Origin of the sequence: Bacillus sp. S/N-304-OC-R1 (genome assembly GCF_019749375.1) — a bacterium.
Lineage (GTDB): Bacteria > Bacillota > Bacilli > Bacillales > Cytobacillaceae > Cytobacillus.
Window position 1 is genome coordinate 1 of sequence record NZ_JACWFE010000027.1, and the last position, 55,363, is coordinate 55,363.

Annotated in this window: 56 protein-coding genes and 1 rRNA gene; 2 read left to right on the top strand and 55 right to left on the bottom strand. The window is 38.5% G+C overall.

The window, feature by feature from the left end:
* The 46 genes from H0173_RS21365 to metG all read right to left on the bottom strand — a co-directional run.
* Positions 1 to 184 (bottom strand): 16S ribosomal RNA (locus H0173_RS21365); the annotation flags it as partial.
* Between the two features lie 347 nt (positions 185 to 531).
* A complete protein-coding gene (gene lysS, locus H0173_RS21370) occupies positions 532 to 2,031 on the bottom strand; it encodes a lysine--tRNA ligase (RefSeq protein ID WP_221848865.1) in 1,500 nt (499 codons plus the stop codon).
* A 196-nt stretch (positions 2,032 to 2,227) separates the two neighbouring features.
* Positions 2,228 to 3,229 carry a tRNA dihydrouridine synthase DusB gene (gene dusB / locus H0173_RS21375; RefSeq protein ID WP_221848815.1) on the bottom strand — a complete coding sequence of 334 codons (1,002 nt, stop codon included), beginning with the start codon at positions 3,227 to 3,229 and terminating at the stop codon, positions 2,228 to 2,230.
* 113 nt (positions 3,230 to 3,342) lie between these two features.
* The gene (locus H0173_RS21380) at positions 3,343 to 3,558 is read right to left on the bottom strand and encodes a helix-turn-helix domain-containing protein (RefSeq protein ID WP_221848816.1); all 216 of its coding nucleotides are present in this window, start codon (positions 3,556 to 3,558) and stop codon (positions 3,343 to 3,345) included.
* Positions 3,510 to 4,037 (bottom strand): 2-amino-4-hydroxy-6-hydroxymethyldihydropteridine diphosphokinase, encoded by a 528-nt coding sequence (gene folK, locus H0173_RS21385; protein WP_221848817.1) that lies wholly within the window; start codon positions 4,035 to 4,037, stop codon positions 3,510 to 3,512. Before folK ends, H0173_RS21380 begins: the two co-directional genes overlap by 49 nt.
* The gene (gene folB, locus H0173_RS21390) at positions 4,037 to 4,399 is read right to left on the bottom strand and encodes a dihydroneopterin aldolase (RefSeq protein WP_221848818.1); all 363 of its coding nucleotides are present in this window, start codon (positions 4,397 to 4,399) and stop codon (positions 4,037 to 4,039) included. The genes folK and folB overlap by 1 nt, the downstream gene beginning before the upstream one ends.
* A 3-nt stretch (positions 4,400 to 4,402) precedes the next feature.
* Positions 4,403 to 5,167 (bottom strand): dihydropteroate synthase, encoded by a 765-nt coding sequence (folP, locus tag H0173_RS21395; RefSeq protein WP_221848866.1) that lies wholly within the window; start codon positions 5,165 to 5,167, stop codon positions 4,403 to 4,405.
* A gap of 73 nt (positions 5,168 to 5,240) precedes the next feature.
* Positions 5,241 to 6,098, bottom strand: coding sequence for an aminodeoxychorismate lyase (pabC, locus tag H0173_RS21400; RefSeq protein WP_221848819.1), 858 nt, complete (start codon positions 6,096 to 6,098; stop codon positions 5,241 to 5,243).
* 11 nt (positions 6,099 to 6,109) lie between these two features.
* Positions 6,110 to 6,682: an aminodeoxychorismate/anthranilate synthase component II gene (gene pabA / locus H0173_RS21405; protein WP_221848820.1), complete on the bottom strand. Its 573-nt coding sequence runs from the start codon at positions 6,680 to 6,682 to the stop codon at positions 6,110 to 6,112.
* Positions 6,679 to 8,094 carry an anthranilate synthase component I family protein gene (locus H0173_RS21410; RefSeq protein ID WP_221848821.1) on the bottom strand — a complete coding sequence of 472 codons (1,416 nt, stop codon included), beginning with the start codon at positions 8,092 to 8,094 and terminating at the stop codon, positions 6,679 to 6,681. Before H0173_RS21410 ends, pabA begins: the two co-directional genes overlap by 4 nt.
* Before the next feature lie 107 nt (positions 8,095 to 8,201).
* Entirely contained in the window at positions 8,202 to 9,131 is a 930-nt protein-coding gene (gene cysK / locus H0173_RS21415; RefSeq protein ID WP_221848822.1) for a cysteine synthase A, read from the bottom strand.
* 221 nt (positions 9,132 to 9,352) lie between these two features.
* Positions 9,353 to 10,249, bottom strand: coding sequence for a peptidyl-prolyl cis-trans isomerase (locus H0173_RS21420; protein ID WP_313770683.1), 897 nt, complete (start codon positions 10,247 to 10,249; stop codon positions 9,353 to 9,355).
* A gap of 22 nt (positions 10,250 to 10,271) precedes the next feature.
* The gene (hslO, locus tag H0173_RS21425) at positions 10,272 to 11,150 is read right to left on the bottom strand and encodes an Hsp33 family molecular chaperone HslO (protein WP_221848823.1); all 879 of its coding nucleotides are present in this window, start codon (positions 11,148 to 11,150) and stop codon (positions 10,272 to 10,274) included.
* A gap of 35 nt (positions 11,151 to 11,185) precedes the next feature.
* Positions 11,186 to 11,962 (bottom strand): type III pantothenate kinase, encoded by a 777-nt coding sequence (locus tag H0173_RS21430; protein WP_221848824.1) that lies wholly within the window; start codon positions 11,960 to 11,962, stop codon positions 11,186 to 11,188.
* 133 nt (positions 11,963 to 12,095) lie between these two features.
* Positions 12,096 to 14,087: an ATP-dependent zinc metalloprotease FtsH gene (gene ftsH / locus H0173_RS21435; protein ID WP_221848825.1), complete on the bottom strand. Its 1,992-nt coding sequence runs from the start codon at positions 14,085 to 14,087 to the stop codon at positions 12,096 to 12,098.
* A 144-nt stretch (positions 14,088 to 14,231) separates the two neighbouring features.
* Positions 14,232 to 14,777: a hypoxanthine phosphoribosyltransferase gene (gene hpt / locus H0173_RS21440; protein ID WP_221848826.1), complete on the bottom strand. Its 546-nt coding sequence runs from the start codon at positions 14,775 to 14,777 to the stop codon at positions 14,232 to 14,234.
* A gap of 98 nt (positions 14,778 to 14,875) precedes the next feature.
* Positions 14,876 to 16,264, bottom strand: a complete 1,389-nt coding sequence (gene tilS / locus H0173_RS21445; protein ID WP_221848827.1) for a tRNA lysidine(34) synthetase TilS — start codon at positions 16,262 to 16,264, stop codon at positions 14,876 to 14,878.
* Positions 16,265 to 16,361: 97 nt separating this feature from the next.
* On the bottom strand, positions 16,362 to 17,372 hold the full coding sequence (locus tag H0173_RS21450) for a serine/threonine protein kinase (RefSeq protein ID WP_221848828.1): 1,011 nt from the start codon (positions 17,370 to 17,372) through the stop codon (positions 16,362 to 16,364).
* Positions 17,341 to 18,093 carry a vWA domain-containing protein gene (locus H0173_RS21455; protein WP_221848829.1) on the bottom strand — a complete coding sequence of 251 codons (753 nt, stop codon included), beginning with the start codon at positions 18,091 to 18,093 and terminating at the stop codon, positions 17,341 to 17,343. Before H0173_RS21455 ends, H0173_RS21450 begins: the two co-directional genes overlap by 32 nt.
* A 76-nt stretch (positions 18,094 to 18,169) precedes the next feature.
* Positions 18,170 to 20,653, bottom strand: coding sequence for a stage II sporulation protein E (spoIIE, locus tag H0173_RS21460; protein WP_221848830.1), 2,484 nt, complete (start codon positions 20,651 to 20,653; stop codon positions 18,170 to 18,172).
* Between the two features lie 417 nt (positions 20,654 to 21,070).
* A complete protein-coding gene (locus H0173_RS21465) occupies positions 21,071 to 21,538 on the bottom strand; it encodes a S1 domain-containing RNA-binding protein (protein WP_221848831.1) in 468 nt (155 codons plus the stop codon).
* An 83-nt stretch (positions 21,539 to 21,621) separates the two neighbouring features.
* Positions 21,622 to 22,029: an FtsB family cell division protein gene (locus H0173_RS21470; protein WP_221848832.1), complete on the bottom strand. Its 408-nt coding sequence runs from the start codon at positions 22,027 to 22,029 to the stop codon at positions 21,622 to 21,624.
* A gap of 13 nt (positions 22,030 to 22,042) precedes the next feature.
* A complete protein-coding gene (gene yabQ, locus H0173_RS21475) occupies positions 22,043 to 22,678 on the bottom strand; it encodes a spore cortex biosynthesis protein YabQ (protein WP_221848833.1) in 636 nt (211 codons plus the stop codon).
* Positions 22,675 to 22,977 (bottom strand): sporulation protein YabP, encoded by a 303-nt coding sequence (gene yabP, locus H0173_RS21480; RefSeq protein ID WP_221848834.1) that lies wholly within the window; start codon positions 22,975 to 22,977, stop codon positions 22,675 to 22,677. Before yabP ends, yabQ begins: the two co-directional genes overlap by 4 nt.
* 130 nt (positions 22,978 to 23,107) lie before the next feature.
* Positions 23,108 to 23,377, bottom strand: coding sequence for an RNA-binding S4 domain-containing protein (locus H0173_RS21485; protein WP_221848835.1), 270 nt, complete (start codon positions 23,375 to 23,377; stop codon positions 23,108 to 23,110).
* Positions 23,364 to 24,842 carry a bifunctional methyltransferase/pyrophosphohydrolase YabN gene (gene yabN, locus H0173_RS21490; protein WP_221848836.1) on the bottom strand — a complete coding sequence of 493 codons (1,479 nt, stop codon included), beginning with the start codon at positions 24,840 to 24,842 and terminating at the stop codon, positions 23,364 to 23,366. Before yabN ends, H0173_RS21485 begins: the two co-directional genes overlap by 14 nt.
* Before the next feature lie 6 nt (positions 24,843 to 24,848).
* Complete coding sequence (locus H0173_RS21495; protein ID WP_221848837.1) at positions 24,849 to 26,444, bottom strand: putative polysaccharide biosynthesis protein; 1,596 nt, start codon at positions 26,442 to 26,444, stop codon at positions 24,849 to 24,851.
* Between the two features lie 144 nt (positions 26,445 to 26,588).
* Positions 26,589 to 27,125, bottom strand: coding sequence for a stage V sporulation protein T (spoVT, locus tag H0173_RS21500; RefSeq protein WP_221848838.1), 537 nt, complete (start codon positions 27,123 to 27,125; stop codon positions 26,589 to 26,591).
* A gap of 420 nt (positions 27,126 to 27,545) precedes the next feature.
* Positions 27,546 to 31,079, bottom strand: coding sequence for a transcription-repair coupling factor (gene mfd, locus H0173_RS21505; protein ID WP_221848839.1), 3,534 nt, complete (start codon positions 31,077 to 31,079; stop codon positions 27,546 to 27,548).
* Positions 31,080 to 31,218: 139 nt separating this feature from the next.
* Positions 31,219 to 31,449, bottom strand: coding sequence for an anti-sigma-F factor Fin (gene fin / locus H0173_RS21510; protein WP_221848840.1), 231 nt, complete (start codon positions 31,447 to 31,449; stop codon positions 31,219 to 31,221).
* A 138-nt stretch (positions 31,450 to 31,587) separates the two neighbouring features.
* Positions 31,588 to 32,145, bottom strand: a complete 558-nt coding sequence (pth, locus tag H0173_RS21515) for an aminoacyl-tRNA hydrolase (protein WP_221848841.1) — start codon at positions 32,143 to 32,145, stop codon at positions 31,588 to 31,590.
* Positions 32,146 to 32,286: 141 nt separating this feature from the next.
* Complete coding sequence (locus H0173_RS21520; RefSeq protein WP_221848842.1) at positions 32,287 to 32,934, bottom strand: 50S ribosomal protein L25/general stress protein Ctc; 648 nt, start codon at positions 32,932 to 32,934, stop codon at positions 32,287 to 32,289.
* Positions 32,935 to 33,070: 136 nt separating this feature from the next.
* Complete coding sequence (locus tag H0173_RS21525) at positions 33,071 to 34,027, bottom strand: ribose-phosphate diphosphokinase (protein ID WP_221848843.1); 957 nt, start codon at positions 34,025 to 34,027, stop codon at positions 33,071 to 33,073.
* Positions 34,028 to 34,049: 22 nt separating this feature from the next.
* Positions 34,050 to 35,423, bottom strand: coding sequence for a bifunctional UDP-N-acetylglucosamine diphosphorylase/glucosamine-1-phosphate N-acetyltransferase GlmU (gene glmU / locus H0173_RS21530; RefSeq protein ID WP_221848844.1), 1,374 nt, complete (start codon positions 35,421 to 35,423; stop codon positions 34,050 to 34,052).
* Positions 35,424 to 35,858: 435 nt separating this feature from the next.
* Positions 35,859 to 36,149 carry a septation regulator SpoVG gene (spoVG, locus tag H0173_RS21535; protein ID WP_053479353.1) on the bottom strand — a complete coding sequence of 97 codons (291 nt, stop codon included), beginning with the start codon at positions 36,147 to 36,149 and terminating at the stop codon, positions 35,859 to 35,861.
* Positions 36,150 to 36,403: 254 nt separating this feature from the next.
* On the bottom strand, positions 36,404 to 36,778 hold the full coding sequence (gene ridA / locus H0173_RS21540; RefSeq protein WP_221848845.1) for a 2-iminobutanoate/2-iminopropanoate deaminase: 375 nt from the start codon (positions 36,776 to 36,778) through the stop codon (positions 36,404 to 36,406).
* Between the two features lie 26 nt (positions 36,779 to 36,804).
* Positions 36,805 to 37,623: a pur operon repressor gene (gene purR, locus H0173_RS21545; protein ID WP_221848846.1), complete on the bottom strand. Its 819-nt coding sequence runs from the start codon at positions 37,621 to 37,623 to the stop codon at positions 36,805 to 36,807.
* Between the two features lie 57 nt (positions 37,624 to 37,680).
* On the bottom strand, positions 37,681 to 38,550 hold the full coding sequence (ispE, locus tag H0173_RS21550) for a 4-(cytidine 5'-diphospho)-2-C-methyl-D-erythritol kinase (protein ID WP_221848868.1): 870 nt from the start codon (positions 38,548 to 38,550) through the stop codon (positions 37,681 to 37,683).
* 274 nt (positions 38,551 to 38,824) lie between these two features.
* Positions 38,825 to 39,013, bottom strand: coding sequence for a small, acid-soluble spore protein, alpha/beta type (locus H0173_RS21555; RefSeq protein WP_221848847.1), 189 nt, complete (start codon positions 39,011 to 39,013; stop codon positions 38,825 to 38,827).
* A 142-nt stretch (positions 39,014 to 39,155) separates the two neighbouring features.
* Entirely contained in the window at positions 39,156 to 39,419 is a 264-nt protein-coding gene (gene veg / locus H0173_RS21560; protein WP_221848848.1) for a biofilm formation stimulator Veg, read from the bottom strand.
* 241 nt (positions 39,420 to 39,660) lie between these two features.
* Complete coding sequence (gene yabG, locus H0173_RS21565) at positions 39,661 to 40,542, bottom strand: sporulation peptidase YabG (RefSeq protein ID WP_221848849.1); 882 nt, start codon at positions 40,540 to 40,542, stop codon at positions 39,661 to 39,663.
* 176 nt (positions 40,543 to 40,718) lie between these two features.
* Complete coding sequence (gene rsmA, locus H0173_RS21570) at positions 40,719 to 41,597, bottom strand: 16S rRNA (adenine(1518)-N(6)/adenine(1519)-N(6))-dimethyltransferase RsmA (protein ID WP_221848850.1); 879 nt, start codon at positions 41,595 to 41,597, stop codon at positions 40,719 to 40,721.
* Positions 41,590 to 42,150, bottom strand: a complete 561-nt coding sequence (gene rnmV / locus H0173_RS21575) for a ribonuclease M5 (protein ID WP_221848851.1) — start codon at positions 42,148 to 42,150, stop codon at positions 41,590 to 41,592. The genes rsmA and rnmV overlap by 8 nt, the downstream gene beginning before the upstream one ends.
* 265 nt (positions 42,151 to 42,415) lie before the next feature.
* Complete coding sequence (locus tag H0173_RS21580; protein ID WP_221848852.1) at positions 42,416 to 43,600, bottom strand: G5 and 3D domain-containing protein; 1,185 nt, start codon at positions 43,598 to 43,600, stop codon at positions 42,416 to 42,418.
* Positions 43,601 to 43,862: 262 nt separating this feature from the next.
* Complete coding sequence (locus H0173_RS21585; RefSeq protein WP_221848853.1) at positions 43,863 to 44,630, bottom strand: TatD family hydrolase; 768 nt, start codon at positions 44,628 to 44,630, stop codon at positions 43,863 to 43,865.
* 305 nt (positions 44,631 to 44,935) lie between these two features.
* Complete coding sequence (metG, locus tag H0173_RS21590) at positions 44,936 to 46,900, bottom strand: methionine--tRNA ligase (RefSeq protein ID WP_221848854.1); 1,965 nt, start codon at positions 46,898 to 46,900, stop codon at positions 44,936 to 44,938.
* 621 nt (positions 46,901 to 47,521) lie between these two features.
* Between metG and H0173_RS21595 the strand changes: the two genes are divergently transcribed.
* Entirely contained in the window at positions 47,522 to 47,812 is a 291-nt protein-coding gene (locus tag H0173_RS21595; RefSeq protein ID WP_221848869.1) for a transition state genes transcriptional regulator AbrB, read from the top strand.
* Between the two features lie 55 nt (positions 47,813 to 47,867).
* On the opposite strand, the gene rsmI is transcribed toward H0173_RS21595, so the two are convergent.
* The 9 genes from rsmI to H0173_RS21640 all read right to left on the bottom strand — a co-directional run bounded on the left by rsmI (position 47,868) and on the right by H0173_RS21640 (position 54,699).
* Positions 47,868 to 48,746, bottom strand: a complete 879-nt coding sequence (gene rsmI, locus H0173_RS21600) for a 16S rRNA (cytidine(1402)-2'-O)-methyltransferase (protein WP_221848855.1) — start codon at positions 48,744 to 48,746, stop codon at positions 47,868 to 47,870.
* Positions 48,721 to 49,008 (bottom strand): GIY-YIG nuclease family protein, encoded by a 288-nt coding sequence (locus tag H0173_RS21605; RefSeq protein WP_221848856.1) that lies wholly within the window; start codon positions 49,006 to 49,008, stop codon positions 48,721 to 48,723. The genes rsmI and H0173_RS21605 overlap by 26 nt, the downstream gene beginning before the upstream one ends.
* A complete protein-coding gene (locus tag H0173_RS21610; protein WP_221848857.1) occupies positions 48,998 to 49,738 on the bottom strand; it encodes a tRNA1(Val) (adenine(37)-N6)-methyltransferase in 741 nt (246 codons plus the stop codon). The genes H0173_RS21605 and H0173_RS21610 overlap by 11 nt, the downstream gene beginning before the upstream one ends.
* Positions 49,739 to 49,805: 67 nt before the next feature.
* Positions 49,806 to 50,180 (bottom strand): DNA replication initiation control protein YabA, encoded by a 375-nt coding sequence (yabA, locus tag H0173_RS21615; protein ID WP_221848858.1) that lies wholly within the window; start codon positions 50,178 to 50,180, stop codon positions 49,806 to 49,808.
* A 13-nt stretch (positions 50,181 to 50,193) separates the two neighbouring features.
* Entirely contained in the window at positions 50,194 to 51,021 is an 828-nt protein-coding gene (locus tag H0173_RS21620; protein ID WP_221848859.1) for a PSP1 domain-containing protein, read from the bottom strand.
* Positions 51,014 to 52,021: a DNA polymerase III subunit delta' gene (holB, locus tag H0173_RS21625; RefSeq protein WP_221848860.1), complete on the bottom strand. Its 1,008-nt coding sequence runs from the start codon at positions 52,019 to 52,021 to the stop codon at positions 51,014 to 51,016. The genes H0173_RS21620 and holB overlap by 8 nt, the downstream gene beginning before the upstream one ends.
* Positions 52,022 to 52,062: 41 nt before the next feature.
* Entirely contained in the window at positions 52,063 to 52,392 is a 330-nt protein-coding gene (locus tag H0173_RS21630) for a cyclic-di-AMP receptor (protein WP_221848861.1), read from the bottom strand.
* A 202-nt stretch (positions 52,393 to 52,594) separates the two neighbouring features.
* A complete protein-coding gene (tmk, locus tag H0173_RS21635; protein WP_221848862.1) occupies positions 52,595 to 53,224 on the bottom strand; it encodes a dTMP kinase in 630 nt (209 codons plus the stop codon).
* Positions 53,225 to 53,262: 38 nt separating this feature from the next.
* Positions 53,263 to 54,699 (bottom strand): aminotransferase class I/II-fold pyridoxal phosphate-dependent enzyme, encoded by a 1,437-nt coding sequence (locus H0173_RS21640; RefSeq protein ID WP_221848863.1) that lies wholly within the window; start codon positions 54,697 to 54,699, stop codon positions 53,263 to 53,265.
* Between the two features lie 230 nt (positions 54,700 to 54,929).
* Between H0173_RS21640 and H0173_RS21645 the strand changes: the two genes are divergently transcribed.
* Positions 54,930 to 55,133 (top strand): sigma factor G inhibitor Gin, encoded by a 204-nt coding sequence (locus H0173_RS21645; protein WP_221848864.1) that lies wholly within the window; start codon positions 54,930 to 54,932, stop codon positions 55,131 to 55,133.
* The last annotated feature ends 230 nt before the right edge of the window (positions 55,134 to 55,363 follow it).

The window sequence follows — 55,363 nt, forward strand, 5'->3', positions numbered from 1 at the left end:
AAGAATTATCCGGTATTAGCTCCGGTTTCCCGAAGTTATCCCAGTCTTACAGGCAGGTTGCCCACGTGTTACTCACCCGTCCGCCGCTAACCTTTGGGAGCAAGCTCCCTCAGATTCGCTCGACTTGCATGTATTAGGCACGCCGCCAGCGTTCGTCCTGAGCCAGGATCAAACTCTCCAATAAATTGTGAGTTGATTAGCTCATAAATGTCTTTTTTAAGTAAAAAGACTAAAACGTTGACGTTTTTGTTCGTTCAGTTTTCAAAGAACTATCTAGTCGCTCATAAGCGACTTTTTAATAATAACAGGTTTATTAAGCTGAGTCAACAACTTTTTTAATCCTTTTTAACCGCCGTATTAGCGGCAACGGATATAAATATACCACCTTAATTACTATTGCGCAATAGGTTTTTAGGTTTTTAATTAAGAAATTCAGAAGTGAAAATATTCATTTTATTCTTCCGCAATATTACTTAGTTTCATAATAAAAAAGCAAGGCACCTTTTATTGTGCCCTGCCTTAAACATTTTATTATTTGTGACGCATAAGAGGGAATAGTAGTACATCTCTGATAGACGGAGAATTGGTTAATAACATAACCAGACGGTCAATACCTATTCCTAATCCGCCTGTTGGAGGCATTCCATATTCTAATGCTTCGATGAAATCATCATCCATCATATGAGCTTCGTCATTGCCCTGCTCACGCTCTTTTAATTGTGCCTCAAAGCGTTCTCTTTGATCGATTGGATCATTCAATTCTGTAAATGCATTTGCATGCTCACGTGCAACAATAAATAACTCAAAACGATCTGTAAATCTAGGGTCTTGTTCATTTTTCTTAGCAAGTGGCGAAATTTCTACAGGATGTCCATAAATGAATGTCGGCTGGATCAGCTTTTCCTCGACCTTTTGCTCAAAGAATTCATTTACGACATGGCCATAAAGCATATGCTCCGTTACTTCAACCCCGTGTTCTTTCGCTAAAGCATGCGCTTCTTCTTTAGACATCTCTTTCCAGAAGTCAACACCAGTATATTCTTTAATTGCATCGACCATATGAAGTCGTTTCCACTCTGGCTTTAAATCCACTTCATATTCACCATATTGGATAGTGGTTGTTCCAAGTACTTCTTGTGCAATATGTGCAATTAGGTTTTCTGTTAAGCTCATAATATCCCGATAATCTGCGTAAGCTTCATATAGTTCAATCATCGTAAATTCAGGATTATGGCGTGTTGAAACTCCTTCATTTCGGAATACACGGCCAATTTCATATACCTTCTCTAATCCACCTACAATTAGCCGCTTTAAATGAAGCTCAATAGCGATTCTCATATAAAGCTCCATATCAAGTGCATTGTGGTGGGTGATAAACGGACGAGCTGATGCTCCCCCAGCAATGGAATGCATCATCGGGGTTTCAACTTCTAAATAGCCATGGCTATCTAAATAGCGGCGCATAGATTGAATAATACGGCTGCGAGTAATAAAAGTCTTTTTGCTTTCATCGCTCATAATTAAATCTAAGTAACGCTGACGATAGCGCTGCTCTACATCCTTTAAACCATGGAACTTATCCGGCAGCGGGCGCAGTGATTTAGTTAAAAGCTCAAACTCTTGTACTTTAATCGAAAGCTCGCCTACTTTTGTTTTAAAAAGAGTTCCGGATACTCCGACTAAGTCACCTAGATCAGCAGAATCAAAAATTTCATAACTTTCTTCTCCTACTGCATCTGTACGTACATAAATTTGAATTTGTCCTGTTAAGTCCTGAATATGGGCAAATCCAGCTTTTCCTTTACCGCGCTTCGTCATGATACGGCCAGCAATCGTTACAGATACATTCTTTTCCTCTAATTCTTCTTTCTCAAGCGCTCCATATTGATCAAGTAATTCCTCTGACTGGTGAGAGCGATCAAACCTCTTTCCAAATGGATCTAGCCCTTTTTCACGCAGGCTATTCATTTTTTCCCTTCTGACCATAAGCTGGTCATTTAATTCTTCATGATTTTGACTCACTTGTATCATCTCCAATTTGCAAATCTTTTTATGTAAAGCGGAAAACTGCGAAATAATGAAACCTTATACTTTTATTATTTTACACAAAGTAAGCAGCACACACATCAATAATGTTTATAAATAGAATAAAAACTGCCAGCTTGTACACTGGCAGTCCTCTCTGTATCAAAAGTATTATAGTTAAAGAAGCTAGTGATGTCAAACATTATCCAGCTTGAATTTGGCTTCTCTCTTTCTCTTCAGCCTCGATAACAAGCGCATTTAACAACGTCACAAGATCCTCTCTTGTTTCACAAGTATTAATAGCATTTCTTACTAATGCGTTGCCACGAACTCCTTTTAGATACCAGGCTGTATGCTTACGCATTTCACGAACTGCAATATGTTCATTCTTCAAGGCAATCAGTCGATCAAGGTGAAGGATACATACATCAATTTTCTCACGCACACTTGGCTCTTCCGTTAATTCTCCAGTCTCCAAGTATTTAACAGTACGATATATCATCCATGGATTACCCAGTGCAGCACGGCCGATCATAACCCCATCACAGCCAGTTTCTTCAAGCATGCGTTTTGCATCTTGAGGTGTTTCGACATCGCCATTTCCGATTAACGGAATGTTAATATTCTCTTTTACTTCGCGAATAATATCCCAGTTTGCCTTTCCTTCATACATTTGAACCCGTGTACGTCCATGAAGGGCAACCGCATTTCCGCCAGCACTTTCAACTGCTTGAGCATTGCGGACAGCATAAATATGATCCTCGTCCCAGCCCATACGCATTTTAACGGTAACTGGCTTTTCAACAGCGTTCGTTACTGCTGACACCATTTCATAAATTTTATCCGGGTCAAGAAGCCATTTTGCTCCAGCATCACATTTAGTGATTTTGGGAACAGGACAGCCCATATTGATATCAATAATATCCGCATTTGTATTCTTATCAACAAATTGAGCAGCTTCAATTAAGGTTTCCTTTTCGCCGCCAAAAATTTGCAGGCTTAGCGGTTTTTCACGTTCATCTATATAAAGCATGTTCATTGTTTTTTTGTTTTTGGAAACGATCCCTTTATCACTAATCATTTCAGCGCATACAAGTCCAGCGCCAAATTCTTTCACAGTGAGACGGAATGCTGAGTTACAAACTCCTGCCATAGGAGCAAGAACCACTCGATTTTTCAACTCAATATCTCCAATTTTGAACATATTCGAACCTCCTTATCAGAAAAGCGGAGAGTGCCTGCTTATCAGGCATATGCCCTCGAGCCTATCCTCGCTCGGAGCTAGACACTTATATATTTAATAAAACAGAATTACAATTATTCATTTTCCTCCGGCGGCGTCAAATCATCAATGGTAATATTTAGAATCGAAACAACCCGCATTAATAAATCTAGCGAAGGCATTCTGTTTCCCCTTTCAATCTCTCCTAAGATAGAGACCGAAACACCAAGCTCTTTAGCAAATCCTTCTTGAGTAAAGCCTTTTAATTTTCGAAAAGCGCGAATACGTCTTCCCCATTTTTCTGCTTCCATATTCGTACTCCCTCTCTATCAGGTATTTTCTCTATAACATCTTGAAGAGGAACTTCCATCGTCGGAAGCCTGATGCCGGACTGAATCTCTAGTAGAGGAATGATGACAAAAGCTCTTTCATGCATCCGAGGATGTGGAACAGTTAACTTCTCCGAAATAATATTTTCTTGATTATAGAGTAGAATGTCAAGGTCAATGGTTCGTGGCCCCCACCTAATATCCCTTTTTCTGCCAAGGTTTTTTTCTATATCAAGGCATGTATGAAGCAATTCTAAAGGGCTTAAGTACGTTTCTACTCGAATAACCATATTTAAAAACTGATCCTGATCCTCATAACCGACAGGATCAGTTTCATAGATCGATGAAGTTTCTGCTACTTTTATTTCTGGTATCGCTTCGATACTAGCAATAGCCTCTTTTAAGCTTTCAAGTCTGTCTCCAATATTAGAGCCTAAAGCTATATAAGCTTCATTTTTCATTATCCCCTGCTCCTTGTTATTTCAACTGCAACCGATTCATAATGGCCTGGTATTGGAGGGTCCGGCTTAACAACCCTTACCGTAACTTGGGAAATAGTCTTAAAACGGTTAAGCATTTCCCCGGCAATCTTTTCTGCTACCGCCTCAACTAGTTTAAAAGGCTTTCCCTCAACAATTTCCTTACATACTTGATACAGCTCTGCATAATTAATAGAGTCCTCAAGATGATCCGTTTGTCCTGCCTTTTTCAAGTCTGTTTCTACTGTCAAATCTACAAAAAAGCGCTGACCAAGGCGGGTTTCCTCTTGAAAAACACCATGATACCCATAAAAAGCCATCTTGTTTAAGGTGATTTTATCCATCTTCTAGTTCTCCCTCCCTAGAAGTGCGTCCATCATAACCGTCATTCTTTTCATTTCCTTTACATCATGAATTCGGATAATCTGACAGCCTTTTTGAATTCCGTAGCAAACTGTTGCCCCTGTACCTTCCATCCGCTCTTCAACCGGCAAATCAAGAACCGCGCCGATCATCGATTTTCGAGAAGTTCCTAGTAAAACAGGATAACCAATTGAAACAAGCTTATCTAAATTTCTCATCATTTCAAGGTTGAAGTCCAGGTCTTTAGCAAAGCCAATGCCGGGATCTAATATAATATTCTCATCCTTCACACCCGCATTTTTAACCAATGTAATGCTTTCATATAAATCATTGACCACGTCTCGATAAAAAACGGTGTAATCAAGATTCTTACGGTTATGCATCAAAATGATTGGCACCTGTAAATCGGCAGCCACTCTAGCCATTTCAGGGTCTGCCTTCGCTCCCCAAATATCATTAATAATATGTGCTCCTGCTTTGATCGCTTGACGAGCTACTCCAGCCTTATAAGTATCTATTGAGATTGGTACTTTCACTTGTTTAGAAATCGCCTCTATTACAGGTATGACTCTTTCAAGCTCCTCTTCTTCCGAGACAGCAGCAAAACCAGGCCGAGTTGATTCTCCGCCAATATCAATAATATCGGCCCCGTCTTCCACCATTTGAATGGCACGCTCTACCGCCACTTCTATATGATTAAACTTTCCTCCATCTGAAAACGAGTCAGGAGTCATATTTAAAATGCCCATAATCAATGTTTTCTTGCTGTAATCCAATGAATAAGGTCCACACTGTATTGTATGATTCAAAACAAAAACCTCCTTACAATAAATCTCTGCTCCATAAATTGACTGTATGCTGCTGATATAATCTTTGAAGCTTCCTTACCTTTTCTCCTTTAGCACCTGGCATTTGCTTTCCGTCAAATGAGGATATTGGCACCATTTCTTGAATAGAGTTCGAAACAAACATTTCTTCTGCCTGTATTGCTTCGTCCAAGGAGAAAAAACCTTCGTGAATATGCATTCCATTTTTTCTCGCAAGACTAATAATAAACTGTCTTGTAATCCCGTTTAAGATTCCTGTTTCAATCGCGGGGGTGAAAAGGGTACTTTCTTTAATCCAGAAAAGATTCGATACAACACCTTCAGCCAAGAATTCTTCCTTAGTAAGAAAAATCCCTTCACAATCAGGAGAATTCCCAATCTCTCTTTTTGCTAAAATATTATTTAAATAGTGATGAGATTTTAGCCTCTCATATCCTTCCGGTGTGTTGCGCTTTAACTTTAAAATAACTGCCTTTTTCTCCTGGAATGGATTTTGTGGGGGAAGAGGCTTGGCAAATATAATTAAATTCGGGTTTTCATATGCTTCAGTCTGCAATCCAATTTCACCAATCCCCGCTGAAACATTTAGCCGAAAATAGGCATCCTCTAGCTTATTCTCCTTCAAAAGAAGCCTTATAGCCTTTACAATCTCTTCTCTCGTGTATCGAACATCAATATTTAACACTTTTAATCCATTATTTAACCTATCTAGGTGGTCATCTAATAAAAAAGGGTGTCCGCCATACGTTCTAAATGTTTCAAACAAACCCATCCCATACAAAAAACCATGGTCAAATGGAGAAATGAGTGCATCTTCCTTTCCAACAAGCTTGCCATTCATATATAAATACATGCATTCTCCTCCTAGCTTCCGTAAGAGCGAATGAAATTTCTAAGCAAGTCCTTGCCAGCCACTGTCATAATAGACTCTGGATGAAACTGTACCCCTTCAATAGGCAGCTCCTTATGACGGACTGCCATTATTTCTCCCTCAGCAGTCCAAGCCGATACTTCCAAACAAGAAGGCAGAGTTTCCTTCTTCACGATCAAAGAATGATATCGCGTTGCCGGGAACGGGTTAGGCAAGCCTTGAAAAATGGTTTTTCCATCATGGTGTATATCAGATGTTTTTCCATGCATGAGCCTCTCTGCTTGAACAACATCGCCGCCAAATACTTGTGCAATAGATTGATGTCCAAGACAGACGCCAAATACAGGTATCTTACCGGCAAAAGCCTCGATAGCTTGCAAACTGATTCCTGCTTCATTAGGAGTGCATGGGCCTGGTGAAATCATTAGAAATTTTGGTTTTAGCTCCTCAATTTCTTCTATTGTGATCTCATCATTTCTTTTTACCACTAAATCTTCGCCTATTTCACCTAAGTACTGAACAAGGTTATACGTAAATGAATCATAATTATCAATCATCAGAATCATTTCTGAACACCCTCTTCCTGTTCGGCCATCTCCTTCGCTTTCCATAGCGCAATCGCCTTTTTCAATGATTCCTTATATTCATTCTTGGGATTTGAATCGATTACAATGCCTGCACCAGCTTGTACATGTGCTTTGCCTTCCTTCACAATCATCGTACGAATGATGATATTCAGCTCTGTGTCCCCGTTATAATTAATCCACCCTAGTGATCCTGTATATGGGCCTCTTGTAACAGGCTCTAGCTCTTCAATGATTTCCATTGTTCTAATTTTAGGTGCACCTGTAATCGTTCCACCAGGGAAGACAGCATCGATTAAATCAAAGCCATCCTTGTCTTCAGCAAGTTTCCCTCTTACATTGGAAACGATATGCATGACGTGTGAATACTTCTCAATGACCATAAATTCATTAACTTCCACAGAGCCGAACTCACATACTCGCCCTAAATCATTTCTTTCTAAATCAACAAGCATCACATGCTCTGCCCGCTCTTTTTCATTTTCAATTAATTCATTCGCAAGCTCAATGTCCTCTGCCTCATCTTTACCTCGTGAACGAGTGCCTGCAATCGGGCGTGTGCTTACCTCTTCATCCTTTTTCTTAATTAATAATTCAGGCGAGCCACTCACAAGCTGGTATTCAGGGGTATGGAAGTATCCCATATATGGAGAAGGATTTAATACTCTTAGCTGTTCATACACTTCAATTGCCTTTACTCGAATTGAGCGGCTTTGGCGAACTGAAAGGTTTACTTGAAATACATCACCTTTTGAAATGTAATCCTGTACCCTTTCAACGGCTTGAATAAATTCCTCTTCACTCATAGAAACTTCGAGCTGATCCTCAACATTTTGAAGATCGTCCTTCCTAATTGCAGGATATTCTGTTGTCCAAAGCCTTTCCCATTCTGCTGTCTTCTTATCTAGTACTTGGTTATCATCATTTTCTTCATACAAAAACATGATCCATAAAACATTATGTATCTTATCAAACACAAACCATTCTTTAAATGTTAGAAAGTGAATATCTGGAATAGCCAGATCGTCTAGGGCTACTTGTGGCAATTTTTCAATATAACGGCCATAATCATAGCTGATTAAGCCAATCGCACCACCTTGAAAGTCAGGCAGTTCCTTCACTTTATCCACTTCAAAATGGCTCATCCACTCTTGCAATAAGTGAAGCGGATTTCCTTCAAGTACTTGCTTTCCAGTTGTATCAATAATTTCTAATTTTGAATTCTTTCCTATAATTACATGATCAGGGTCAAAAGCAGCAATGCTATATCTGCCGCCTCTTCCACTTTCTAATATGACATGGTGCTGTTTCCCTTCAGCTAAATGTCGGTATTGCTTATAAAAAAGATCATACGAAAACGGGACTTTTTTTGCGTGTATTTTAAACTTCTTCACAGGGATTTCACCTCTACATACTATTCTTTTTCCATCATACATGAAGAAAGCTCAGATAAAAATAAAAAAAGCAACAGCTTAAAGCTAAGCTATTGCTTAATAGTTATTTATTCAGTTTCAAATTGATAAAGCGGTGTACTTAAATAACGCTCTCCGTTACTTGGAATGATCGCAAGTACCTTTTTGCCTTTTCCAAGCTCTTTTGCTACTTGTAAGGCTGCAAAAATAGCAGCTCCTGAAGAAATTCCCCCAAGAATTCCTTCTTCTTTAGCAGCACGGCGTGCATATTCAAATGCTTCATCATTTGTAACCTTAATAATTTCATCATAAATTTCTGTATTTAATACCTTCGGAACAAATCCTGCTCCAATTCCTTGAATTTTATGCGGGCCAGGCTTACCACCTGAAAGGACTGGTGAATCCGTTGGTTCAACTGCATAGATCTTAATATCATTATACTTCTCACGCAGTACGCTTCCAGCTCCTGTAATTGTTCCCCCAGTACCAATTCCGGAAATAAACGCATCTAGCCCATCGCTCATTTGTTCAACAATTTCTTTTCCTGTTGTACGGCGATGAATCTCTGGGTTAGATGGGTTCTCAAATTGCTGAGGCATAAAATAGCCATTTTCTTTAGCCAGTTCCTCTGCTTTACGAATGGCTCCACCCATACCTTCTGGCCCTGGTGTCAACACTAATTCTGCACCATATGCACGGAGAAGATTTCGTCGCTCCATACTCATGGTTTCAGGCATAACTAGAATTGCTTTGTAGCCTTTTGCCGCCGCAATCATCGCAAGACCGATTCCAGTATTTCCGCTCGTAGGCTCAATAATCGTTGATCCTTCCTTTAAAGCGCCACTTTCTTCAGCAGCCTCAATCATTGCTAAAGCAATCCGATCCTTAACACTGCTTCCCGGATTCATATATTCTAATTTTAAATATACATCTGCACTATTTTCATCTACCATTCGATTAAGCTTAACAATTGGTGTTTGACCTACTAGTTCTGCAACTGAATTTGCTACACGAGGCATTTTCCCCACTCCTTAATCCGAGTATTTATATTGGTTTAATTAAAATTTAATACTTATAGGCAATAATGTCAAATGATTTCAACTGAAAAAGTATGATTTTTACAAAAGTTCATACTTTCGCCTAATCTCCCTTTAAACTATCCACTTTGGACAAAAACATACACCCTGTGATTAATGAAAAAAAGATGACTCGCTTAAAAAGGAGTCACCCTGAATAAATTCTAATGCGCTTCCGTCTTTCCGTAAAACCAATCCACATGTATTTCATTCCAAAGCGGCTGGGCGGAAACAGGCGTATCCATTTGCTCCAATGCAATTTGCCTGCGGATCTGATCCTTAACCTCTTTATAAGAGTAATCTTTCCCTTTTACATGCTCATGAAGCATCACTATTGCATAGCCCTCATCAATTTTAATCGCCTTGCTCCACTTACCTGGCTTCAGATTTTTAATCTCATCCATAAATGACTTGGAATAACGTTCATTTTCTTCGCTGACGTAACCTGCGTCTCCGCCAATGTTGGCTGTGAATTCATCGATTGAGCGTTCCATTGCCAAGACAGAAAAACTAGAACCCTGATTCAACTCTTTTATTGTTTGTTCAGTTTCTTTTTTTGTTTTAACGATAATCTGAGAAATATGATAGGAATCAGGCAACTGAAATTGGCTTTTATTTTGCTCATAATAATTTTTAATATCTTTTTCAGGTATCTTTGCATCCTTGGTTAACAGCTCCTCCAGCATGAGGCTGCTTTTAATCTGCTGTTTCCATTTATCTTCATCAGATGCTTGATAACCTCCTGAAGAGCCATACATTGTTTTGAACATGAGAAGCTCACGTTCCACTGCCTTATCTGAAACTTTCACTCCGTACTTTTTACCAGCTGATTCTATCACTTTTTGGTCAATTAGTTCTTTTAATACTTCTTTTCCATACCGTGACTCCATTTCATTCAGCCAGTCTTGACGAGTAATTTTCTCTTTTCCGATAGTTGCCACTGTTTCATTTTGTCCTGGACTTCCTTTTATTAGAAAAATGGCAATGGTTAAGACATTTAATAATATCAGTCCCAGGATGATAAGCTTAAGTCTCTCCTTTTTCAGCCTCTCCTTCTTCAACTCTTTCTCCTCCAAAAGCCATTTACTCTGCTGCTTGTTTTAATTCCTCTAATTCTTCCTTTGTATAAAGGTACTTTTCATTACAGAAATGGCATTGTGCCTCTGCTTTTCCTTCTTCGTCTATCATTTCTTGTATTTCATGAGCCCCTAAGCTAGTAATCACATTTCCAAATCTCTCTTTAGAGCATGTGCAAGTAAAAGAAACGGGCTGTTTCTCTAAAATTTTCAAATTGTCTTTTCCTAAAAGCTCGATTAATAATTCCTCCGGAGTAAGACCTTGTTCAATAAGTTTAGATACCGGCGGAATTTTATTAAGACGTTCTTCAATTTGGCTGATTGTTTCTTCTTCCGTTCCAGGCATGAGCTGCAGAATAAATCCTCCTGCTGCCAAGATCGTGTTATCAGGATTCACAAGAACCCCTACTCCAACAGAAGAAGGCGTTTGTTCTGAAGTAACAAAGTAGTACGTAAAATCTTCCCCTAATTCTCCAGAAACAATCGGAACCTGCCCTGAGAAATGCTCTCTCATTCCGATATCTTTGATGACAGTAAGAGTCCCTGTAGTACCTACCGCACGCCGTACATCCAGCTTGCCTTGTTCATTTAAATCAAAGTGGGTTTGAGGATGTGTCACATAGCCGCGTACCTCTCCCTTTGAATTACTATCTACTAATATCGGGCCGATTGGGCCTCCGCCCTCGATCTTAATTGTGATCTTTTCTTCGCCTTTAAGCATGGCCCCCATCATTACACCTGCTGTCATGGATCTTCCAAGTGCTGCTGATGCTGTCGGCCAAGTTTGATGTCTTTTTTGAGCCTCGCCAACTGTCTCAGTTGTACGAGCAGCATATGCACGAACTTGTCCATTAAATGCCAGTGCCTTAACTAAATAATCACCCATGTTAAATCTCCTTTCTTATGCTCTTCCCAGCTGTTCTATTTTGCAGTTTCCATGTTTCGCTTATAAATTAACTGCAGTCCTTTTAAAGTTAAAAATGGATCAACAATATCAATAACCGTTGACTCTTTTGAAATTAATCCTGCTAGCCCGCCTGTAGCAATGACCGTCGGGTCCTCTTTTGCCTGTTCTTTCATCCTTTTTACAATTCCCTCTACTTGGCCAACATAACCAAATAAAATGCCCGCCTGCATAGCAGAAACGGTATTCTTTCCGATAATTCCTTCTGGACGGGCAATTTCAATTCTTGGAAGCTTGGCTGCTCTTGAATAAAGCGCCTCTGTTGAGATGCCAATCCCAGGAGCAATAGCACCTCCCATGTATTGTTTATTCTCATTAACATAACAATAGGTTGTAGCCGTACCAAAATCGACAATGATTAGTGGACTGCCGTAATCATGTATAGCAGCAACCGCATTCACAATACGGTCCGCCCCAACCTCTCTTGGATTTTCGTATTTTATATTTAAGCCTGTTTTAATACCAGGTCCAACGATTAATGGTTTAATGTTAAAATACTTGTCACACATGCGCTCAAGTGCTGTCATAATAGGCGGAACAACAGAAGATATAATAATGCCATTAATATCATTAAAAGAAAGCTGTACATGTTCAAATAAAGATTTAATGACAATTCCATATTCATCTTCCGTTTTGTGCCGGTTTGTCTCAATTCGCCAATGGTACTTTAGCTCATCTCCATCATATACACCAAGCACCATATTTGTGTTCCCTATATCAAAAACAAATATCATTATATTCACCACTTTATTCTTTAAGTTTTGTTAGTTAAAACCATCAGCTTTTTCACTGAAAACATCATAACATAACTTGAAAGGAATCGTATAATCAGAAACAAAAAAGCGCTCAAAATGAGCGCTTTTCTCGTTACTCTTTTTTATCTTCTCCGATAGCAGGCGGATTTTCCATTTCTGCTGGAGTTGTATTTTCTCTAGCTTCAGGAATCTCACTTGTACCAGTATTGACTTCCTTGTTGATGTTAATATTTACTTTAACATCTGTTGTAGAGGCGTCATCTGCCTTAACAGTACGATCCGGTAATGTACCTTTTTCCATTAAATGCTTAATTTGCTCTGCATCAAGAGTTTCAACGTCAAGAAGAGTATTGGCAATTAAATCAAGCTTTTTACGGTTTTCTGTAAGAACCTTTTTCGCCTTTTCATAGCATTCTTTAATAATACGTTGAATTTCTAAATCAATCTCGTATGCAATCGCATCAGAGTAGTTTTGATCGTTATTGAAATCTCTGCCTAAGAACACTTGACCGCCTTGAGATTGGCCAAATTGTAATGGACCAAGCTTGTCACTCATACCAAATTCAGTAACCATTCTGCGTGCGATGCCTGTTGCGCGCTGGAAGTCGTTATGTGCTCCAGTACTTACTTCACCGAAGACAATTTCTTCAGCTACACGACCGCCAAGCAATCCAACAATTTTATCAAGAAGCTCAGGCTTTGTCATAAAGAAGCGGTCTTCTTTCGGTAACATTACCGCATATCCTCCAGCCTGGCCGCGAGGAACGATCGTAACTTTATGAACCATTTCAGCATCTTCAAGAACAACACCGATTACAGTATGACCTGCTTCATGGAAAGCAACAATATTTCTTTCCTTTTTGGAAATGACTCTGCTTTTCTTAGCTGGACCAGCAATAACACGGTCCGTAGCTTCATCAATATCCGTCATATCTATCTTTTTCTTATCTTGACGAGCAGCTACTAGAGCAGCTTCGTTTAATAGGTTTTCTAAGTCTGCACCTGAGAATCCAGGTGTACGCTGTGCAATAGCTTTCAAATTAACTGTGTCATCTAAAGGTTTATTCCTTGCGTGAACCTTAAGAACAGCTTCCCTTCCTTTTACATCTGGACGGTCAACCGTGATTTGACGGTCAAAGCGTCCTGGACGCAGTAAGGCAGGGTCTAAAATGTCTGGACGGTTTGTCGCAGCAACGATAATTATTCCTTCATTCGCACCGAATCCATCCATTTCAACAAGCAATTGGTTTAGCGTTTGTTCACGTTCATCATGACCGCCGCCAAGTCCAGCGCCACGCTGGCGTCCAACTGCGTCAATTTCATCAATGAAGATAATACATGGTGCATTCTTTTTCGCGTTTTCAAATAAATCACGAACACGGGAAGCACCTACCCCGACAAACATTTCAACGAAGTCTGAACCACTGATGGAGAAGAACGGTACTCCAGCTTCACCCGCTACAGCACGAGCAAGCAATGTTTTACCCGTTCCAGGAGGTCCCACAAGCAGAACTCCTTTAGGAATTCTGGCCCCTAGTTCAGAGAACTTTCTAGGATCCTTTAAGAATTCCACTACTTCAACAAGTTCCTGTTTCTCCTCATCTGCACCCGCTACATCTTTAAAACGGACTTTCTTCTTACTTTCATCGTAAAGCTTTGCTTTACTTTTACCAAAATTCATTACACGGCTTCCACCGCCCTGTGCTTGGTTCAGCAGGAAGAAGAATAAAATGAAGATGATGATAAAAGGAATAATGGAAGTAAAGAAAGTAACCCAACCACTTGTTTCCTTAGCTGGCTGAAAATCTACTTTTGATTTTTGAGCTAGCGTATCAATTCGGTCAAGTATACTATCACTATTCACAACATAAGTAAGGAAATACTGGTTTTTATCATACCCTTCAAGCTGGCCGCGTACTTCAAACACGCCTCTTTCAGGCTGCATTGAAATAGACTTAATATCGCCGCTCTCCAAATGGCTTACAAATTCATCATAAGATATTTGTTTAGTCGGTTCATTGTTGCCGTTAAAAAAGCTAACAACACCGATAATAACTAAAAATATTAATAAATAAAAGATGGTGTTCCGGAAGATCCGATTCATCCCTTACCTCCTCCCACGGTTAACAAACTATAATGTATAGTAGCATAGTGAATTGTGACAATACAAGGATTTACACTTTTCAACACTGGGATTATTCTGGCTGTAAAAAAGGCTTATTAAAAATAATGAACTTACTTATTAATATTAATTGTTGTTGCTATAAATTTCTGGTTTAAGAACTCCGATATATGGTAAATTACGGTATTTCTCAGCATAATCTAATCCATAGCCTACAACAAATTCATCAGGAACAATGAATCCTACATAATCAGCCTTTAGATCTACTTTTCGACCTGTTGGCTTATCAAGTAATGTAACAATTTTAATGGACTTTGCCTTACGATAACGGAATAAATCAACCAAGTAGCTTAAAGTCAGACCGCTGTCGATAATATCTTCAATAATTAGAATGTCCCGACCCTCAACTGATGTATCCAAATCTTTAACAATTTTAACTTCACCTGAAGAAACTGTAGAGTTTCCATAGCTAGAAACATCCATGAAGTCCATTTCTAGATAAGTATCCATATGCTTTAGCAGGTCTGCCATAAAAGGCATAGCCCCTTTTAAAATCCCGATAGCAAGTGGAAAACGGTCTTTATATTCCTCTGTTAGCTCTGCTGCAAGTGCTTTTGTTTTTGTCAGGATTTCTTCTTCCGATATTAGTACCTTTTCAATATCATTTTTCATCTTTCGTGTGCCCCCTAGAAGATCATTGCTCGTTATTAAGTGGTGATTTCATTTCAGTTGTAAGCTGTAGCCTGCTTTTCTTGTCGCTGCTTATAAAATTAATTCTCCAAATAAGTTAAACAAATATAACTTGAATTTGAACCTTGCTCCAATGAATATTTGGACTCCTTTATCCCGGGTATCCATAGGATCTCACCTTTGCTATCGGTTACAATCGGCCAAATATTCCGCTCTGGCAGCGGTACCTTTTTATCAATAAAAATGTCTTTTATTTTCTTAGACCCTTCCATCCCTTTTAATGTCATACGGTCTCCATTTTCTCTTGTTCGAATAATGAGCGGAAGAGAAATTGTCTGATGATCTAAAAGAAGGTTTTTTGTATGAGAGCCTTCATTAAGATTATTTGCATAAGCAAATAATATAGAACTGCCGTTTGGCAGCTTAACCTCTCCGGGTTCCGCTATTTCAAAACGATAGGATTGTACTGAATTAGTACGAAATAGAAAATGGCATTTTTCGTATGAACGTACAATATTCAAACCGCTTGGGAAATGAAGGGTTCCAGACGGGTGAGGACTGCTCATTAATGAAAAAACATTTTCAATATGTATTGCAGATAAAGATGCAGGTTTATTCTTATAAAGATAGTTTAATATTAGTTGAATACCTCTCCTTTGTAAAGGTATTGGCATAGCTTGAAAATCCATTATATTCACGATTATTTCCTGTTCAGTTTTCTTTTCCATTACTTTATTCATTTTTTGGACAGTTAATTCCTGCAAAAATGCCTCATCACTTTGAATTTCTTCACTAAACCGCTGAAAATGCTCATGAACCTGGGGATTTTCCTTCCTTAAAAAAGGCATAATTTCTTTACGAAAACGATTTCGGCTGTATATATCTTTTTCATTGCTTGGATCTCTCCGAGGATTTAAATCATGCTCGGAACAATAATTTTCTATTTGCTCTCTATTTAGACACAAAAAAGGGCGGAGGATTTGTCCCTTACCGAAGGGCCTCATAAAGACTATTCCAGCCCTAGCATCCCCCGAACTCCCTCTCGTTAGCCGCATTAGAATCGTTTCAACCTGGTCATCTCCATGATGTCCTAAAACAAGATAATCGGCTTCAAATCTTTCCATCATTTTTTCGAAAAAACGGTATCTGCATTCTCTTGCTGCAATTTGTGAACTCTTTCCTGTTGCTTCTATGTATTCAGGAACATTGATCTGTTCCATTTCGAACGGAATTCCTTTTGTCCTGCAAAATTCCTGAACGAATGTTGCATCCGCTAAAGATTCTTCTCCTCTAAACATATGGTCCACGTGAGCTGCTACCATAAAAAGGTTTAATTGCTGTCTTCTGCTCCAAAAATAGTGAAGAAGAGCCAGTGAATCAGGCCCTCCCGAAACACCTATCAATAGCCGTTTATTTTCTAACTTCATATTTTTACGCTGAAGAAAAGCTCTTACTTTTGCATCTAGCATATGCTTCTTCCTTATCATTAAATTTACAACTTGATGTCCTTAATATACTTAAAGCATACCATTTTTATTGCATCTCTTTCAAAAAGAATCAATGCCGCTAGACTAATTGACCGTATATATAAATAACATAAAGAAGAGAAATAATCAGAAAAATTAAGATTGTTTCTAAAACCCCTCCCCTTTTTTTCTTTTTTAAATAGGATTGCCGGCTCACGTTAATATTATTTTTTACTACCTTTGTTTGCCCTCTTTTTTGCGCAGTTTTGTTTTTTTGAGGCTGAGGCTTTGGCTGCTGGGTCTGATTCTGATTCTGATTCTGTTGCAGCATATAACTTCTCATTTCCTCTGCAGATGTAAACTTCCCTTGTAAAGCGTGTAAAATAAGTCCTTCAAATTTTAATAACTCCTTCTTTTGCCTGATCATAGATATGAGCTGCTTCAAATCTCCTGAAGTTTTGTGAAACCTTTTCGGGTAGGCAATATTAATAAGAATCATACCCACGGCAAAAAGGTCATAAGCGGGATCCGCCTTTCTAGTACCAAGCCCCCAATATCCCCGATCAAAAAACTCCGTGAATTCCTTAATAGCGCGTCCTTGTAACGTCGTACCGCCAACATCAATACAGCGAATCCGAGGCGGAGGCCCTGTCACAATTAGATTTTCAGGCTTTAAGTCTCCAAATACCCAGCCGCTTTCATGAAGCTTATGTAAATCACTAAGGAGCTGAAGAATAACGACTTCTATCCATGCTGAGCCCTTCTGCTCAATAAATGTTAAAAGGTTAGGTCCTTCAATATATTCCATAACATAAAAAGGGATTTGTCTGCCTTTGTTTATCCAATCATCAACGTCAAGCAAAGAAGGCCCAAGGGCAGAGCCTGGGACCTTAGCAAAAGATTTTAATACATTTACTTCAGATGTTATGGACATTCCATTATCGCTCAATTTCAACGCAACCTTTTGACTGCCTGATTGAGCCAAATACACAATACCATTTGCTCCAAACCCTAGCTCCTTTATAATGGTATAGCGATTATGATGCCATTTTCCTTCAATGACTGTACCAGGATAAAAATTAAACTGACTCTTCAAAGAATGATTCATCATCACGGGAAAGCAGACTCCTTAATGAGCGTTTTTTCTTAAAATAGGTTAGTGCTTCACGTATGGCTGGTCCTGTCGGGGTAATGCCGCCTGTTGTTAATTTCCCAAATATACTAGTTAACGCTCCTAGATTCGGCGACCAATCCAGCAGCTTTTCTACTTCATTCTTTTTCCCTGGAAATACAAAAACAGAAAAGCGATTTTCTCCTGAACGCGCATTTAAGCTTAATGACAAATCGAGCAGCGCTTCCTTTACGGTTGGGAGCTTATGTGTCATGCTTGCGCTCGTATCGACTAATACAAGTACTTCTAGCTCTACTGTTTCTCCGAGCTCATCAACAACCTCCATGACCTCGCCTCTTTGGTCGGGAGGAAGATCTTCAACTGTTTTGGCTCCCCCTAGAATTTGCTGTAACTCACGATTCACAACCCCCTGTAGAGTCTGTGTCATCGCTTTTCTTGTTACCATTTGAACAGTATGGGAAAGCTGCTTGGCATAGACAACCTGGCTGATCCCTCCCCCTGACATAGCGATTCCTTCAATTTCATTCATACTTTTTTCATCTATAACATCTTTTTCCATGACTCCAATGACATTTACAGTAATCCCCTGCTCCTTGGCTAAGGCAGCCATAGCCATAGGATCCTCACCTTGATTAGAGCAGCCATCTGTTATTAATAGTATTTGCTTTAACGTGCCTGTTTTCATAAAGCTCCCCTCCATTTTTATAAATTTATCTACATTTTCGACTTTATGGAGGGGAAATATACATATTTTCTTTTTATTTGGGTTAAATTAACTAATTAGCTTTTTTTCGTAATGCGTGAACAGGAATACTTGTCCACTTTGGTGTATTATGCTTGATTTTGGCTACTACTACCGTCATGTCATCTTCGATATTGCCTGATCTGGACCGAATAACCTCCTCCATAATTAAATCGGCTACATCTTGAGGGTTATCGGTTTTTAGCTCGCATATTTTTCTCTTCATCCATAGGTCGAAGTTTTCTACATGCTTTGGTCCTTCAAAGATACCGTCACTCATCATAATTAAGAGATCTCCTGCTTTCAGCTGCTCGCTCACAACATCTACTTCAAACTCCTGCAGAATACCCATTGGTAGATTGCTTGCTTCTACCTTTAATACCTTCGTTCCACGTTTAATAAAGCTTGGGGTTGATCCTATTTTTAAAAACTCTACTCCTGCATTTTGAAGATCAATCATCGCTAAATCGAGGGTAGAGAATATTTCATCTGTTGTACGCAACGCGAGAACAGAGTTTACGGACTTGATCGCTACCTTCTCCTCAATCCCTGACTGAAGGATTTTCTGTAAAAGCTGAAGCGTTTCTTTGCTTTCAATATGAGCTCGCTCTCCATTCCCCATTCCATCGCTGATAGCAATCGCAAATTTCCCGCACCCTAACTCGATTGTAGAATAACTATCACCCGAAATAAATCCACCGTCTTTTGCAGCATGTGCGACCCCTGTTTCAACCGTAAAAGCTTTGGCGGATCGGAAGGTTACATGACAGAAGCCATTCGGATAGGTTGAACACTCTTCTGAATTGACAACAATCGTTTCTCCCAAAATATCAGAAAGCATTGGAGCAATTAGCTTTTCGCATTCTCCATGTCCTTGGCAGTAAGGAATGGTCATATCAATATCTACATTTCTTTGTTCTAAACTATAAATCTCCACTTGTTCAATATGAATGCCAAAATCCTGCAGTGCTTCTAAAATAAGCTCTTCCTGCTTATGATGATTTTCTCTTTCTCTTTGAATTTCCTTAGCAAAATCACCCATTACTTCAGAAACGCCTCGTAATTGATCCGCTACTAATTTTCTGCTTTCCTTCACTTGTTTCTTTAGCTTTTGGTTCGCGTAGTAAAAGGTCAGCTCCTGCTGAATAACCTCCGTTACCTTTTTCGATCTCGTACAATGCTTTTCCCATTCCCTAGAGAGCTTTGGCGTAATTTCACCATAATTTTCATCCAATTCATTCATAATCTCTTCCATATAGGCATAGGTTGTATCAAAGTTCCTTGTCCAGCAATGCTCCTTCTTAAAACAACTTTGACATGTTTTACTCGTTACATTACTTAAGAAATAATCAAGCTCCCGACCGTTGTCATCCTCTTCCCACTCAGTCGGCTCATCATAGGATGAAAAGCTTTTCGAAAGCGCTTGGAAGACATTCGAAAATTGTGCCACTCTTTGAGCTGTAACATCTCGCATTTTCCGCATGTATTGCTGCTGTTCAGCTGCGTACTCAGGTGTGCCGGGAATATTTTTGGCAAGTTTTGATGATAAAGCTTGAGGAGTAAGTAGAAACAATAAAATAGCAGCGGTAGATTCTAATACTGTTTTTAATAGAGTTCCACTTTCTTCTCCGTACATGCCAATCAATAATGTAGCAATCATAAGCCCTGCAGCAACACCGATTTTCCTGCCTTCTTTTAACAGGCCGCCAAGAAGGCCGGCAAAGGCTAGCAAACTCATATGAAAGAAGCTGGATACATTCGCTAAACTAAAAATTAAGCCAGTTACGACCCCAACAGTTGATCCGACAGTGGCACCAGCAACAAAGGAGAACAGCAAAACGAGATATCTTGACATAATATGTTCAACAGACAAATCATAAACAGACCACCCAATCGTACCGGTCATAACCGAAGCAAGCATAATGATTAAACAAACAATTTCTTCTGTTTTCAGCGATTGACGGCGCTTGTTAATAGAGAGGAGCGGAATGCTCTGAATAAAGATCAGCGTAAGAATAAATCCAAGACTTGCCTCTACCCCAGCCATCATACCGTCATAAATGGTCAGCCGATTTGTTAATATGAAATCCTCTGCCAATTTTCCACCGAGCAATGTTAAAAACACAAAAAATGGCAAGGCGCGTATTTCATTATGAAGCCATTTCCTTGCAATGCGAAAGGCGAATAAGAACAGAAACGTAATGCCAAAAACAGATACTGCATTTGAAATCGAGATCGTAGCAGCACCAGCAATTAGCCCTACTAACGCAATGGGGGCTTTATCCCTTCTGATGAAAAAAACCGCAGCAAAAAACGGGAGACTAAAAGGAGTAAGCTTGGCCAAAATTAATGCTCTGCCAAGTAAAAAACCAATCAATAAAAGCAGATAGCCCTTCTTAATAAAAAAGGTTTCCATCCATAACTGAAATTTACCTAATCCCTTCGCGAATTCCAATTTGGGTCTGTCAAAATTCACTTCTCCGATCGGCTCAATTAAATTCCTTTCTACCTTTTCCATTTTATTACACTCCCCATCCTTTATCGTACTGCTATTATAAATTCAATAGAACTAGAAGTTTGTCAAAATACCGGACAGGCTTTTATTTTTCGTTCGACGCTTTTCCCCGTAAAGCCCAAAAAGTAAACAAAATTTCTTCTGCTGGGAATAGGATTGTCGGGTTATTGTATGAGAATTTGTTGGTGGAAAGCTCGTTTTTGCCTGTAATAGAAGGAATAGATAAATGGAGAATAGGTTAGGAAAGGGAAGCGACATAATTCTAGTCTTATTTTGGTGATACGGATGGAATTTAGATAACGTCCTAAAAACATTATTTCAAACAAAATAAAAAGACAAGCCTATTACGACTTGTCTTGAATGGGAATCATTAACGTTCAACCCTGCTATATAAAAATAATATATCAACTACGCAGCAAGTTAACCTCGTCTAGCGCCTCTTCCCCCACGCTTCGATTCAGTATTACGTTTTAATGATGACAGACGATCTTCACTATCCTTTAAGAAACGAGCCATTTTAGATTCGAAATTTTCTCTTTGAGGGCGACTATCGTTTGCTCTGCCTTGACGTGGACGTTGGGAATGCGAATGTCCTCTAGACTCTCTTCTTTCGCCTCTTTCAGGCCTTTCTGGTCTTTCTGGTCTTTCAGGCCGATCTTTTGCCTTTTTAATGGATAAACCAATCTTTCCATCCTTTTCGACATTTATAACTTTTACTTCGACCTGGTCACCAACTTTAAGATGGTCATTGATGTCCTTCACATAATTGTCAGCGACCTCGCTAATGTGCACCAGACCTGTTGAGCCTTCCGGTAACTCCACAAACGCTCCGAAATTTGTAATTCCTGTTACCTTTCCTTGTAACTTGCTGCCCACTTCGATTGACATAAAAAGAAATTGCCTCCTTGAAAGATATAAAAAATACTTACTACATATTATACCGAACTTAAGAAAAGAGTTCAATACAAGGTCTAATCAGATGATGTATCCTCTTTTTTCCCCTTTTCCTTTAATTCTGGCAAATTAAAGATAATTTCATTGTTTTCTGAGAGGAAGTAATCCTTTCTGGCAAGCTTAGCTATGTATTCATCATCATTCAGCTTTACAATTTCCTCTTCAAGTGCAACTTCCTTTTTCTTTAATAATGCCAATTCGTGCTCGAGCTTCTTTTTCTCGGCTGCTTTTTCCTCTAATGTTGAGGATTGCGAAACGAGTGTGGAAATCATTAAAAAGGCTATGACCGAAGCCCCTGCAAAAAAGACTGCTAATCTTCTAAATAAGAGCTTTCTTTTTCTATCTACATGAATTTCCGCCGCTTCCTGCTGTTTCACATAGCTTGTATGAATTTGAGCTACATTTTTTTTCTTGATCGCACCCATTTCGCACCCCTCCTTACTTTTTATATTTTTTTCTCAGAATGGATATCCATTTAATTAAGTAATTCTTTATATGTCTACAAATTCCTGCCAGTTTATGATAAAATCTCTCGACTGAATTTTTAAATCTTTTCGGCAAAAATCTCCACAATAATAACAAAATCCACTTGAACGGGAGAAGAACTAGCTTACATATAAATATAATAATCCTATTTAGTAATTTTAAAAGAGCAAATAGTCCCTTATTTATCATTAAGAGTAAGGAAATGACAGCAAGGATGATTCCTCTTATAGGTTTATAAATGACAAATTGAAACATTTTTACGAAAAAGCGATAAGTAGAGATAATAATAGAAATGACAATTTCCAGAAGATGCAAATACAATCCTTTAAATAAACTTTGATAAGCGGCAAAGCCGCATAAAAGGGCAACAAAAATATAAAATCTCAATTCTCCTTTGTTCACATTGAACAAAATATAAAAAATGACAAGGCCCTGAACAATCCAAAAGAGGATGTCGTTAATAAAGACAATCCAGCTTTTCCTCCTGCTTCGTTTTAAGAACTTATTGTATGTGTCCAGTGCTGCGCCAAAGACACTACCCATGCCAATCATCGCCAGCATGGTTATAAATTGTGTCGTTAATGTCATCGGAATAACTTGCTAAAGAATCCTTTAGCCTTATCTCCCTGCTGATCATCTAAATAAACGAGATCAAATATTTTTCCTTTTATGGAGACAACCCCTTTATCCACGTCGAGGTTTTTCATTTGCAGGTTCTGCCCTTTAATTGCTAAGAAGCCCATAACTGTATCCAATAAAAACTCTTCATTGTCAAAGCTCTCTACTTGCTTAACCCCAGTAATGTCCAAAAGCCTTCTGCCCCGCATGATGACATCGTGCTCTTGGACATTCGTCCTTGTTGAATTTTGCTCATAAAATTGGCTCATCTTACATCCCCTCACAATACAAAGTACAAGCTTTTTGTACATGTTATGAGTCAAAGGGATGAAATAGAACTAAGAAACGAATTGAATGACCGCTTGCATTCAATGCAGACAAAGAAAAGCGGAGAGCCTTTTACGCTTCTTCCGCTTCTGCCTTTTCTTCTTTTACAATTGTATACATTTCAGCTGCTTCATCTTTTTTGGTCGTTTCTTGGATGCGGTCAATTTTTACAGTGACAAGCTTTTGGCCAAACCGAATAACTAGCTCATCCCCAACTTTAACAGTTGTGCTAGCTTTTGCGGCTTGGCCGTTCACAAGAATTCTTCCTTGATCGGAAACCTCTTTTGCCAGTGTCCTTCTCTTAATTAATCGAGATACCTTCAAAAACTTATCTAGTCTCATGCTCAGAACTCCTCTCCAGCTTTTTAGCCTCTTCCCAAAATTCATCTAGCTGCTCGAGTTGGAAATCAGTAAACTCCTTGCCGCTCTCTTTCACCTTTTTTTCAATATACGAAAACCGGCGTTTGAACTTTTGGTTGGTTAGAAATAACGCTTCCTCGGGATCAATTTTATAAAAGCGGGCAATATTGACGATGGCAAATAGAATGTCGCCAAATTCATTGACGATATTACTGCTGCCATTCTCTGCTTCTATTTCAAATTCACGAAGCTCTTCCTTTACTTTCTCCCAAGCAGGTCCAACTTCCTGCCAGTCAAAGCCAACCTTCGCCACTTTCTTCTGGATTTCAGCAGCAGCCATTAGGTTCGGTAAAGATTTATTTATTCCCTCTAATAAGGATTGATTCTCTACTTCTCCCTTTTCTTCCTTCTTTATGTCCTGCCAGTTTTTCAAAACATCTTCTTCTGTCTCAGCGGTTGTATTTCCGAAAACGTGCGGGTGACGGCGAACCATTTTCTCGGAAATTCCCCTAATCACATCTTCAATAGAGAAGAAACCGTCATCCTCTCCAATTTGTGCATGGAGCATCACTTGTAAAAGAACATCGCCAAGCTCCTCGATTATGTGATCAATATCATCTTCATTTATTGCTTCAATAAGCTCATATGCTTCTTCAATTAAATATTTTTTCAAAGATTCATGTGTCTGTTTTTTATCCCAAGGACAGCCATTAGGTCCTCGCAAGTCAGCAATAATTTCCCGAAGCTTTGAAAACCTTTTATACAAAATTGCCTCATCTGTAACAGGCGGAACATAAACAGACGTTAAATTATTTAGCTCCATTTCATGATCAAGCTCATATATAGGAACCTTCCGGATTTGTTCGTTCTTACTTCCTGCAGCTGTCACAATAAACACTTCATAGTCATATGGCAGAATGTCCATTAGTGTTAGCTTTACTTCCGATGCGACAAACTGGTCATAGACCTGCCCAATAATGATATGCTGCTTTATTTCAATGTCGTCCTTTTTCAGGCTCGTGCCATCAAGAAGCTGAAATCCTTCGATTGGATCAATTTTCAAAGCCTGAAATAGAGCATCCAGGAAGCTTTGCCCGCCACCAATTTTAATCGTTACTCCTCGATCGGATGCTCCTTCCAAGAGAAGCTGTACTGTCCGCTCTGCAACAAGAGGATGGCCAGGAACAGCATATGTAACCTCCCCTTGCACCGCTGCATTGAAAAGATTCGTGCAAATTTCTTCATATACCTCTTCAAATCCATCATGTTTTTCATAAATGGAATCGAACGAAGTATAGTGCAATCCCTCTTGTTCCAGCTCCGTAATAACTGGATGTTCTTTCGTCCGTAAATAAAGGGGAGAGGCATTTTTTAGGGCTCGATAGACTCCTAGCGGCAGCTGCTCTAAATCCCCTGCACCTAACCCTATAATTGTAATTTTTGACATGAATGGTCATCTCCTATTTTTTTTAGGCAGGAAAAACAATAGTTTGCTCCCAAAAGGCAGCATATAAAGCTCTTTTTCTTTAAAGGTATTTCCTTTTAGCACAATCCATAAATACGTAAACCCACCAACTGCAACGGCACTCAATGCTTGAATGCCAGAAAATAGACGGCCATGAAAGTAGCCTGTAAAAGTTAAGTAGATCCGCAAGACAATAAACATCGTCAGTGCTGCGAAGCCAATCATAAAGAGAAATCGTTTATTAAAAAGCGGTAAATAAAGCTGACCGCGGAGCTTGAGAAGCAAAATAACCATAATAAAGCTTAAGGTTAAACAAGTTGATGCTGCAGCCCCCATTGTTCCAAGAGGTGGAATCAACATCATATTCAGAACATATTTAACGGCTAAGCTTGAAAGAATAACAAAAGCCGGAAAGAGAATAATACCTAGCCCTTGTAATATAGCCGATACTGTCATAATGATTGAGCTTAATAGGATCACTAAGCTTAAAACGCCTAAAACATCAGAGCCTTGGCCATTTTCAAATAGCATAATATTAGTTGGGCGAATAATATTCCAAAGCCCGACTGCCGCAGCGACCCCTACAAACACGGCAATTTTTAGAGCCAGCTGAATTTTTTCGTGCATGGATTCATAATTAGATTTTAGTTTTTCACTTGTAATAATCGGAACTAGCGATAACGACATTGAGGTTGCCACAACTAACCCTACTTGAATTAATGGCTGCCCCCTATCATAAATCCCCTTTAGTTCTTTCGCTTTATTCGCGTCTACTCCAGATGAAGTAAGCATGGAATACAGATTTAGAGAATCAGCCATTTGCATGAATACGAGGAGCATACTGCTCACACATACCGCAAATCCCTGTATAAAAAGAACCTTCGCTATCCTTTTGCTCTCTTTTCTATCAAATTTCTCTAATGAGAAATGCAATTTTTCTTTATTTAACCAATAAAACGTAACTAGTATAAGGATGGCTGTTATTCCGCCTGTTACCGAACCGAATGCCGCTCCTCCTCCTACAACATACAAGCTATATCCTTTCCTAGTAAGCAAAATAGCAGCTAAAAAGATGGTCATCACTCTAATTACTTGCTCACCGACTTGTGAAATAGCCGTAGGAACCATATTTCCTTTCCCCTGATAATAGCCCCTAAATAAAGAAACAATCGGGAAAATTAAAAAGGTGATGGAGATTACCTTTAGCAAAATAACGAGCTGAGGATCATCCATTAGTGCGGCAAGCCAGCCCGCTCCCCAATACAAAATGGCAAAGCCAGTAAAGCCTATTATCCATAAAACGATAGAGGCCGTAAGAAATAAGTTTTGAACTTCATGATTTTTTCTCTTGCTCGAGATCTCTGTATAGAGCTTTGAAATCACAACTGGAAAACCATATGTAGATAAAGCAAGGGCAACTCCATAGAACGGATAAACCTGCTGGTATATATAAAAGCCAACATCACCCACAATATTTTGAAACGGTACGCGGTAAACGGCACTTAATATTTTTATAATGAGTGCGGCAATTGTTAGTATGAAAGCCCCTTTAAATAATTCTTTAGCATTCTTCTCGGGCCCCATTACCCCTCTCCTTCCAACACCTAAGGTCCGAGAGTATTATATCACGGCAGCAGAAATATAATAATCATTTCTACTTCTGTAATTTCCTCTAAAACCATTAGTGGGCCCCCAATTTGATGGAGGCCCACTAATGGAAATTTCACCTTAAGATTCCATTTGTCTTGCTAGGAAACCTGCTGCCGTTTCAACAGCTTTTTGTTCAACTTCCCCTAACGTATCTTCTTTTGCATAAATGATAACTGCGCCAATTGGATCACCATTTGCAATGATTGGTCCAATTGTATAGGAGGAAATTGCTTCAGAATGACCATCTACAAGAGAGATGTCACCTGATTGTGTTATAAGAACCGAGCTGCGGTCCTCCATTGTTTTTTCAACTAAGTCACCAATATTTTTGTTTAAGTAATCCTTTTTGGATCCGCCTGCAACAGCAATGTATGTATCTCTGTCACAGATTAAGACCGGATTTCCTAAACTGTCGAAAAGTGCCTCTGCATATTCCTTTGCAAAATCGCTCAGTTCACTTATCGGTGAGTATTTTTTCAGAATAACTTCTCCATCACGGTCTACGAAAATTTCTAATGGATCTCCTTCACGAATCCGCAGTGTTCTGCGAATTTCTTTAGGAATAACCACTCGCCCTAAATCATCGATTCGACGAACTATACCAGTTGCTTTCATCCAATGTTGCCTCACTTTCATCTGATGATTTTACAAAATAAGAAAAAGAATTTCTGGAGGTTGACAGTGTCTACCTCAACGCAATGTGCCAAGTCAATTGCCCTTGCTAAGGATCCCTCACTAAAAGCGCGCTTTTAAGCTTTTCTTATTAGGCAATAATTCAAGTTGGGAGATATTGAATCCATCGCCATGTTTGAACTTAGTATCTTTCATCTGGAAAGTTCTATACACGTTCAAATATTTTTTCTTAGGCTGATAATTTGTGATTAAATTGGATAAATCCCCCAAGTTGTTTTCTTTCCTTTTAGACTTTGGACATTAAAGTTTTTTCTAAAAATACCCCCTAATTTTCAGGACTAAACATATTTGGAAATTTTCGGGTCTTTCGCCCTACTCCTTTAGTTTTTGGAACAAAATGAATTATAATACCTGACTTTGTTCTTTTTTAATTGATTCTTTTATTCCTTGAACAATTTCAAAAGCCATATTTAACCACTCATTTGGCTTAATGCCTTTAATGTGAAGAACAGCTTTTAGCTTTTTGCCTTCCATTCCAAGACCTACTGTTCTGCCAAATTTACTTGTGATTTCAAAAATTTTCGGACCGTCGATTCGCTCACTTCCCTCTTCCGATAGAAGGATAAGGACTTCATTTTTCGTCTGTTTAATGATTTCGACCCCTGCTTGTTCTCCATGAACCTTCATTTGTGCTACACGGAATAAATAAGCAACCTCTTCAGGATACTCGCCAAAACGGTCCAGCATTTCCTCCTGAAGCTCCTCAATATCCTCTAAGCTTGAGGCTCCTCTGAAACGTTTATACATTTCAATCTTTTGGTGTCCATCTGAAATATAGGAATCCGGAATGTAAGCATCTACATCTAGATCAATTTCTAGTCGTTGCTTTTTCTCTTCTTCCAAATTGCCCTTCCGGCTTTCGATGGCCTCCTTCAGCATTTGAGAGTACAAATCAAATCCTACTGAATCAATGAAGCCATGCTGTTCAGCCCCTAATAAATTCCCTGCTCCCCTAATTGATAGGTCACGCATAGCAATCTTGAAGCCGGACCCGAGCTCCGTAAATTCCTTAATTGCTTGAAGCCGCTTCTCTGCAACCTCTGTTAATACCTTGTCTTTTCGATAAGTAAAATAAGCATATGCTACACGATTAGATCGTCCAACCCGTCCTCTAAGCTGATAAAGCTGGGATAACCCCATTTTATCGGCATCATGAACGATGAGCGTGTTTACATTTGGTATATCCACACCTGTCTCAATAATCGTTGTGCTTACTAGAACATCATATTCGCCGGAAAGGAAACTTAGCATAACAGATTCAAGTTCGTTCTCTGTCATTTTTCCATGAGCATAGGTAACCCTTGCATCTGGAACAAGCATGGAAATTTCCTCTGCTTTTCGTTCGATATCCTCTACTCGGTTATATAAGAAATAAACCTGACCATCCCGGGCGAGTTCTCTTTCGATGGCCTCCCGAACAATCCCGCCGTTATACTCCATTACATAGGTTTGGATTGGAAAACGATTTTCCGGCGGTGTTTCGATAACAGATAAGTCACGGACACCAAGCATGGACATATGAAGAGTTCGCGGAATTGGTGTAGCTGTCAGTGTAAGAACATCTACATTTGTTTTCAGCTGTTTAATTTTTTCCTTATGAGTCACACCGAATCGCTGTTCTTCATCGACGATCAGCAGTCCCAAATCACGGTAGGAAATATCCTTAGATAGAATCCGGTGTGTACCTACAACAACATCAATTGTCCCCGCTTTTAAACCTTTTATCGTTTCCGTTTGCTGCTTTCTAGATCTAAAGCGGCTTAAAAGCCCTACCTCAATTGGATAATCCTGAAAGCGTTCTCTCATAGTTTCATAATGCTGCTGAGCAAGTATGGTTGTCGGCACTAGAAAAGCAACCTGTTTACCATCAGCTACCGCTTTGAAAGCGGCACGGATAGCCACTTCTGTTTTTCCATAACCAACATCTCCACAAAGCAGACGGTCCATAGGACGCTCTCTTTCCATATCCCGTTTGATTTCGTGAATAGATCGAAGCTGATCCTCTGTTTCCTGATAGGCAAAAGCAGCTTCAAATTCTCTCTGCATCTCTCCATCTGGGCTAAATGCATGTCCTTTTGATGCTTCTCTCTCAGCGTATAGCTTAATCAAGTCATCGGCGATATCCTGAACAGACGACTCAACTTTTTTCTTAACTCGCTTCCATTCGCTTCCGCCGAGCTTATAGAGTTTCGGTTCTTTTGCTTCAGAGCCTACATATTTTTGTACAAGATCAATTTGCTCGACAGGTACGTAGAGCTTATCACTTCCTTGGTATCGTATATGGAGATAATCTTTATGAACACCATTAATTTCAAGTGTTTCAATCCCTAAATACTTCCCGATTCCATGGTTTACATGGACAACATGATCCCCAACCTTGAGTTCAGAATAGCTTTTAATCCGTTCTGCATTAGACAGCTTTTGACGGCGGGTCTGTTTCTTTGTTCGTTTATTAAACAGCTCTTCTTCGGTAATGACTGCAAGCTTTTGGCTTAGCAGCTCAAAACCAGTCAATAGGCCGCCTTCCATAATTTGAACTTTGCCAATTAGGATAGGCTGATCCTTTCCGGTTAAAGCAGCTTCAATTTCATAATCTTCTAAAACCCTTTGAAGCTTCTTCACTCTTTCTTCATCGGGACCTAGAAAGATGACGGTATAGTTTCCTTTTTTCCATCTTTCAAGCTCGCCTTTTAACACATTCATCTGGCCGTGGAAATTCTGCATTTGCTTGCAGGAAACATTAATAATATTTTGCGGGTTCGTATTTGGGACATGTCTTAAAAACAATGACAAATAAATGAGCGGCTGCTGCTTTTGCTGTAAAAAACCCCGTAAATGATGGGATATTTTCACATCATGGATCATTTGCCCCTCACCTAATAGACTTGTATACCACTCAGCTTCTTCCTTCTCAAGGGAGTCATTCATCTCTTGAACTCTGCTAATTTCGTCAACGAAGATGAGTCCATTTCTCGGAAGATAGTCTACTAAACTATTTTCTTGTTCATATGCGAATGAAAGGTACTTAAATAATTGATCTGGCTTGCTGCCCATTTTCAATTGCTCAAGCTCGTATCCGATATTCTGCGCAAGCAAGGTTTTTGCTTTTTCATCTTTTATTTTTTTTAGACTTTTTCCTAGGCCCTCATCAAGCTTATCAATCATTTTATGATAATGTTCTGGCTTTAATGGATATTCAGTTGCTGGGCCAATCGTAACCTCTGATAATTTTTCCTTGGAACGCTGATCTTCCAATGAAAAAGTACGGATAGAATCAACTTCTGTATCAAACAATTCAATTCGAATTGGATCTGTTTCAGTTAATGGATAAATATCAATAATTCCGCCTCTTACACTAAATTCTCCGGGCGATGAAACCATGCTGACACGGGAGTAGCCCATTTGGACAAATGTTAGAAGCTGCTCTTCAAGAAGTTCATCACCAACTTTTAATGTAAGCTGACTTTCCCTCCAGAGAGAAGGTGGTGGCAGTATTTTTCTAAGGCCTGCCATCGGCGCTATTAAAATTCCATTTTTGCTCTTACTCCAATAGTTTAATACTTCGATACGCTGTGCTTTTAACTCTGGACTAGCAATGCTGATTTCTGCAGCAATTAACTCATTCGCTGGATAAAGGAATACTTCTGACTCCTTTACTAAATGAACGATATCATCATATAGCTTCTGGGCCTGCAACAGATTATGTGTAATGATTAATACCGGCTTATATGTCTGCTCATAGACGGAAGCTAAAAATAATGTTCGTGCTGAGCCAGATAAACCAGATATCAATTGCTCTCTTAGTCCTTCTTCAATACCTGACAAGACAGACTGAAGATCATCTTGCCCATTAATTATACTCTTGAGCCCTTTCATGGCTACCCTCCCTTTCTATAGGGGACTGACCCTTTTTTCACATTCATAAGCGCTCTTGGCTTTGATTATCTAGCTAAGGGCGCCCTTTACTATTATTAATATAAATAGAAAAATGCTTTGGATGGATGTCCAAAGCTTGTTATTGAATTAGAAAATCATGCTGATGGTATTCTGGATTACGCTGTAACAATTCATGACAATCTTCACAAATCGCTTTAACTTGAAGATTGCCTAACGGATCATACGTAATCATTTCTTGACGTTCCTCATGGTTTAGCAGATGGAACCCAAGCTGTTCTGCATTTACTGCCGAATCTTCAATAGTACCAATCTCCACTCCACAATGACGGCATTGATATTGTATAGCCATGCAAGTTCCTCCTATTACACACTTCGTGTTAATAGTATGAACGGTTGAAATGGAACTTATTCATAAGGCTATAGCTAAACTACATTTATATGAATGATATACTATCTTATGAAAAAAGTAGAGAAATATGAAGCAATATTAATTAAATTCATTCATGATTTGCAAAAATGGCTTTGATATCCATTCCTCACATGCATCCGCACATCGTTTGATGACCTCTGTTAATTGCTCCTGCTCTTCTTTTGTAAACCGTCCTAACACATAATCAGGCACCTTCATTCCACTTGGAGGCCTGTCTATTCCTACTCTAATTCTGTTAAACTCCTGTGTACCCAGATGGGCAATTGTGGACTTAATCCCATTATGCCCTCCGGCACTGCCTTTTTGGCGAAGCCGGATTTTCCCGACAGGAAGGTCCAAATCATCGTAAATAACAACTAATTCATCTGTTTCAATTTGAAAATAATCCATCAACGGAACAATCGACTCACCAGATAAGTTCATGTATGTAAGCGGCTTTAATAAAAATAACTTTTCTCCATTTACATGGCCAACACCATAAATTCCTTGAAACTTAGCTTGGTCTAAAGGAATGCTAAATCTTTCTGAAAGTGCATCAATGACCTCAAAACCAATATTATGTCTCGTTTTGTCATACTGTTTCCCCGGATTCCCTAAGCCTACAATCAGTTTCATATGTTTCACCTCACAAGAAAAGCGCAAGCGCCTTGCTTCTGGCGCTTGAGCAGATATTTCTAAAACTTCAAAATATATAGTGTAATAAAGAAGGGACTGACTTATGTATGTAGAGCCAGACCCTTGTTTACTAAAAATTTTTCACTCTGCTTTTGATTCATCACTTGCTTCGGATTCTCTTCCCTCTTCATTCTCAGGAGGTCCATCATGCTGCTTTTCACCGCTACTGATTTCTACTTCCTGGCGAGGAGGCAGAATGGAAGCAATGACTTCATCGTCAGTATGATTAATTTCACAGCCAATGTTTGTTTTAATATCAGCAATCGTGATCGTTTCATTCACCTGAAGATTTGTTACATCAACATCAACCGAAGGCGGGATTTGATCTGGTGTCGCGGTAACGGATACCTCATGCATCGCCTGCTGAAGCACGCCGCCATCCTTAACACCTGCTGCCTCTCCAATTATGGCTACACGTACATTTGCTGTTATTTCCTTTGACATGTCCACCGCAAGAAGATCAACATGGACAATTTCATTTTTGATTGGATCGGACTGATAGTCGCTTAAAATGACATTATGCTTCTGTCCATCCAAATCAAGAGAAATGACCCCATTTCTGCCGACTTTTCGCATAATTTTTGCAAAGTCCGCTTCACTAAAGTAGATAGGCTTACTTTCTACTTTTGCTCCGTAAACGACAGCAGGAATGTTCCCTTCCTTTCGTATACGTGTTAAAAATGATCCGCGAAATTCTTTTCTTTCCTTTGCTTGAAGTACAGCTGTCATGATTAAAGATCCCCTTCCACAAATTAATTTTCAAAGGCTCTCTATAAAAAATGCCCTAAAATGAGGAAGTCTAAACCTTTAAGATCATTCTTGCAGTTTCATGTCCTTATAAAATTAATTATGCCAATCAAATAAATCAATCAAATAATGTGCTGACTGATTGCTCCTCATGAACACGGATAATGGCTTCGCCAATTAGAGGTGCTACAGAAAGCTGAACAATTTTCTCGCTTTTCTTTTCTTCTGGAAGAGTAATTGAATTCGTTACAACTAATTCTTTAATAGAAGAGTTTTGGATTCGATCAATTGCCGGGCCTGATAGAACTGGATGTGTACAGCAAGCATATACTTCAGATGCTCCGTGTTCAACAAGTGCATTCGCAGCAAGTGTAATCGTTCCAGCTGTATCGATGATATCATCAATTAAAATAGCAACTTTCCCGTCAATATGACCAACAATGTTCATAACCTCTGCTACATTTGGCTTTGGACGGCGTTTGTCAATAATCGCAATTGGTGCCTTTAAGCGCTCGGCTAATTTTCTTGCTCTTGTTACACCACCATGGTCTGGAGATACAATAACAAGGTCACCATTCATTGCCTTACCTTTAAAGTACTCTGATAGGATTGGCACACCCATTAGATGGTCAATTGGAATATCAAAGAAGCCTTGGATTTGCGGCGCATGTAGATCAAGAGTAATAACACGAGTAGCTCCAGCTGTTTCAAGCAGGTTTGCAGCAAGCTTCGCAGTAATCGGTTCACGTGCTCTTGCCTTACGATCCTGACGGGCATATCCATAGTAAGGCATAACAATGTTAATCGTTTTAGCTGATGCACGCTTTAATGCATCAATCATAATAAGAAGCTCCATTAGGTGTTCATTTACTGGAGAGCTTGTAGATTGAATGACATATACATCACATCCGCGGATACTTTCCTCGATATTGATTTGAATTTCGCCATCACTAAAACGCTGAACTGAACATTTGCCAAGCTCCACTCCAATGAAATCAGCAATTTCAGCAGCTAATTCACGGTTAGAATTAAGACTAAAAACCTTTAAATTTGGATCTAAATATTGGTTAGACATTGTGCTAATAGCCTCCATCGTATTATTTCTTGCCATTCAATTTTTCTACATAATTTTCTTTGTTTATTTGACGCGCTCTTGCAATGGATAATGCTTCCCCTGGAACATCATCTGTAATGGTTGACCCCGCTGCCACATAGGCATTTTTTCCAATCGTAACAGGTGCCACCAGATTAGAGTTACAGCCAACGAAAACTCCATCTTCGATTTTTGTCAGGAATTTATTTTTCCCATCATAATTAACCGTAATCGTGCCACAGCCAATATTAACATCACGGCCAACTTCAGCGTCCCCAATATAGCTTAGATGAGAAGCCTTGCTACCCTCACCAAAAACAGACTTCTTCACTTCTACGAAATTTCCGATTTTTACATGTCCGTGAATTTCTGATTTTGGACGAATATGAGCAAATGGACCAATTTGTACATGGGATCCAATTTGACTGTCAAAAGCAGCGGATTGGCGAATTACAGTATGATCACCAACATCACAATTGGAAATCTCACTTTGAGGTCCAATGACACAATCCGTCCCAATTGAAGTTGTGCCTGAAAGAATAGTTCCCGGATGAATAATCGTATCCATTCCTATGGAAACATCTGCCCCGATATACGTATTTAATGGATCAATGATCGTTACACCATTACGCATATGGAACTCATTAATTCTTTTTCTCATCAAACGTTCAGCTTCAGATAAAGCAACCCTATCATTAACCCCTAGAGTTTCCTCAAATTCGACCGTCTGGAAAGCCGCAATCGGCGCTCCTTCATTTTTTAAAATTTCAAGGACATCCGGCAAATAATATTCCCCTTGAACATTATCATTGCTTACTTGACTTAGGGCACGAAATAAAGCCTGATTATCAAAGCAATACGTTCCAGTATTGATTTCTTGAATCTTTCTTTCCTCTTCAGATGCATCCTTATGCTCTACGATTTTCTCTACATGTCCGTTTTCATTGCGAACGATGCGTCCATAGCCAGAAGGATCATCAGCCCAAGCAGTCAAAACAGTTGCTTTTGAGCCTGTTTCCTCATGATGTTTGAAAAGGGCCTCCATTGTTTCATGCGGTATTAGCGGTGTATCTCCACAAACAACAATTGTTACGCCATCTTTCCCATCAAGTACTTCCTTTGCCTGCATAACAGCATGAGCAGTGCCAAGCTGTTCCTTTTGCAGGGCATACTTAATTTTGTCACCGAGCTGTGCCTGTACTTGTTCTGCTCCATGACCAATAATCGTTACTATTTCCTCTATATTAAGCTTCGAGACTTGATCAACTACATGTTGAACCATCGGTTTTCCACACACAGGATGCAGGACTTTATAAAGCTTAGACTTCATTCTAGTCCCTTGGCCCGCGGCTAAAATGACCGCATATCGATTATACACAGACAGGCCCCCATTTCCAAAGAAATATATAGTAAATGCGCCTCTCAAAAAGGCAGTATACTACAGCTTACGAACAAAATAAGGCATTGTGAGAAGCCAATATTCTTTATCATTATAATCGTTAATTGGCTAGTTTACGACACAACAGGATGCACGGGCACCATTGTTGTTCCGTGTTTATTTTTCTATTACCTTTTTATCCATTAAAAATATATCTTATAAACTCATCTTTTTCAAGGAATGTCAGCAAACTACATATTTTTTACACTATGTATGAATAATTGTTTCGACTTAAATATAATATGGTATATAAAGAAAATATGATAGGATAAAATTTTTGAAGGTTGTAGGAGAATGTAGTAAATAGGGGCAAAGTTTAGAATCTATAAAAATAAAAAGAGCCTTACTTTAGAAGTAGGCTCTAGTTGTTTATTATTAGGAAGCTCCAGCTTCTTCAAATTCAACTTCTAATTCACCTAAGCGGTGGTATTCCGATAATACAGCCTCCTGGATTTTCCCACGTGTTCCTGAGTTAATAGGGTGGGCAATATCTCTAAATTCCCCATCCGGAGTGCGTTTGCTAGGCATTGCAACAAATAAGCCATTATTCCCATCAATTACTCGAATATCATGAACTACAAATTCATGATCTAAAGTAATAGAGGCAATTGCTCTCATACGGCCATCTGTATTAACGCGGCGCAATCTTACGTCAGTTACTTCCATTCTGTTCACCACCTTTGCTAGAAGATACAAACCTTAGTTAATTAATTCCACATAGTTTGTATTTTTCCTGCTTGAATCGAAAAAATTTTTTGAATCTTTTCTTTGAATTTATGTTTTTATTCTATTATCTATATCATTATAACTATAAATATGTTTACTTATACAATTTATGGGGAATATACCCAAAATTATATATCTTTATACTAAAAAAACCAAGCTTTTGAAATTTCTAAGCTTGGTTTTTGTTTAGTCTATTATTTTACAAGAGCTACTGCTTCGATTTCTACTAGAGCATCCTTTGGCAAGCGCGCTACTTCTACACAAGAACGAGCAGGTTTATGGCTATTGAAATACTCTCCATACACTTCATTAATAGCAGCAAAGTCATCCATATTTTTAATAAATACAGTTGCCTTTACTACTGTTTCTAAAGATGCACCTGCTTCCTCAAGTACAGCTTGCAGGTTTTTAAATACTTGATGAGTTTGAACCTTTACATCTCCTTCAACCATTACACCTTCAGTTGTTAACGGGATTTGACCTGAACTGTAGAACATGTTGTTTACAATGATTCCTTGTGAATATGGTCCAATAGCAGCTGGTGCTTTCGAAGTTTGAACAAATTTCATTAGTATCCCCCTAGTCTTTATATCATTTATTTTTTAAAATAATTACCTTCATGCACTTTAATTTTCTTCTCTTTTTCATCTACATCAGATAATTGAATGAGAGACAAATACTCATCCACAAGACGTTCTTCTATTTTTTCAGCTTCAACTAGGACAGCTATTCCCGCCACATAAGCTTTAAATTCTTCAAGCATGCTGACCATTCCATTAACGGTTCCGCCTGCCTTCATGAAATCATCAACAATAAGAACCCTTGACCCTTCTGGAAGGCTTCTTTTCGATAGCATCATTGTTGAAATTCTTTTTGTTGAACCAGATACATAATTTATACTAACAGTTGAACCCTCAGTTACTCTACTGTCCTTTCTGACGATAACCACCGGGACATTTAAAAAATTAGCAACAGCATAAGCTAATGGAATTCCTTTAGTTGCGACAGTCATTACATAATCAATTTGCGTTTCTGCAAAAGCAGAAGCAAATAATCGTCCGACACGATTTACAATAGATGGGTCTCCAAGAATATCTGTCATATATAAATATCCACCGGGAAGCAGCCGATCGGGATTGGCAATTAAATCACAAAGCTCAGCTATAAAAGCTCTAGCTTCTTCATCTGCCACTTTTATTTGAAATTTCACCCCGCCTGCAGCACCTGGTATTGTTTGCAGCGTGCCTATTCCCCGTTGTTCAAACGTTTCCTTAATTATGGCTAGATCTTCACTAATAGACGATTTAGCTGATTTATATCTATCTGAAAAATAGGTTAAAGAAACCAATTGTCTTGGATGTTCTAATAAATAATTCGTCATATCAATTAACCGTTCACTTCGACGAAATTTCATCATAGGACCCCCAGTAAATCCGAATATTCCTTGTTAATATATCACTATTATCCGGACTCAATCAAGTTTGTGTCGTTCACCAAGCATTCTTACCGCGAAAACCTGATCACAGAAGCCTCTTAAGCCATTATAAATCCGCTGCATTCTTGAATCATGACGAACAAGCCCAAACACAGTTGGTCCGCTCCCGCTCATTAATACAGCATCTGCACCGAATCTTCTAATTTGCTCTTTAATCTGTGCTACCTCAGGGTGCAGCTTAAAGGTTACGTCTTCTAATACATTGCCAACAAGACCACAAACCTGCTCATAATCGCCTGTTTCTATTGCTTGTATCATATCCTTTGTCTTTGGATGACTTATGCCATCTATTTGCAGTCTCCGGTAAACATCTGCAGTTGATACACCAATAAAAGGTTTGGCTAGAATTACCCAGCAAGTTGGTGCTGCCGGAAGCTCTTTAATAATCTCTCCTCTTCCAGTAGCAAGCGCTGTACCTCCATAAACACAAAATGAAACATCAGAGCCAATTTCTGCTCCAATCACAGCAAGCTCATCTAAACTTAAGCCAAGATTCCACAGCTTGTTAAGACCTCTCAATACTGCAGCAGCATCACTACTGCCTCCTGCTAGCCCCGCAGCAACAGGAATTGTTTTTTCGATTGTGATCAATACTCCCTTTTTAACATGAAACCGTTCTTTTAAAAGTAGCGCAGCCTGGTAAGCAAGATTTCGCTGATCATCCGGTACAAAACGGTTATGGGAAATTATTTTGATTTCCTCTTGGTCTAATAAGGTTAATTCAAGGCGATCAGCTAGATCAATGGTTGTCATAATCATTTCAACTTCATGATAGCCATCCGCACGTTTATGTAAGACATCCAATGATAAATTAATTTTAGCCGGTGCCTTTACTAAAAGCTTCAACATTTCCACCTACTTTGACAAATACGTCTCCATTTTTTGTCCTATTTTACCACAAAACAACAAAAGTAAGACCTCTTGATTCGACTTTCTTCACAAAAGTTAACGATTTAGTCAAATTATTTTTAGTAATAAGCTTATTCGTTCATTTTTCTTCCTCTTTGTCCTCTTTTTAGAATAAATAATGCTGGGGTTTATGCCCCAGCATCCCGCAGTGAGTCCATATCGTTTAATCATCTTTCATTAAAGATTTGCAGTTCAAGAATGAATTAAAAGGTTACCGATTGTCTCTAAGGCTTGCTTGAGCAATTTCTACTGCACGTTTTACCATATTTCCAGCATCCTTTGCTCTAATGCCGCCCCATCCTTCTTTTTGGACTACATCGTAGAAACCGAGTTCTTTTGCCAGTTCCTCTTTAAAGCCTTCAGTCATAATTCCTCTTCTTCTTCTGCCTATGATTAACATCCCCTTTCACACTGCGGTAGTTATAGTATGGGACTTTCAATGATTAATCATAAGAGTCTATTAGAGGAAATGAGCAAGGAAGAGTAGACAAAAAAATGGCAACGAACGTTTGTTCGCCGCCTGCAAGCAAAAAAAATTTATATTAATTTAAAGCAACTCTTCCTGTTGTGTCGTCGTAGAATGTAATTTGAACTGTTTCCGTTAAAACATCTGCATAGCTGTAGGACACGCGTTCGAACGCATTTTCATCCTGATCCAGCTCAATCACAAATACAGAAGGGTACGTTTCTGCTAAAACACCTGAACGCTCAATCGTCTTCCTTCGTCCACCATTTGCCTTGAGCAATAATCTTTTCCCAAGGTTTGAATCAAGAGCTTTTTTGATATCCAATAATGTTTTTGCCATTCGTTCCACCTCACTATGTTAAGTATATCACACTGACACAGTGGAGTCAAATAAAAATATAAATTATAACAGTCTTTAAAAAAGATTGTCAATATATTTTCGTCCACAATTTCTTCTATTTTTCAACATTTTTAGCTTATCCTTATCCATCATAGAATATGTACGTTATTTTCAAAGAAATATGACTATTTTTTATAGGCAAAAAAATAAACCGTTACTTAAAAAGAACGGTTTTTCAGCATTATTCGACATGATGTTCGCGATTATAAGGCATTCCTGTTCTTAAGACTCCCCTTGTTTCTATTCCGCCAAGACCCTTTTCTCCAGTTAATGTATTACGTAAAACGTCCCAGACATTGATTCTTTCCATAAACGGAGTAAAGCTTATTTTTGCGACAATATACACTGGATCGAGCGCATGAATATTTACTCTAAAAGGTGAGCTCGCAAAATTAGCACCTGCATGGATAATGGATTCAAAATGGGACTGGCAAGCACCTGCAAAAATGACTAGCTGATCTAAATGAGGTACCTTTCTTCTTGCTTCTCTTACCGTTTGCACAAAATGTTTAGAATGGCGATAGGCATTTATATCTGACTTCTTCCCCTTTGCCTTTGAGTACGAATCATGACCCGTAATGACAAGAATATCTGGCCGGTAATAATCTATGAGCTGTCCTATCTTCAATGGCATCTCTTTTTCATTACAATGGATACCTGTAACAGGAACACCTATTTTTTCGTATAGATTTAAACATTTTTCTAAATAAGCTGGATCTCCATCTAAATGAAGAACTCTCCCAGGCATTTGGAAGTAGCTTAACATTTTACTATACCCGTCAGTGGCTTCATACTCCTGTTTTTGTTTAATCAATTCGACATCTTGACGAAACAGCTGGAGAGACTGCTCTTCCATGGAATGATATTGCTTAGCTATCCTTGCCCTCATTGAAGGACTGATTGCAATTAAATCTCCAATAGGGGCATCTGCAATTAGACGAATATCTTCTCCGTACAGAATAGCAACTTTCTTCCCATTCTGTTCCCGAATATCAATAACGCGAAATAGAATATCACATTGGTAAGAAACCCTTCCGACAATATCCATAATATTTATGCTCAACTCTAGTCACTCCAATTAGCCCTCATCAGCCTAATGGCATCCTTTAAACGCCAATATCCCAAGGACCATAAATAAATATAGTCTGGTTTCTTCATAAATTATGCATTCTTCTAAAAACATGTGCTTTTATTAATTAGAAATTTTACCAATATAAAAAGACCCGACATATGCGAGTCTTAAGAGAATATTGGGGACAAGCTGTCACTTAAGCGGGCAAATTCCTCAATGGATAGCGTTTCCCCTCTTCTACCAGGTTCTATCCCAGCCTTTTCTAGAGCAGCAAGTATATCTTCCTTCTTTTGTTTTCCATCCCGTAAATGACTTGTTAAATTATTTAGTAACGTCTTTCGTCTTTGTGCAAAGCTAGCTCGAATAATTTGGAAAAAGAACTCTTCATCCTGTACGGACACGGCCGGCTTATCTCGCTTCGTTAATCGAATAACGGCTGAATCAACATTCGGTTGAGGAATAAATACAGTTTTCGGAACTATCATGACTGTTTCAGCCTCTGTGTAATACTGAATCGCAATAGAAAGGGAGCCATAATCTTTTGTTCCCGGCTTAGCCGAGATTCTATCTGCAACCTCTTTCTGAAGCATACAAACTATACCTCTTATTGGCAGCTTGTCCTCAAGCAGCTTCATAATGATGGGTGTTGTCACGTAATAAGGCAGATTGGCGACGACCATTATATCCTTAATGCCTTGTAGTTCTGTTTCAATCATCCCTTTTACATCTGCTTTTAATACATCTTCATGAATAATCTTTATATTCGGATACGGTTCAAGCGTTTCTTGTAAAATGGGCAGCAGCCGCTGATCAATTTCAAACGCAACCACCTTTTTACTCCTCTTTGCAAGCTGCTCTGTTAATGCCCCTATCCCTGGGCCAATTTCAATAGCAGCGGATTCCTCAGATAGTTCTGCATGATCCACTATTCTTCTAAGAATATTTGTATCAATTAAAAAGTTTTGTCCTAGGCTCTTTTTAAAGGAAAACCCGTACTTTTCCAGAATGGCACGAGTCCTTACCGGGGTAGCTATATCCTTATGCATGTTCTTCCTCCTGACGTATCACTTGAATTGCAGCTGCAAACTCTTCTTTACTAATTTGGAACATCATTAAGCTTTTATGAAGCTGTTTTCCATTTGTATAGCCAATTTTTAAGAGTTTGCCAAGCTTCACTCTTCTTTCCTTAGCACCTGTGCCGCCGATAAGCCCAGCTGCAAGTAAATCATCTTGAGTTATGACTTCCTCGGCTTCATCATTCATACTATGCGCCTCCTGTAAAGCCTGGCGAATCATTTCAGGAGAGGCATGTTCAACACCCACTCCTTTACCATGTTTATGAATGGCATCCTTCTTTTCAATAAAAGCATGCTTACAGTCTGGAACGTGCTCTTTAATGGTATTCCGGATTTTTTGACCTGGGAAATCTGGATCGGTAAAAACTATGACTCCTCTTGTTCTTTGAGCAAGCTTTATTTTTTTTATTGTTTCTTCGCTGATGGCAGATCCATTTGTCTCAATTGTATCAGCATCAAGTGCATTTTTAATCGCAGTCGTATCATCCTTCCCTTCAACTACGATGATTTCCTTTATTTTCATAGTTCCTCCCTGGAGACATTATAAATTTTGCTGTGTTAAAGCAGAATGCTGATTTTGCACTTGTTGATTGCAGCGAAAATCAACAGCTACGTTTAACAGGTCCTAAATTTAAATAATATATTTGATAAAATCCTGAAACATTTCTGTAACCTAATTCGTCTGTATATATGATTGGTTAAATAGTGATTTTAATTATATATGAAAAATTCAAGAAAGAAAAAAAGAAAAAATGCAGAGGATTTTGAGATCCCCTGCATTAAGGAAATTAATTTAGGATTCTAATTTTTACTGTTTTGCGTCCCCAGCGATAGGCTTCAGCCTTTGTAGCAAAAAATACATCAATTTTGTTTCCTTTTATGGCAGAACCCGTATCAGCAGCGATTGCATAACCGTATCCCTCTACATACACTTTAGTTCCTAACGGGATAATATTCGGATCTACTGCAATCACTTTAACATCTGGATTAGCCCGCAAGTTTATACCTGTCGCTGTTTTGCCTGAGCATCCACCGCAATGAGCTGTGTAAGCAGTCGAGGAAACATAAATTTCATTCCCCCCGGTTTCTCCACGGGATGCTACCATTGTAACAGCTAACGGCTTTGTTCCAACAGCTACAACTTTATCCTGTTTTTCTTGCACTGTTTTCTCGTTTAATAGCTTTCTAGACACTTCTTTGCCGTTTTCTAATACAACCTCAAATTCTTTCGTTACAAGGCCCTCTTTGCCTGGATTAACGACTTTCTGAGATCCTTTAGCTAAACTGCTGTCTTTCTTTGTTACAACAGCAAATTTAACCGGTTCTTCCACTACATCGGTGACTTTTTCTACTCTAGTGATTTGGATAACGTCGTCTTTTTTGACAAGCGTATCCGCTTTGGGCTCAATACGATCTAGTTCGTTTAGCTTTATACCCTGCTGTGATAAAAAGTCAGCGACCGTAGTCGAAGTTGACCATACCTGCTTCTCTTTTCCGCCATCTGATAATGTTAAAGAAAAAGCTTTATTTACGACAATGTCAAGATTGTTTTCTATTTCCTCTTCGAGATTTGGCTGAACTTTATCGTGATCGGATATGGTAATCTCCTCGTCCTTCAAAAGCTCATCTACTGTTTTGGCTACTGTCCAAATCGTTTTCTTCTCGTTGTCTTTCACAATGTGAACCTGTTTAGCCGGCTCCCAAACAACTTTCAAGTTATTCTTCACCTTTGTGTCAAGCGAATGCGACACGTAGTCCTCTGTGCGCAAAGAAATATCTAAATCATTAAAAAGCTCTTGAACCGTCTCCGCATGAGTTTTAACGACCTTTTCATGACCGTCTATTGTCATTGCCACTGTTTTCTTCGTCGATTCAAATATTAAAAAGCCTAATGTAGCTGCAAACACTATGAAACTAGCAGAAATAATGACCAATTTCTTTTTACTCAAAGACTCGGAAAACAGGTTTTTCATGTTTTGAAATACGATGAAAAACGCCTCCTTTTCTCTCGGAGTGATTATATAGACTATCTTACAGGTTTGTCAACTCTCTTTCACTTTTCCTTTTTTCTCCATCACCTCCTCTAAACGTATTTCCTATTATGCAAAATCTTTTCAAGAAAGGAAAGAGAGACTTATCGACATGGTTATCCTATGAGCGGACAAGGAAATGTAGAACTTTTTGGAAACTTTAAAAAATAGGACAGGTCCCTCGGTTATTCGACATATTCCTTTATCAAATCATGCCGAATATTTTTTTGGCATTCTCTGTTGTTATTCTTGCGACTTCTTCAACAGGAACATTTTTTATTTCCGCAATTTGCTCTGCAACTAGCTTTACATAGCTTGGCTCATTTCGCTTCCCTCGGAAAGGATGAGGTGCAAGGTACGGACAATCCGTTTCAATCAGCAGTTTCTCTAAAGGAATTACTTCTGCTACTTCCTTCGGTTTTTTCGCATTTTTAAAGGTTACTGGTCCCCCAAGTGATATATAAAAATTCATTTTCACACATTCCTGAGCTGTTTCCGGACTACCACTAAAACAGTGCATGATTCCACCGACTTGCTCTGCGCCCTCTTCCTTTAGAATTTCTACAATGTCTGCTGTTGCATCACGATTATGAATGACAATCGGCAATTTCACCTTTTTAGCAAGTTGAATTTGTTTTCGAAATACTTCTTTCTGTATTTCTTTAGGAGACTTGTCCCAATAATAATCAAGCCCCATTTCACCAAGAGCCACTACTTTAGGATGGCTTGAAAGCTCCTCAATCCACTGAAGATCCTCATCCGTCATATCAATAGCATCAACTGGATGCCAGCCAATACTCGCATAAATAAAGTCATATTCCTCAACCAGTTCCATCGCTTTTTCAATCGTTGGGCGATCAAAACCAACAACAACCATACGAGATACGCCCTCAGCTAATGCTCTGTCAATAACTTCTCTTAGATCATCATTATATTGTTCGGCATTCAAATGTGCGTGTGTGTCGAAAAACATCATAAAATCCCCTTTTTACATAAATTAATTTTCTGTTACATATTTTTCATGAATATAACGATTACTACAATTGACAAACTATTTTATAAAGTTAGTTTTATCTTTTAAGTTATTATTTGAGAATAAAGAATAAAATTTCCACTGCTTCGAAATACTACTGAAAATTTATTCTTTCCTAACCTGAAAAAGAAAAACATAGAAATGTTTTACGCTAAATGTTACACGTGAAACATTTCTATGTTATGAATATAATTTGGTAAATTGTTTCTATTTCTAAGTTGTCAGTTCTAATTGGAAGTACCGCTTTATTTTACTCTTGCCCCTAGCGGAAGTGATTCAGCAATAGTGGCTAAAGATAACTCGCCATCCTTACTTCCTGCAAGAATCATCCCTTCAGAGAGCTCCCCGCGAAGCTTCACTGGCTTTAAATTCGTCACGCAAATAAGCTTTCGGCCAATTAGATCCTCTGGTTTATAGTATTGAGCAATTCCTGAAACAACTTGTCGTTTTTCATACCCAAGGTCTAACTGAAGCTTAAGCAGTTTATCTGCCTTTTTCACTGGTTCAGCTTGTATTACTTGTGCTACCCGCAGGTCAACCTTCATGAAATCATCAATCGAAATTTCTTCACTATCAGGCTTCACTTCTTGCTTCACTTCTTGCTTCTCTTCTTCAGTATTTGGTGCTGAACCTTGCATTTTAGTTTTAATAAATTCGACTTCTTCAGTTAGGTCTAGACGAGGGAAAATTGGGTCGCCTTTTGCAATTTTTGTTCCTTCTGGAATGATGCCAAATTCATCTAGGCTTTCCCATGTGGTTAAATTCTCAGAATCCACATTTAGTTGGGCAAATATTTCTTTTGGTGCTCTAGTTAAGAATGGCTGTATAAGAATAGCAATTCTTCTTAAAGATTCCGCTAAATGAACCATTACACTTTCTAGCTCAGCAGTCTTTGCCTCATCTTTAGCCAGTGACCATGGCTGTGTCTCATCAATATATTTATTTGATTTGCTAACTAACTGCCAAATAGTTGATAGAGCTACGGAAAACTCCATCTTCTCCATCGCTTCTTCATACTTTTGAACTGCTTCCCTATTCGCTCGAAGCAATGACTGATCAAACTCACTATTTGAACCCTTGTACGCAGGGATCATTCCGCCAAAATACTTATCTACCATTGCTAATGTACGATTTAATAGGTTTCCTAAATCATTGGCAAGGTCAAAATTAATTCTCTCGACGAAGCCTTCAGGGGTGAAGACACCATCGGACCCGAAAGGAACCTCACGCAGTAAATAATAACGAAGGGCATCTAGTCCATAACGATCAATTAATGTGACTGGATCAACGACATTACCTTTTGATTTGGACATTTTTCCATCCTTCATTAATAACCAGCCATGTGCAAATACTTGCTTAGGAAGCGGCAAGTCTAAAGCCATTAGCATAATCGGCCAATAAATCGTGTGAAAACGAACAATTTCCTTTCCAACTAAATGAACGTTTGCTGGCCAATAATTTTCATATTTAGATGGATCGTTTGTTCCGTAACCAAGGGCAGTAATATAGTTCGAAAGTGCATCAATCCATACATAAATGACATGCTTCGGATTGCCGGGTACTTTAATACCCCAATCAAATGTTGTTCTTGAAACTGCAAGATCCTCTAAACCGGGCTTAATGAAGTTGTTAATCATTTCATTTTTCCGTGATTCCGGCTGAATAAATGAAGGATTTTCCTCGTAATACTGCAGCAAACGGTCTGCATACTTACTAACTTTAAAGAAATATGACTCTTCCTTAACCTTATTTACGCCTCTTCCACAGTCAGGACAATTTCCTTCCACTAACTGCCTCTCAGTAAAATAAGATTCGCATGGCGTACAATACCAGCCTTCATACTCACCAAGATAAATATCTCCTTGCTCTAAAAGCTGAGCAAAAATCTTTTGTACCACTTCTTTATGTCTGTCCTGTGTAGTACGTATAAAATCGTCGTAAGAAATATCAAGCTTTTTCCAAAGCTCTTGAATTCCTGCCACAATTTCATCTACATATTGCTGCGGTGAAACGCCCTTTTCCTCCGCTTTTTCCTGGATTTTTTGCCCATGCTCATCTGTTCCAGTAAGATACATAACATCAAACCCGCGCAAACGTTTGTAGCGAGCCATCGCATCGCCTGCAACCGTTGTATAGGCATGGCCTATATGTAAATTCCCACTTGGATAGTAAATAGGTGTTGTTAAATAAAATGTTTTTTTATTACCCATGGATATTCCCTCCTCTTTACATTAACTAAAAAAATCTCGGCCTATTATATGGACGAGATCGTGCTGAAATACGTGCCAATTATAGGCTGTCCTTATTTAAATAGAACTTATGTGAATAACTAATACATTAAGTCATCATAACCTCTTATACCATCAAAATATACCTAAAATTTAGTATTTGTGCAACCAAAGTGCAGATGGATTCAAAACAATAAAATCTATAAGTTTATTAGATTATTCCAAGAAAAGAGGCTTGTAGCAAATTTAAATAATTTCTTACAGGATATTCCCATAAAAGACTATCTAAATTCCGTATATTATTATGTAAAATGTCGAAAGTTATGTTGTTTTTTGTCGAATTATTCCCCTGTTAAAAATCACCATTTTAATGATAATAACAAGTATTTCCCATATGTTTTTTACACTTTTGAAAGGTTTACTGCTATAAATCCTATATTTATAAGCTTTAATAGCCTAGGAAAAAATTTCTAATAAAAAATGAAAATAAAGTAATTGACGTATTTGGGAAACGCTGGTATTATGTAATTATTAAAGATTTTGTCGAATATTGACGAAAGAAAAGATAGAAGAAAAATAATTTTTGAGATTTGAGAGGAGAATATTATAATGAAATCTACAGGTATTGTTCGTAAAGTTGATGAGCTTGGTCGCGTGGTTATTCCTATTGAATTAAGACGTACATTAGACATCGCAGAAAAGGATGCACTTGAAATCTATGTGGATGATGATCGCATTATCCTTAAAAAATACAAGCCAAATATGACTTGCTTAGTAACTGGAGAAGTTTCTGATGATAACATCCAGTTAGCTAACGGTAAATTAATTGTTAGCCGCGAAGGTGCAGAAAAATTATTAGAAGAAATCCAAAACAGATTTGAACTTGTAAAATAATATTAAGAAAGCTTCTCCTTGTTATGAGGGAAGCTTTCTTTTTTTCTACAAGCAACTATTCTTTAACATGAAAAGCATGATAAACTTCCCTCTTATTCATGCCTCTGTCAGCTGCTGTTTGTTTAATGGCCTCTTTACTATTCAGTCCGCTCTTATTTATATAATGTTCGACATGTGCTTCAATCGACAAGCCTTCCCACCATACTTCTTCATCATCTAGAGCAGTTTCAGATGAACCTTCAATTATTAAAACAAATTCTCCTCTTATTTCATCAGTTGCGGCCCAATTTAATATCTCTTCTACAGTTCCTCTAATGAATTCCTCGAACTTTTTTGTTAATTCTCGGCATAGAACAATCCTTCTATTTCCCATTTGTTCTTCAATTAAGGTAAGGGTTTCTTTTAACCTGTGAGGTGCTTCATATAAAATAGTCGTTGCCGTTATTTTCGAAAGAGCCTCAAGCTCTTTTCGTTTTGTCTTCTTTTGTCGGTCTAAAAATCCATAAAAATAAAACGGCTGAGGGTTAAGCCCTGAAGCAATTAATGCAGTTAGTGCAGCATTCGCACCCGGCAGCGGCACAACCGTTAATTGTTCCGCGACAGCAGCCGTTACAAGCTCATAACCTGGGTCTGATATGGTTGGCATTCCTGCATCACTCACAAGCGCAATCTTTGCCCCTTGAGCTAATTTTCCAAGTATTTTTTGTCCGCTTACCTCTTTGTTATGTTCATGATAGCTTAGGATTGGCGTTTCTATTTCAAAATAATTACATAATTTCTTCGTGTTTCGCGTATCTTCAGCCGCAATATAATCAGCCTCTTTCATAATTCGAATAGCACGAAAGCTCATGTCTTCTAAATTCCCGATGGGGGTTGGAACTAAATACAAGATGCCTTTACTTTCTTCTTTATCGAAGCTTTTTTGCTGCCACATATGTACCACCTGTTTCATTTACTAGGTATTTTTCCTTTTTATCACGGGACCATTGCTTAAATTCATATTCTGCCTTTAAGGCATCACTCTTATTATCATAGGCTTTGGAGAAAATTAGCTCAACAGGGCCTCTTCCTCTTGTATATTTAGCTCCTTTTCCCTCATTATGGAGCTTCACCCGTTTCTCCAGATTATTCGTATAGCCGGCATACAAAGAGTTATCCTTACAATGGAGAACATAGAAGTAATGATTATTTTCCATATAAAATTTCCTTTATTTCAGGGGTGTATTCATTGTTATCATTATACACAATTAATGGCGGCAGTATTTTTAAATCCGGGCTGCCATATTTAATTGCTTCGATTAATAATGTATTCGATTCTTTCCCCTGCTTCGGATAAACAAATTGAATTTTTTTGGGTTCTAATTTGTATTTCCGCATGAGAGTGACAATATCAAGCAGCCTTCCTGGCCTGTGAACAAATGCCACTTTTCCTCCCTGCTTAACTAAATCACTTGAAGCCTTAACTGCATCCTCCAGCGTGCATAAAATCTCGTGACGGGCTATAGCTAAGTGCTCATTCTCATTTATTTCATCAGATTTGGGGGTCAGGAAGTATGGCGGGTTACAGGTGACAACATCAAATTGGCCATATCCAAGCTCCTTTGCCGTTTCCTTAATATCCCCATGGATCATTTGCAGCCGTTCTTCAAGCCCATTATATTCAATACTCCTTTTCGCCATATCGAATAGCCGTTCTTGAATCTCTACACCGATAATAGAGCCTTTTGTTCTTACACTTAAAAATAACGGGATAACACCGTTCCCGCTGCATAGATCAATTAAGCGGCCTTTTTGAATGGGTACATGAACAAATCGAGCAAGCAAAACAGCGTCCAGTGAAAAGGAGAATACAGAAGGGCTTTGGATAATACGCAAATTTTCTGCAAGTAAATAGTCTAAACGCTCGTCCCCTTTTAAAAAATCCATTTTCTATCCTCCAGCTCATTTAAATAAAGTGAAAAATAGCCTTCCTTTTTGAAGGAAGGCCATTTTATTATTTCTTATTAAGAAAAGATAAGCAAAAAAGGCAATCTCCTTCTTTTCGGGGGCTTCCAAAATGGAGGTTACATATATGAAAACCCTCCTGATAAAGCCGGGCTAAATTATCATACCCTTCTCCAATATCAGCCGTTTTGTAGTCAGCCGAATCCGTTGATGGATTTTCTGACGGTCCTTTTTTTGCCGACAATTCTTCTTGATCTGTTGTCAGATCTAAACGACGTCTTAAATGCTCATTCTCCAGCTTTAAAGAGTTATTCTCTTCTAGTATTTCTGCCAAATGCTGCTTTAACTCACCAAGCTGCTGATATAAATGCCCGATTTGGGTTTCCATATTACTTACTGAATCAAAGATTTCTTTTTTATCCACGCATTCCACCTCATTAATCTGTGGATTGAACTGATACAGCACCTTGTTTTACTAATTCATCTAGAGTATACTCAAGCACGCGTTCAGCAGCAGTTACATCCACTTGCAGCACCCGTTCTAAAATATTTAATCCTACCACTTTTCCGGGACCTTCGGGTGTTTGAATCCACTCACCTAGGTCAGGAAGCTGGGCTTTAGCCTCTTCATATTCGTCATTTTCATATTTTAAGCAGCACATTAAACGCCCGCATAAACCCGAAATTTTCGTTGGATTTAATGAAAGATTCTGATCCTTTGCCATCTTAATAGAAACCGGATCAAAGTCACCTAAAAAAGTAGAACAGCATAACATTCTTCCACAAGGGCCAATGCCCCCTAACATTTTTGCCTCGTCCCTTACTCCTATTTGCCGAAGTTCAATCCGTGTACGAAATATTGCTGCTAGATCCTTAACAAGTTCCCGAAAATCTACTCTTCCATCAGCCGTAAAATAAAAGATCACTTTATTTCGGTCAAATGTATATTCAACATCAACTAGTTTCATATCTAATTGATGGGTATTTACCTTTTCGTTGCAGACTTCATAAGCTTCCTTTGCTGCCTGCCTATTTTCCTCGACGATCAGCTTATCTTTTTGATCAGCAATTCGCAGAACTTTCTTTAGAGGCAGAACCACATCGTGCTCATCAACCTTCTTAGGCGGAACGACAACTTTGCCATATTCTACACCACGTACTGTCTCTACAATGACAAAATCGTCTTTTTCAACTTCTAATCCGCCGGGATCAAAATAATATATCTTGCCCGCCTTTTTAAAGCGGACTCCTACTACATCATACAAATGAAGACCCCTCCTGCATTTTCAACACAAGCTGTTCCATTAACAGCTGCGGATTCATATTTGCCTGCAATTTTCTCTTTGCTTCCAAAATGGCTGTCATCTGTTCTGATAATTGCCTGCTGGAAGATTGCAATGCAAACTGTTCTAATCGTTCTTTTTCGTTTAAATAGACTGTCTGTTCTTCTTTTCCGAGCTGTATATATAATAAATCCTTAAAAATTAGCAGTAATAAATCTAGTCCAAGATCTAGCTGTTCTTTCTCTTTGAAATGCATAAACCAATCATCCTGGAGAGCTACCATCGCCTCTAACGGACTCTTTTTAAGCACTTCATATAATTTTAACACTATTTTTTGTGCTTGTACAAACCAATCATTCTGACTATACTCAATTGCCTCATCAACATTATTAGTAAGCTGGGCAATTAATGGTGCCGACTGAGGAGTGACTCCATTTAATTTTAACTTTTCAATCATTTTTGCTGGAGATAACATCTGAAATGAAATAGTTTGACAACGAGAAAGAATAGTAGGAAGTATTTGCTGTGCCTGTTCTGTTATTAAAATAGCCAATGTATGAGGGTGAGGCTCTTCTAAAAATTTCAATAAACTGTTAGCTGCATTTGCCGTCATTTTGTCAGCATGAACAATCATATACAGTTTTTTTCTTGACTCAACACCTGTTTTCGAAAATTCTTCCTGAAGTGCCTGAATTTGACCCTTTTTAATCGATAAACCATCGGGCTCAACTAGATGGACATCAGGATGATTTCCATGATTAATTCTTTTACAATTCACACAGCCTTCACAAGGGATATAGCCATCAACAGGAGATTGACAAAACATGCTTTTCGCTAATAGATTACCAGCTTCCCTTTTCCCCGTTCCCTTCATTCCCTCAAACAAATAAGCGTGGGCAAGCCTATTTTTTTTAATACTGTTTCTGAACATCTTTAACACAACAGGCTGTATGGTTTCTAGGTCTTGCCACGTATTAGCCACAAAAATCACCACTTTTGTTCTTTATATCAACATAAATTCTATTAAAACTGTAAGAAATTTTCAATTGGCAGAACAAAGACTGTAGCTCCACCGACTTCAACCTCAACTGGATATGGAACATACGAATCGGCATTTCCTCCCATTGGAGAAATCGGGGCAACTAGCTGATCTCTTGACTTGCAATTTTCTTTTATGATTTGTAATGCCCTATCTACACGAACATCTTCTGTACCTATCATAAAGGTAGTATTTCCTGATTTTAGAAATCCGCCAGTACTAGCTAGTTTGGTTGCACGGAAATTATTATCCACCAATGCATTCATTAATTTATTGCTGTCTTGATCTTGTATAACCGCTAATATGAGTTTCATTCTCTCCGCCCCTTTCATTTGTTCCACTTCATTAAAGTTACATTCCTACATCTATTATATCAATTTTTTTATGAACTAACATGTCTTACTGCCAGGATAAATTTTCTTTCTGTTAATAAAAGTGGGTTACCTAAAAAGAAGAGTTCAGATAACCCTTATTAAGAAATAATTTTCTAAGTCACCCTTAACAGATTTATACTTTCTAGCTAATAATCTCTTTTATCTTTTTCTCTGCAGCCTGATACACCACTTCAACTGGCTTAGAGGCATCTAATCTAGAGAAACGGTCCGAATACTTATTCATTAACAGAAAGTAACCTTCACGTACCTTATAATGAAAATTAAGATCCTCAAGATCCAATCGATTTACCTCTCGATCCTTATGGCGATTTATTCTTTCTAGACCTGCCTCTGGTTCTATATCAAAATAAAATGTTAATTGCGGCATAGTCCCTTCAATAGCAAATTGATTAATGGAAAACACTTCATCAATTCCTAATCCTCTAGCATACCCTTGATAGGCTAGAGAACTATCAATAAAACGGTCACACAAAACAATATACCCTTTTTCAAGAGCCGGCAAAACCTTTTCAACAAGATGCTGTCTTCTAGCTGCTGCATAAAGAAGAGCTTCTGTTCGAGAGTCCATACTCGTATTATTTTTATCTAGGATAACATTTCGAATTTGCTCAGCTATTTCTATTCCGCCTGGCTCTCTCGTTTGTAAAACCTGATAGCCTTCAGCTGATAGTCTCTCTGTTAGCATATTTATGATCGTTGTTTTCCCTGCTCCCTCAGGTCCTTCCATCGTAATAAAAATTCCTTTTTTCATCGTTAACCTCCAAGATGATTCAATCCTAATATATTTAGCTAAACGGGAAATATGTCTAACCTTCCGGATTTTAAACTGTCCCCGCCCTGAAATCTGGCTCCTGATTTTAAGAGCAATTTAATAAAATCAATATCTTCCTCCCTAATTTTTTCCCCAGGAAATAATAAGGGGATACCAGGTGGATAAGGAATAATTAATTGCGCACAAATTTTTTCAGTTGATTCATCCAACGGAACCGATATAGGTTTAAGTTTTTCTATTTGTCGAGCATTTAGTGCAAGCTTAGAAATTCTCGGTTTTCCGTAGCTGCTCTTAACTTTTTCCATGTTTGTATTTGAAACAGATTGAAGAGCCCTTTCAAACCGCTTGGCGATTTCCTCAATTGCAAACTTCTCTCCATCTTTCAACAGTGGAAACACAAGCAGTACATTATAAGGGTCCGCCATTTCAGCATAAATCCCGGTCCCCTCCAGTAAACTTTGCAGCTCATATCCATTTAAAGAAGAAGCCGATTGAATTGTAATTTTTAAAGGGTCTCCAATCCCATTAGGATAGGAAAGCACCTTAACGCCATTCAGTTCCTGCAATCTTGTTCTGAATTCTTCTATCTTGTTTATTAGATATTTCATATCCTTATTCGAAAATGTAGCTAAATAGTGTCTAGCTATGTCTAATGAGGCCATAATCGGATAAGATGGGCTGCTTGATTGCAAAATTTGAAGATAGTGGCTGACCTTTATTTCTGAAAGGATTTCACTGTTAACATGCAGATACGCTCCCATTGTCATGGCAGGAAGCGTTTTATGAGCGGATTGAACGACAATATCTGCCTTTAATTGCACTGCCGATTTCGGGAAGACATCGCCCCCCGCGAAATGTGCCCCATGTGCCTCATCAATTAATACAGAGATCCCTTTTGAATGTGAGAACTCAATAATCTCCTCTAATTCAGTAACCATTCCATAATAATTAGGATAGGTCAGTATTATTGATTTTGCCTCTGGGAATTCATGAATAGCAGCTTTAACTGTTTGTAGCGATACTCCTCCAGCCACACCCCAAGACTCAACGAAATCCGGCGCTAAAAAAACAGGGTTTGCTTTTACAAGATGAACCCCATTTAAAATTGACTTATGACAATTTCTTTGAACAAGCACTGTATCATTCTCTTCAATGGCAGCCATAATCATAGCAAGATTTCCGACAGTCGAGCCATTCACTAAGAAAAAGCTCTTTTTGGTTCCATAAAAATCAGCCAGCAGGTTCTCTGCATCTAAAATAACACCTTCAGGGGCATGCAGATCATCTAATCCATTAAGCTCTGTAGCATCCAGCTTTAAAAGGTCCTGAAAATAGCCCTTTGCTGCCTCAGGAATAAGACTTCCATATTTATGTCCAGGTACATGAAAAGAGACTGGATTTTTTTCCGTATGTACCATTAATGCATCTAATAAAGGGATCTTTTTTTGATTCATATTTAATCACCAAATTATTATGTTTATCATCTCATCTATTTTACCAAATCAAAAAGGAATCCGATACCATTCCAATTCTAAAGCGTTGATAAAGAATTAAATTAGACATACAACCAAATTGATTATTGAACATACATTAGTATTCAAGTAATCACTTTCAAAAACAATTTTCAAAAGATTGTATACAATATGAAAATTGCGGGCAGAATTGGTGTATGGAGGTGGAGTGATTGAGTTCGCTAGTAGCAAAGAAACATATAGGGGAAGAGTGTGTCATTTGCGAGCAAACAAAATTAAGAGGGATACATCTATACACTTCTTTTATCTGTACAAATTGCGAGCATGATTTGATTTCTACAGATACAAGTAATCCAAAATATAAATATTATATAAAAAAGCTAAAGAAGGTAACAACACCAGAAATATTTTCTTGATGAAAGCTCCATTTGGGGCTTTTTTATTTATGAATTTTTTATTAAGATGCTTGCCCATTTAAAAAATATCTTTAAAGCACAAAAAAAGTACCCTCACAGGTACTCTTTTTATTTTGCCTAGCGACGTCTTACTCTCACAGGGGGAGAGCCCCCAACTACCATCGGCGCCCAAGCTTAACTTCCGTGTTCGGGCTCGGCTTTGAATAAGCGGCGGATCTCTGCGTCAGCTG

What these genes read in the sequence shown, in the direction of transcription:
- lysS (WP_221848865.1), bottom strand. Translation starts at nt 2,031, where the DNA reads ATGATACAAGTGAGTCAAAATCATGAAGAATTAAATGACCAGCTTATG.
- dusB (WP_221848815.1), bottom strand. Translation starts at nt 3,229, where the DNA reads ATGTTCAAAATTGGAGATATTGAGTTGAAAAATCGAGTGGTTCTTGCT.
- H0173_RS21380 (WP_221848816.1), bottom strand. Translation starts at nt 3,558, where the DNA reads ATGGAAGCAGAAAAATGGGGAAGACGTATTCGCGCTTTTCGAAAATTA.
- folK (WP_221848817.1), bottom strand. Translation starts at nt 4,037, where the DNA reads ATGAAAAATGAAGCTTATATAGCTTTAGGCTCTAATATTGGAGACAGA.
- folB (WP_221848818.1), bottom strand. Translation starts at nt 4,399, where the DNA reads ATGGATAAAATCACCTTAAACAAGATGGCTTTTTATGGGTATCATGGT.
- folP (WP_221848866.1), bottom strand. Translation starts at nt 5,167, where the DNA reads ATGGGCATTTTAAATATGACTCCTGACTCGTTTTCAGATGGAGGAAAG.
- pabC (WP_221848819.1), bottom strand. Translation starts at nt 6,098, where the DNA reads ATGTATTTATATATGAATGGCAAGCTTGTTGGAAAGGAAGATGCACTC.
- pabA (WP_221848820.1), bottom strand. Translation starts at nt 6,682, where the DNA reads ATGATTCTGATGATTGATAATTATGATTCATTTACGTATAACCTTGTT.
- cysK (WP_221848822.1), bottom strand. Translation starts at nt 9,131, where the DNA reads ATGCCTCGTGTAGCAAATTCAGTTGCAGAACTAGTAGGTCAAACACCA.
- hslO (WP_221848823.1), bottom strand. Translation starts at nt 11,150, where the DNA reads ATGGGTGATTATTTAGTTAAGGCACTGGCATTTAATGGACAAGTTCGT.
- H0173_RS21430 (WP_221848824.1), bottom strand. Translation starts at nt 11,962, where the DNA reads ATGATATTTGTTTTTGATATAGGGAACACAAATATGGTGCTTGGTGTA.
- ftsH (WP_221848825.1), bottom strand. Translation starts at nt 14,087, where the DNA reads ATGAATCGGATCTTCCGGAACACCATCTTTTATTTATTAATATTTTTA.
- hpt (WP_221848826.1), bottom strand. Translation starts at nt 14,777, where the DNA reads ATGAAAAATGATATTGAAAAGGTACTAATATCGGAAGAAGAAATCCTG.
- tilS (WP_221848827.1), bottom strand. Translation starts at nt 16,264, where the DNA reads ATGCTAGATGCAAAAGTAAGAGCTTTTCTTCAGCGTAAAAATATGAAG.
- H0173_RS21450 (WP_221848828.1), bottom strand. Translation starts at nt 17,372, where the DNA reads ATGATGAATCATTCTTTGAAGAGTCAGTTTAATTTTTATCCTGGTACA.
- H0173_RS21455 (WP_221848829.1), bottom strand. Translation starts at nt 18,093, where the DNA reads ATGGAGGGGAGCTTTATGAAAACAGGCACGTTAAAGCAAATACTATTA.
- spoIIE (WP_221848830.1), bottom strand. Translation starts at nt 20,653, where the DNA reads ATGGAAAAGGTAGAAAGGAATTTAATTGAGCCGATCGGAGAAGTGAAT.
- H0173_RS21465 (WP_221848831.1), bottom strand. Translation starts at nt 21,538, where the DNA reads ATGTCAATCGAAGTGGGCAGCAAGTTACAAGGAAAGGTAACAGGAATT.
- H0173_RS21470 (WP_221848832.1), bottom strand. Translation starts at nt 22,029, where the DNA reads ATGGGTGCGATCAAGAAAAAAAATGTAGCTCAAATTCATACAAGCTAT.
- yabQ (WP_221848833.1), bottom strand. Translation starts at nt 22,678, where the DNA reads ATGACATTAACGACACAATTTATAACCATGCTGGCGATGATTGGCATG.
- yabP (WP_221848834.1), bottom strand. Translation starts at nt 22,977, where the DNA reads ATGAGCCAATTTTATGAGCAAAATTCAACAAGGACGAATGTCCAAGAG.
- H0173_RS21485 (WP_221848835.1), bottom strand. Translation starts at nt 23,377, where the DNA reads ATGAGACTAGATAAGTTTTTGAAGGTATCTCGATTAATTAAGAGAAGG.
- yabN (WP_221848836.1), bottom strand. Translation starts at nt 24,842, where the DNA reads ATGTCAAAAATTACAATTATAGGGTTAGGTGCAGGGGATTTAGAGCAG.
- H0173_RS21495 (WP_221848837.1), bottom strand. Translation starts at nt 26,444, where the DNA reads ATGGGGCCCGAGAAGAATGCTAAAGAATTATTTAAAGGGGCTTTCATA.
- spoVT (WP_221848838.1), bottom strand. Translation starts at nt 27,125, where the DNA reads ATGAAAGCAACTGGTATAGTTCGTCGAATCGATGATTTAGGGCGAGTG.
- mfd (WP_221848839.1), bottom strand. Translation starts at nt 31,079, where the DNA reads ATGAAAGGGCTCAAGAGTATAATTAATGGGCAAGATGATCTTCAGTCT.
- fin (WP_221848840.1), bottom strand. Translation starts at nt 31,449, where the DNA reads ATGGCTATACAATATCAATGCCGTCATTGTGGAGTGGAGATTGGTACT.
- pth (WP_221848841.1), bottom strand. Translation starts at nt 32,145, where the DNA reads ATGAAACTGATTGTAGGCTTAGGGAATCCGGGGAAACAGTATGACAAA.
- H0173_RS21520 (WP_221848842.1), bottom strand. Translation starts at nt 32,934, where the DNA reads ATGACAGCTGTACTTCAAGCAAAGGAAAGAAAAGAATTTCGCGGATCA.
- H0173_RS21525 (WP_221848843.1), bottom strand. Translation starts at nt 34,027, where the DNA reads ATGTCTAACCAATATTTAGATCCAAATTTAAAGGTTTTTAGTCTTAAT.
- spoVG (WP_053479353.1), bottom strand. Translation starts at nt 36,149, where the DNA reads ATGGAAGTAACTGACGTAAGATTGCGCCGCGTTAATACAGATGGCCGT.
- ridA (WP_221848845.1), bottom strand. Translation starts at nt 36,778, where the DNA reads ATGAAATTTGTTCAAACTTCGAAAGCACCAGCTGCTATTGGACCATAT.
- purR (WP_221848846.1), bottom strand. Translation starts at nt 37,623, where the DNA reads ATGAAATTTCGTCGAAGTGAACGGTTAATTGATATGACGAATTATTTA.
- H0173_RS21555 (WP_221848847.1), bottom strand. Translation starts at nt 39,013, where the DNA reads ATGTTAATCATAGGCAGAAGAAGAAGAGGAATTATGACTGAAGGCTTT.
- veg (WP_221848848.1), bottom strand. Translation starts at nt 39,419, where the DNA reads ATGGCAAAAACATTATTGGATATCAAAAAAGCTCTTGATTCAAACCTT.
- rsmA (WP_221848850.1), bottom strand. Translation starts at nt 41,597, where the DNA reads ATGCATAAGGATATAGCTACCCCGGTAAGGACTCGTGCCATTCTGGAA.
- rnmV (WP_221848851.1), bottom strand. Translation starts at nt 42,150, where the DNA reads ATGAAAATAAAGGAAATCATCGTAGTTGAAGGGAAGGATGATACGACT.
- H0173_RS21580 (WP_221848852.1), bottom strand. Translation starts at nt 43,600, where the DNA reads ATGAAAAACCTGTTTTCCGAGTCTTTGAGTAAAAAGAAATTGGTCATT.
- H0173_RS21585 (WP_221848853.1), bottom strand. Translation starts at nt 44,630, where the DNA reads ATGTTTTTCGACACACACGCACATTTGAATGCCGAACAATATAATGAT.
- metG (WP_221848854.1), bottom strand. Translation starts at nt 46,900, where the DNA reads ATGGGTAATAAAAAAACATTTTATTTAACAACACCTATTTACTATCCA.
- rsmI (WP_221848855.1), bottom strand. Translation starts at nt 48,746, where the DNA reads ATGTGGCAGCAAAAAAGCTTCGATAAAGAAGAAAGTAAAGGCATCTTG.
- H0173_RS21605 (WP_221848856.1), bottom strand. Translation starts at nt 49,008, where the DNA reads ATGGAAAATAATCATTACTTCTATGTTCTCCATTGTAAGGATAACTCT.
- H0173_RS21610 (WP_221848857.1), bottom strand. Translation starts at nt 49,738, where the DNA reads ATGGATTTTTTAAAAGGGGACGAGCGTTTAGACTATTTACTTGCAGAA.
- H0173_RS21630 (WP_221848861.1), bottom strand. Translation starts at nt 52,392, where the DNA reads ATGAAACTCATATTAGCGGTTATACAAGATCAAGACAGCAATAAATTA.
- tmk (WP_221848862.1), bottom strand. Translation starts at nt 53,224, where the DNA reads ATGAAAAAAGGAATTTTTATTACGATGGAAGGACCTGAGGGAGCAGGG.
- H0173_RS21640 (WP_221848863.1), bottom strand. Translation starts at nt 54,699, where the DNA reads ATGAATCAAAAAAAGATCCCTTTATTAGATGCATTAATGGTACATACG.